Annotated in this window: 57 protein-coding genes (2 of these 57 cut by a window edge); 32 read left to right on the top strand and 25 right to left on the bottom strand. The window is 72.5% G+C overall.

Annotated elements, in window-relative coordinates; translation table 11 throughout:
- The 4 genes from ACZ6AA_RS30170 to ACZ6AA_RS30155 all read right to left on the bottom strand — a co-directional run.
- A protein-coding gene (locus tag ACZ6AA_RS30170; protein ID WP_471461137.1) for a geranyl diphosphate 2-C-methyltransferase crosses the window boundary here: on the bottom strand, positions 1-354 show its start. It extends 522 nt beyond the left edge of the window; 354 of the gene's 876 nt are visible here — the first part of the coding sequence; the start codon lies at positions 352-354; the stop codon falls past the left edge of the window.
- A 63-nt stretch (positions 355-417) separates the two neighbouring features.
- Positions 418-1,479 carry a family 2 encapsulin nanocompartment cargo protein terpene cyclase gene (locus ACZ6AA_RS30165; RefSeq protein WP_468481436.1) on the bottom strand — a complete coding sequence of 354 codons (1,062 nt, stop codon included), beginning with the start codon at positions 1,477-1,479 and terminating at the stop codon, positions 418-420.
- A 107-nt stretch (positions 1,480-1,586) separates the two neighbouring features.
- Positions 1,587-3,026 carry a family 2B encapsulin nanocompartment shell protein gene (locus tag ACZ6AA_RS30160; protein ID WP_468456918.1) on the bottom strand — a complete coding sequence of 480 codons (1,440 nt, stop codon included), beginning with the start codon at positions 3,024-3,026 and terminating at the stop codon, positions 1,587-1,589.
- Between the two features lie 749 nt (positions 3,027-3,775).
- Positions 3,776-5,395 carry an amidase family protein gene (locus ACZ6AA_RS30155; protein ID WP_471461131.1) on the bottom strand — a complete coding sequence of 540 codons (1,620 nt, stop codon included), beginning with the start codon at positions 5,393-5,395 and terminating at the stop codon, positions 3,776-3,778.
- Between the two features lie 138 nt (positions 5,396-5,533).
- On the opposite strand from ACZ6AA_RS30155, the gene ACZ6AA_RS30150 reads away from it, so the two are divergent.
- The 17 genes from ACZ6AA_RS30150 (at position 5,534) to fabG (ending at position 23,217) form a co-directional block, all read left to right on the top strand.
- Positions 5,534-6,154: an L-threonylcarbamoyladenylate synthase gene (locus ACZ6AA_RS30150; protein WP_468456914.1), complete on the top strand. Its 621-nt coding sequence runs from the start codon at positions 5,534-5,536 to the stop codon at positions 6,152-6,154.
- 102 nt (positions 6,155-6,256) lie between these two features.
- Positions 6,257-7,054, top strand: coding sequence for a thymidylate synthase (locus ACZ6AA_RS30145; protein ID WP_468456913.1), 798 nt, complete (start codon positions 6,257-6,259; stop codon positions 7,052-7,054).
- 38 nt (positions 7,055-7,092) lie between these two features.
- Positions 7,093-7,596: a dihydrofolate reductase gene (locus tag ACZ6AA_RS30140; protein WP_468456994.1), complete on the top strand. Its 504-nt coding sequence runs from the start codon at positions 7,093-7,095 to the stop codon at positions 7,594-7,596.
- Between the two features lie 270 nt (positions 7,597-7,866).
- Positions 7,867-9,624 (top strand): B12-binding domain-containing radical SAM protein, encoded by a 1,758-nt coding sequence (locus ACZ6AA_RS30135; RefSeq protein ID WP_471461125.1) that lies wholly within the window; start codon positions 7,867-7,869, stop codon positions 9,622-9,624.
- A 53-nt stretch (positions 9,625-9,677) separates the two neighbouring features.
- Positions 9,678-11,729: an oxidoreductase gene (locus ACZ6AA_RS30130; protein WP_471461122.1), complete on the top strand. Its 2,052-nt coding sequence runs from the start codon at positions 9,678-9,680 to the stop codon at positions 11,727-11,729.
- Between the two features lie 14 nt (positions 11,730-11,743).
- On the top strand, positions 11,744-13,279 hold the full coding sequence (locus ACZ6AA_RS30125) for a class I adenylate-forming enzyme family protein (protein WP_471461119.1): 1,536 nt from the start codon (positions 11,744-11,746) through the stop codon (positions 13,277-13,279).
- On the top strand, positions 13,276-14,748 hold the full coding sequence (locus ACZ6AA_RS30120) for an MFS transporter (RefSeq protein WP_468456905.1): 1,473 nt from the start codon (positions 13,276-13,278) through the stop codon (positions 14,746-14,748). Before ACZ6AA_RS30125 ends, ACZ6AA_RS30120 begins: the two co-directional genes overlap by 4 nt.
- Positions 14,749-14,801: 53 nt before the next feature.
- Positions 14,802-15,224, top strand: coding sequence for a PaaI family thioesterase (locus ACZ6AA_RS30115; protein ID WP_468456903.1), 423 nt, complete (start codon positions 14,802-14,804; stop codon positions 15,222-15,224).
- Between the two features lie 82 nt (positions 15,225-15,306).
- Positions 15,307-15,546 carry an acyl carrier protein gene (locus tag ACZ6AA_RS30110; RefSeq protein ID WP_468456901.1) on the top strand — a complete coding sequence of 80 codons (240 nt, stop codon included), beginning with the start codon at positions 15,307-15,309 and terminating at the stop codon, positions 15,544-15,546.
- The gene (locus ACZ6AA_RS30105; protein WP_471461110.1) at positions 15,543-17,108 is read left to right on the top strand and encodes a class I adenylate-forming enzyme family protein; all 1,566 of its coding nucleotides are present in this window, start codon (positions 15,543-15,545) and stop codon (positions 17,106-17,108) included. The genes ACZ6AA_RS30110 and ACZ6AA_RS30105 overlap by 4 nt, the downstream gene beginning before the upstream one ends.
- Positions 17,105-18,244, top strand: a complete 1,140-nt coding sequence (locus ACZ6AA_RS30100; RefSeq protein WP_471461106.1) for a beta-ketoacyl-[acyl-carrier-protein] synthase family protein — start codon at positions 17,105-17,107, stop codon at positions 18,242-18,244. The genes ACZ6AA_RS30105 and ACZ6AA_RS30100 overlap by 4 nt, the downstream gene beginning before the upstream one ends.
- Positions 18,241-19,104, top strand: coding sequence for a beta-ketoacyl synthase N-terminal-like domain-containing protein (locus ACZ6AA_RS30095; RefSeq protein WP_471461105.1), 864 nt, complete (start codon positions 18,241-18,243; stop codon positions 19,102-19,104). Before ACZ6AA_RS30100 ends, ACZ6AA_RS30095 begins: the two co-directional genes overlap by 4 nt.
- Complete coding sequence (locus ACZ6AA_RS30090) at positions 19,101-20,312, top strand: beta-ketoacyl-[acyl-carrier-protein] synthase family protein (protein ID WP_471461104.1); 1,212 nt, start codon at positions 19,101-19,103, stop codon at positions 20,310-20,312. The genes ACZ6AA_RS30095 and ACZ6AA_RS30090 overlap by 4 nt, the downstream gene beginning before the upstream one ends.
- The gene (locus ACZ6AA_RS30085) at positions 20,309-21,301 is read left to right on the top strand and encodes a beta-ketoacyl synthase N-terminal-like domain-containing protein (protein WP_471461103.1); all 993 of its coding nucleotides are present in this window, start codon (positions 20,309-20,311) and stop codon (positions 21,299-21,301) included. The genes ACZ6AA_RS30090 and ACZ6AA_RS30085 overlap by 4 nt, the downstream gene beginning before the upstream one ends.
- Before the next feature lie 33 nt (positions 21,302-21,334).
- Positions 21,335-22,144: an SDR family oxidoreductase gene (locus ACZ6AA_RS30080; protein ID WP_468456889.1), complete on the top strand. Its 810-nt coding sequence runs from the start codon at positions 21,335-21,337 to the stop codon at positions 22,142-22,144.
- A gap of 66 nt (positions 22,145-22,210) precedes the next feature.
- Positions 22,211-22,471 (top strand): acyl carrier protein, encoded by a 261-nt coding sequence (locus ACZ6AA_RS30075; protein WP_468456887.1) that lies wholly within the window; start codon positions 22,211-22,213, stop codon positions 22,469-22,471.
- Positions 22,471-23,217 carry a 3-oxoacyl-ACP reductase FabG gene (fabG, locus tag ACZ6AA_RS30070; protein ID WP_471461098.1) on the top strand — a complete coding sequence of 249 codons (747 nt, stop codon included), beginning with the start codon at positions 22,471-22,473 and terminating at the stop codon, positions 23,215-23,217. The genes ACZ6AA_RS30075 and fabG overlap by 1 nt, the downstream gene beginning before the upstream one ends.
- Positions 23,218-23,225: 8 nt before the next feature.
- On the opposite strand, the gene ACZ6AA_RS30065 is transcribed toward fabG, so the two are convergent.
- Positions 23,226-24,257: a saccharopine dehydrogenase family protein gene (locus ACZ6AA_RS30065; RefSeq protein WP_471461095.1), complete on the bottom strand. Its 1,032-nt coding sequence runs from the start codon at positions 24,255-24,257 to the stop codon at positions 23,226-23,228.
- A 163-nt stretch (positions 24,258-24,420) separates the two neighbouring features.
- On the opposite strand from ACZ6AA_RS30065, the gene ACZ6AA_RS30060 reads away from it, so the two are divergent.
- The gene (locus tag ACZ6AA_RS30060; protein ID WP_468456879.1) at positions 24,421-25,380 is read left to right on the top strand and encodes a helix-turn-helix domain-containing protein; all 960 of its coding nucleotides are present in this window, start codon (positions 24,421-24,423) and stop codon (positions 25,378-25,380) included.
- 3 nt (positions 25,381-25,383) lie between these two features.
- Here the strand turns inward: ACZ6AA_RS30060 and ACZ6AA_RS30055 are convergent, their stop codons facing one another.
- Together ACZ6AA_RS30055 and ACZ6AA_RS30050 are read right to left on the bottom strand one after the other, a co-directional pair.
- Entirely contained in the window at positions 25,384-25,977 is a 594-nt protein-coding gene (locus tag ACZ6AA_RS30055; RefSeq protein WP_468456877.1) for a TIGR03086 family metal-binding protein, read from the bottom strand.
- Between the two features lie 105 nt (positions 25,978-26,082).
- The gene (locus tag ACZ6AA_RS30050) at positions 26,083-26,529 is read right to left on the bottom strand and encodes an SRPBCC family protein (protein WP_468456875.1); all 447 of its coding nucleotides are present in this window, start codon (positions 26,527-26,529) and stop codon (positions 26,083-26,085) included.
- Positions 26,530-26,883: 354 nt separating this feature from the next.
- Between ACZ6AA_RS30050 and ACZ6AA_RS30045 the strand changes: the two genes are divergently transcribed.
- Positions 26,884-28,086 carry an epoxide hydrolase family protein gene (locus tag ACZ6AA_RS30045; RefSeq protein WP_471461403.1) on the top strand — a complete coding sequence of 401 codons (1,203 nt, stop codon included), beginning with the start codon at positions 26,884-26,886 and terminating at the stop codon, positions 28,084-28,086.
- A 51-nt stretch (positions 28,087-28,137) separates the two neighbouring features.
- Here the strand turns inward: ACZ6AA_RS30045 and ACZ6AA_RS30040 are convergent, their stop codons facing one another.
- From ACZ6AA_RS30040 to sigJ, 9 genes are all read right to left on the bottom strand, one after another.
- Positions 28,138-28,464, bottom strand: coding sequence for a DUF1048 domain-containing protein (locus tag ACZ6AA_RS30040; protein ID WP_468481405.1), 327 nt, complete (start codon positions 28,462-28,464; stop codon positions 28,138-28,140).
- A 1-nt stretch (position 28,465) separates the two neighbouring features.
- Complete coding sequence (locus ACZ6AA_RS30035; protein WP_471461087.1) at positions 28,466-28,822, bottom strand: DUF1048 domain-containing protein; 357 nt, start codon at positions 28,820-28,822, stop codon at positions 28,466-28,468.
- Positions 28,819-29,145 carry a PadR family transcriptional regulator gene (locus ACZ6AA_RS30030; RefSeq protein ID WP_468481404.1) on the bottom strand — a complete coding sequence of 109 codons (327 nt, stop codon included), beginning with the start codon at positions 29,143-29,145 and terminating at the stop codon, positions 28,819-28,821. Before ACZ6AA_RS30030 ends, ACZ6AA_RS30035 begins: the two co-directional genes overlap by 4 nt.
- Before the next feature lie 84 nt (positions 29,146-29,229).
- Positions 29,230-29,541 (bottom strand): hypothetical protein, encoded by a 312-nt coding sequence (locus ACZ6AA_RS30025; RefSeq protein WP_468456868.1) that lies wholly within the window; start codon positions 29,539-29,541, stop codon positions 29,230-29,232.
- Positions 29,538-29,723 carry a hypothetical protein gene (locus tag ACZ6AA_RS30020; RefSeq protein ID WP_385708244.1) on the bottom strand — a complete coding sequence of 62 codons (186 nt, stop codon included), beginning with the start codon at positions 29,721-29,723 and terminating at the stop codon, positions 29,538-29,540. The genes ACZ6AA_RS30025 and ACZ6AA_RS30020 overlap by 4 nt, the downstream gene beginning before the upstream one ends.
- A gap of 76 nt (positions 29,724-29,799) precedes the next feature.
- Positions 29,800-30,930 carry a hypothetical protein gene (locus ACZ6AA_RS30015; RefSeq protein WP_468481403.1) on the bottom strand — a complete coding sequence of 377 codons (1,131 nt, stop codon included), beginning with the start codon at positions 30,928-30,930 and terminating at the stop codon, positions 29,800-29,802.
- Positions 30,931-30,986: 56 nt separating this feature from the next.
- Positions 30,987-32,060 carry a hypothetical protein gene (locus ACZ6AA_RS30010; protein WP_468456864.1) on the bottom strand — a complete coding sequence of 358 codons (1,074 nt, stop codon included), beginning with the start codon at positions 32,058-32,060 and terminating at the stop codon, positions 30,987-30,989.
- Positions 32,061-32,182: 122 nt separating this feature from the next.
- Positions 32,183-32,731: a YciI family protein gene (locus ACZ6AA_RS30005; RefSeq protein WP_468456862.1), complete on the bottom strand. Its 549-nt coding sequence runs from the start codon at positions 32,729-32,731 to the stop codon at positions 32,183-32,185.
- A gap of 67 nt (positions 32,732-32,798) precedes the next feature.
- Positions 32,799-33,740 (bottom strand): RNA polymerase sigma factor SigJ, encoded by a 942-nt coding sequence (gene sigJ / locus ACZ6AA_RS30000; RefSeq protein WP_468481401.1) that lies wholly within the window; start codon positions 33,738-33,740, stop codon positions 32,799-32,801.
- Between the two features lie 218 nt (positions 33,741-33,958).
- Here sigJ and ACZ6AA_RS29995 point away from each other — a divergent pair, with 218 nt between their 5' ends.
- Together ACZ6AA_RS29995 and ACZ6AA_RS29990 are read left to right on the top strand one after the other, a co-directional pair.
- On the top strand, positions 33,959-34,504 hold the full coding sequence (locus tag ACZ6AA_RS29995) for a YceI family protein (protein ID WP_468481400.1): 546 nt from the start codon (positions 33,959-33,961) through the stop codon (positions 34,502-34,504).
- 126 nt (positions 34,505-34,630) lie between these two features.
- Positions 34,631-36,646: a hypothetical protein gene (locus ACZ6AA_RS29990; protein WP_471461071.1), complete on the top strand. Its 2,016-nt coding sequence runs from the start codon at positions 34,631-34,633 to the stop codon at positions 36,644-36,646.
- 9 nt (positions 36,647-36,655) lie between these two features.
- On the opposite strand, the gene ACZ6AA_RS29985 is transcribed toward ACZ6AA_RS29990, so the two are convergent.
- Positions 36,656-37,036, bottom strand: a complete 381-nt coding sequence (locus ACZ6AA_RS29985) for a hypothetical protein (protein WP_468481398.1) — start codon at positions 37,034-37,036, stop codon at positions 36,656-36,658.
- A gap of 265 nt (positions 37,037-37,301) precedes the next feature.
- On the opposite strand from ACZ6AA_RS29985, the gene ACZ6AA_RS29980 reads away from it, so the two are divergent.
- Together ACZ6AA_RS29980 and ACZ6AA_RS29975 are read left to right on the top strand one after the other, a co-directional pair.
- Positions 37,302-38,150 carry an acyl carrier protein gene (locus tag ACZ6AA_RS29980; protein WP_468481397.1) on the top strand — a complete coding sequence of 283 codons (849 nt, stop codon included), beginning with the start codon at positions 37,302-37,304 and terminating at the stop codon, positions 38,148-38,150.
- Between the two features lie 247 nt (positions 38,151-38,397).
- The gene (locus ACZ6AA_RS29975) at positions 38,398-39,261 is read left to right on the top strand and encodes an ANTAR domain-containing protein (protein WP_471461065.1); all 864 of its coding nucleotides are present in this window, start codon (positions 38,398-38,400) and stop codon (positions 39,259-39,261) included.
- Positions 39,262-39,312: 51 nt separating this feature from the next.
- Here ACZ6AA_RS29975 and ACZ6AA_RS29970 read toward each other — a convergent pair whose 3' ends face one another.
- Complete coding sequence (locus ACZ6AA_RS29970; RefSeq protein ID WP_468456991.1) at positions 39,313-40,155, bottom strand: DUF1206 domain-containing protein; 843 nt, start codon at positions 40,153-40,155, stop codon at positions 39,313-39,315.
- Between the two features lie 206 nt (positions 40,156-40,361).
- Here ACZ6AA_RS29970 and ACZ6AA_RS29965 point away from each other — a divergent pair, with 206 nt between their 5' ends.
- Both ACZ6AA_RS29965 and ACZ6AA_RS29960 read left to right on the top strand, forming a co-directional pair.
- A complete protein-coding gene (locus ACZ6AA_RS29965; RefSeq protein ID WP_468456849.1) occupies positions 40,362-40,793 on the top strand; it encodes an ATP-binding protein in 432 nt (143 codons plus the stop codon).
- Positions 40,794-41,050: 257 nt separating this feature from the next.
- On the top strand, positions 41,051-42,166 hold the full coding sequence (locus ACZ6AA_RS29960; RefSeq protein WP_468456989.1) for a S1 family peptidase: 1,116 nt from the start codon (positions 41,051-41,053) through the stop codon (positions 42,164-42,166).
- A gap of 189 nt (positions 42,167-42,355) precedes the next feature.
- On the opposite strand, the gene ACZ6AA_RS29955 is transcribed toward ACZ6AA_RS29960, so the two are convergent.
- Positions 42,356-43,657 carry a phytase gene (locus ACZ6AA_RS29955; RefSeq protein ID WP_468456847.1) on the bottom strand — a complete coding sequence of 434 codons (1,302 nt, stop codon included), beginning with the start codon at positions 43,655-43,657 and terminating at the stop codon, positions 42,356-42,358.
- Between the two features lie 370 nt (positions 43,658-44,027).
- On the opposite strand from ACZ6AA_RS29955, the gene ACZ6AA_RS29950 reads away from it, so the two are divergent.
- The 7 genes from ACZ6AA_RS29950 to ACZ6AA_RS29920 all read left to right on the top strand — a co-directional run bounded on the left by ACZ6AA_RS29950 (position 44,028) and on the right by ACZ6AA_RS29920 (position 51,466).
- Positions 44,028-44,834 (top strand): helix-turn-helix transcriptional regulator, encoded by an 807-nt coding sequence (locus tag ACZ6AA_RS29950; protein WP_471461054.1) that lies wholly within the window; start codon positions 44,028-44,030, stop codon positions 44,832-44,834.
- A 323-nt stretch (positions 44,835-45,157) separates the two neighbouring features.
- A complete protein-coding gene (locus ACZ6AA_RS29945) occupies positions 45,158-45,868 on the top strand; it encodes a TauD/TfdA family dioxygenase (RefSeq protein ID WP_471461050.1) in 711 nt (236 codons plus the stop codon).
- Positions 45,865-47,202 (top strand): KamA family radical SAM protein, encoded by a 1,338-nt coding sequence (locus tag ACZ6AA_RS29940; protein WP_471461046.1) that lies wholly within the window; start codon positions 45,865-45,867, stop codon positions 47,200-47,202. Before ACZ6AA_RS29945 ends, ACZ6AA_RS29940 begins: the two co-directional genes overlap by 4 nt.
- Positions 47,085-48,233 carry an EamA family transporter gene (locus ACZ6AA_RS29935; protein WP_468456839.1) on the top strand — a complete coding sequence of 383 codons (1,149 nt, stop codon included), beginning with the start codon at positions 47,085-47,087 and terminating at the stop codon, positions 48,231-48,233. Before ACZ6AA_RS29940 ends, ACZ6AA_RS29935 begins: the two co-directional genes overlap by 118 nt.
- A gap of 3 nt (positions 48,234-48,236) precedes the next feature.
- Complete coding sequence (locus ACZ6AA_RS29930; RefSeq protein WP_468456837.1) at positions 48,237-49,241, top strand: diiron oxygenase; 1,005 nt, start codon at positions 48,237-48,239, stop codon at positions 49,239-49,241.
- A 13-nt stretch (positions 49,242-49,254) separates the two neighbouring features.
- A complete protein-coding gene (locus ACZ6AA_RS29925) occupies positions 49,255-50,463 on the top strand; it encodes an Ldh family oxidoreductase (RefSeq protein ID WP_471461039.1) in 1,209 nt (402 codons plus the stop codon).
- A 76-nt stretch (positions 50,464-50,539) separates the two neighbouring features.
- Complete coding sequence (locus tag ACZ6AA_RS29920; protein ID WP_471461035.1) at positions 50,540-51,466, top strand: branched-chain amino acid transaminase; 927 nt, start codon at positions 50,540-50,542, stop codon at positions 51,464-51,466.
- Here the strand turns inward: ACZ6AA_RS29920 and ACZ6AA_RS29915 are convergent.
- The 6 genes from ACZ6AA_RS29915 to ACZ6AA_RS29890 form a co-directional block, all read right to left on the bottom strand.
- Complete coding sequence (locus ACZ6AA_RS29915; protein WP_471461031.1) at positions 51,463-52,536, bottom strand: serine hydrolase domain-containing protein; 1,074 nt, start codon at positions 52,534-52,536, stop codon at positions 51,463-51,465. The two genes, ACZ6AA_RS29920 and ACZ6AA_RS29915, sit on opposite strands and share 4 nt — an antisense overlap.
- The gene (locus tag ACZ6AA_RS29910) at positions 52,533-53,465 is read right to left on the bottom strand and encodes a DUF6895 family protein (protein ID WP_471461028.1); all 933 of its coding nucleotides are present in this window, start codon (positions 53,463-53,465) and stop codon (positions 52,533-52,535) included. The genes ACZ6AA_RS29915 and ACZ6AA_RS29910 overlap by 4 nt, the downstream gene beginning before the upstream one ends.
- Positions 53,462-54,193, bottom strand: a complete 732-nt coding sequence (locus tag ACZ6AA_RS29905; RefSeq protein ID WP_471461025.1) for a hypothetical protein — start codon at positions 54,191-54,193, stop codon at positions 53,462-53,464. Before ACZ6AA_RS29905 ends, ACZ6AA_RS29910 begins: the two co-directional genes overlap by 4 nt.
- Positions 54,190-54,372 (bottom strand): hypothetical protein, encoded by a 183-nt coding sequence (locus tag ACZ6AA_RS29900; RefSeq protein ID WP_468456825.1) that lies wholly within the window; start codon positions 54,370-54,372, stop codon positions 54,190-54,192. The genes ACZ6AA_RS29905 and ACZ6AA_RS29900 overlap by 4 nt, the downstream gene beginning before the upstream one ends.
- Before the next feature lie 86 nt (positions 54,373-54,458).
- The gene (locus tag ACZ6AA_RS29895) at positions 54,459-55,469 is read right to left on the bottom strand and encodes a phosphotransferase (RefSeq protein WP_471461020.1); all 1,011 of its coding nucleotides are present in this window, start codon (positions 55,467-55,469) and stop codon (positions 54,459-54,461) included.
- A gap of 87 nt (positions 55,470-55,556) precedes the next feature.
- A protein-coding gene (locus ACZ6AA_RS29890) for a phosphopantetheine-binding protein (RefSeq protein WP_468456987.1) crosses the window boundary here: on the bottom strand, positions 55,557-55,618 show its end. It continues 184 nt past the right edge of the window; 62 of the gene's 246 nt are visible here — the last part of the coding sequence; its start codon lies off the right edge, out of view; it ends in the stop codon at positions 55,557-55,559.

Genomic DNA, 55,618 nt, shown 5'->3' with positions numbered 1-55,618 from the left:
GTCGTAGCGCAGATGGGCCACGACGGAGCCGCCGCCGCGCCCGCAGCCCGCGTCGAAGACCCGGTCCGAGGGGGTGAGGGGCCCGAGGTGGGCGGCGAGCAGGTCGGCCTGGGCCTGTTCGAGCCGGTGCAGTTCGGCGGTGATGCGGGCCTGCCGCGAGGCGGGGTCGGCCACGTCGAGGACGGACCGGTCGGCCTCTCCGATGCCGTAGTGGTGGTGGTAGAGGTCGTCGATCCTCCCCAGTTCGAGATTGACCGGGTTCTCCTCGGCGTTCCAGTAGTCCGCGACGCGGTTCTGGTACGTCGACTGGGTGGGCACCGGTACGGCGGCGGGCCGGGCGTCGGCAATGGTCAACAGGGGCTCCTCATGGTGCGGGTGGCGACGGGCCCGGCGGCCGGGACCCGCCGGTGGCGGGGTTCACCAGTAGTGCGGCAGGTGGTAGCGGTGGGTGTTGGTGGCGTGCCACTCGTGGTTGCCGGCCACCCAGGCGGCCAGGCCTCTGGCGTAGCGCTCGACGAGCGGTGAGGTGGCCGACAGGGCCGCGGACTCCTCCTCGAAGGCCGCCATCACCTCGTTGTGGATCTCCACGGCCTTCAGGTACGCCGCTTTGAGGCCACAGCGTTCGTTGGCGGCGATGGCCTGGGGCAGATTCAGATGGGTGGGGTCGCCGGACAGCTCCTTGGTGAAGGAGTACAGGTCGTTGACGATGGTCGTGGCGTTGCAGGCGAGCGCGGTGATCCGCTGGATCTCCGGTCGGGCGTAGACCGGCTCGGGCAGTTCGTAGCCGTCGACGGCGTCGACGATCGACAGACAGGGGCGGAAGTTGTTGAACTGCCGCATCACCAGGTACTCCCACACCTGGGGCACGTAGCGGGTCTCGGCCCAGGCGGCCTCGCCGAGGTAGCCGAGGTGCAGCCGGGCGATGTCGTGCACGAACCGGTCGCTCTGGCTGGGCGTGGCGAAGGCCGCGAAGTCCTTCATGGCCTGGTGGTACGAGCGCAGCGGCCCGTCGGCCCGGACGCCGCGCCGCCACTGCGCCTCCACCTCGGGGGCGCCGTGGAACGGGTCGATCGCCGCCTGGGCCAGGACGAGGCGGCCGCCGAGGCCGCGCGGTGTGCCGCCCCTGCCCTCCTCGGCCTCGCAGTAGCAGCTGTCGACGAGGTTCTCGGCGAGCAGCAGCTTGCCCGCCGCGGTGAGGCGCTCCACGTCGACGGCGCCCGGGTGCTGGAGCACCACGGCCCGGCCGAACTGGAAGCCCGCGAAGTCGCCCTTCCACGCGGCGGGGAACAGGTCGTGCTCGTGCGCCCAGGCCTCCAGCCTGCGGTCGACCTCGGCGACCTTGGCTGGGTCGGCGGGCACGGCGGGCCGGTGGTGCAGGCCGGGGATCGGGCCGCCCCTGGGGGTGGCGCGCAGGGACCGGGCGGGGTTCGGCGGGCCCGGCGGCCGCCAGGGGGGACGTGACGGCTGTTGCTCCGGCACATGGCGCGTCGGCTGCCCGGCGGCGGGGGTCGGTGGCTGCGGCAGCGCGGGAATCGGCGGCCGCGTCGGCGCGAGAACCGTGGGTTCGCCGGGCTCGGGCGGTGCGCTCACTCCGCACTCCGGCCGATCTGCACGTTCTCCAGGATCCCGGCGGCGTCGGGGACGAGGATGGCGAGCGAGTAGTAGGCGGTGACCAGATAGCGCATGATCGCGGCGTCGCTGATGCCCATGAAGCGGACGTTCAGGCTCGGTTGGTACTCCTCGGGGATGCCCGTCTGATGCAGGCCGACGACGCCCTGGTCGGCCTCGCCGGTGCGCAGCGCGATGATGCTCGTCGTGTGCTCCTCGCTGATCGGGATCTTGCCGCAAGGGAACAGCGGCACGCCCCGCCACGCGGGCACCTCGTGCCCGTCGACGGCGACCGTGCCCGGCACGAGGCCGCGCTTGTTGCACTGGCGGAAGAACGCCGCGATCGCCTTCGGGTGGGCCAGGAACAGCTTCGTCCTGCGGCGCATGGAGAGGAGTTCGTCGAGGTCGTCGGGCGTGGGCGGGCCGGTGTAGGTGCTGATGCGCTGGCCGTAGTCGACACTGTGCAGAAGCCCGAACTCGCGGTTGTTGACCAGCTCCCACTCCTGGCGTTCGCGGATCTCCTCGATGGTCAGGCGCAGCTGCTGCTCGGTCTGGTCCATCGGGTTGTTGTAGAGGTCGGCGACCCGGGTGTGGATGCGCAGCACCGTCTGGGTGAGCGACAGTTCGTACTCGCGCGGGGAGAGTTCGTAGTCGACGTAGCCGCCGGAGAGGGTGGGCTCGCCGTGGTGTCCCGCCTGCATGGGGACGTCGGCCTCGCCCTTGCGGTTCATGGGCTTGTTCTGCTGCGCCGCGTACGCGTCCAGGTGCGCCGCGAGGGAGGGGGCGCCCTCCACGATCTGCTGGAGGGAGTCCCAGGGCAGCACGAGGACGACGCCGGGCGTCTCGGCCCGCACCGAGCTGAGCCACAGCGGGTCGGCCCTGCCGACGGCCTCGTCGCCCATCTGGTCGCCGTCCGTGACGACGCCGATGACTTCCTCCTCGCCGAACTTGCCCGTGGCGTAGCGGGTGAAGCGGCCGTGCACGACGAGGTAGGCCTCGGTGACGGGCTGTCCGGCGTCGAAGAGCACCTCACCGACGCGCACCTGCCGTACCCGCAGCCGCGAGGCGATCTTCTTGAGGACGCCGGTGTCGGAGTAGCCGCGCAGGACGGGCAGTTCGGTGAGGGTCTCGGGGATGACCTTGATGTCGTCGGCGCCGTTCTGCTCGAACTGCACACGCCCTCGGCCGACCTTGAGCTGGAGCCGTCGGTTGACCCGGTAGGTGCCGCCCCTGACGTCCGTCCACGGCAGCATCTTGAGCAGCCATCGCGAGGTGATGGCCTGCATCTGGGGTTCGGACTTGGTGGTCGTGGAGAGCTGGCGCGCCGCGAGGGTGCTGAGGCTCGTGCGCTGAGCCTCGGCGGCCGAGTCGTCGACGTGTTCGGTGCTGGGTCCGGCGGCGCTTTCGGACGTGGTCACAGTGCCTCCCTGTACATGAACGGACATGGGCGGAGGTGCGTGGACGGACGTGTGCGCGGGTGCGTGGACAGACAGGTGCGGGGCTTGGACAGACACGTGCGCGGGCGTGGACAGACGTGTGCGGCGGCGGGTGGCCGCGGTGGGCGCCTACTGGTGTGCGCGGACGCGGGCCGACGGACGCGGACGCGCCTGAGCGCACGGGTCCGCGCGGACGGCCGGCGCGGGCGGGTGGGACGGCGCGGCCGCTCCTGACCGTCCCCTGGACCACGTCAGGGTCCTCCGGGGTCCTTGGGCGCGACTTGGCCACGACTTCGGAGCGGCTTCGTGTGGGCGGGCCGCGGTGATCGGACGCGGTACGAGGGTGGGTTCGGGGGCACCGGCGTGGTCGTCCGGCGGTTGCGGTCGGGGACGGGTTCCAGGGCGGTCGGCGCCATGGCGACAGCGTCGTGACGGAGCATGCGGCCGACAGGTGCGGGCTGCACGAGGCTGCATGGGCTAGCCAAACAGTCCCGGGAGGCAGCGGGGAACCCCGCGCGGACGGCGGTCGGACGCAGACGGTGGTACGGACCTTTCGCGAGGGCGTGCCCAGGAAGGGCGCACGCCCCCGCGCCGGTTCCCCGACGTCACGCGCCGGGCGTGGCGGGCGCACGGGAGGCTCGGACGGCAGGGAGGACGGGGAGGGCGTGCGCCTCCTGTGCCGCGGTGGACGTCGGGGTCAGCAGCCCCCGGTGCCGCGGTGGACGTCCGGGTCAGCGTCCCAGCGTCGGCAGGTACCGCGGCGCCCGCCAGGCGTTCAGGCGGCGCTCCACCGCCGCCCCGAGCGAGAGGAGTTCGACGTCCTGGCGGTCGCCCGCCATCAGGAGCAGGCCGACCGGCAGTTCGCCGACGCGTCCCGCGGGCACCGAGAGGGACGGGTATCCGGCGACGGCCGCGGGCGTGGAGGACGGGATGACGTCGTTGTCGCCCCGGGCGCAGTCGGTCGTCCAGGCGGGCGGGTTCGTGGGCGCGGCGATGGCGTCGAGGTCGTGGGCGGCCATGGTCTCGTCCAGCGAGCGCCCGGAGAGGTCCTTCAACTCGGCGCGCATGGCCCGGTACTTCGGGTCGGTGGTGGGCGGAGCCGCGAGGGCCTGCTCGAAGAGTTCCTGCCCGGCGAAGCAGGTGCGCTCCGCGGGGTGGGTGCGGTTGAACTCGATGAGCGCGGCGAGGTCGCGGGGGCCCTTGCGGGTGCCGAGGTAGGCGTCGATGTCCCGGTGGAACTCGCTGAGGAGCGCCGGGAACTCCAGCTCGGCGAGCCGGTCCTGGTACGGGGGCGTCACCTCGACGACCTCGGCTCCGGCCGCGCGCAGCTTCCGTGCGGTCCGGGTCATCACGGCGTCGACCTCGGGGCCGAGCGAGGGCAGCCGCCACAGCCCGATGCGCTTGCCGCGCAGGTCGCCGCGGAGCGTCCCGGCGTCGCTCAGAGGGCCGGGCGTGCCGCCGGGGCGGGGCGTGCCGTCATCGGAGAGCACCGACAGGGTGAGCGCGGTGTCGACCACGTTGCGCGCCATGGGGCCCGCGGTGTCCTGCTCGGCGGAGATCGGCACGACGCCGCTCTGGCTCACCAGGCCGAGGCTCGGCTTGTGGCCGACCACGCCGTTCATCCCGGCCGGGCACACGATGGAGCCGTCCGTCTCGGTGCCGATGGCCACCTGGGACAGCGAGGCGGCGAGCGCGGCGGCCGAACCGGAGGACGAGCCGCAGGGATTGCGGTCGAGCACGAAGGGGTTGTGGGTCTGGCCGCCCACCGCCGACCACCCCGATGTGGGCTTGGCCGCCCGGAAGTTGGCCCATTCGGACAGGTTGGTCTTGCCCAGGACGACCGCGCCCGCGTCCCGCAGCCTGGTCACCAGGGCGGCGTCGGTGCCGGGCGGGCTCCCGGCCAGGGCGAGGGACCCGGCGGTCGTCGGCATGTCGCGGGTGTTCACGTTGTCCTTGAGGAGCACCGGGATGCCGTCGAGCGGGCCGAGGGTGCGGCCGTGCCGGTGCCTGGCGTCGCTCGCGGCCGCCTGCCGCAGGGCCTTCGGGTTGGTGCGCAGGACCGCGTGGATCTTGGGGTCGACGGTCTTGATCCGCCGCAGATAGGCACGGGTGAGTGCGGACGAGGTCAGCGAGCCGTCCGCCATGCGTGCCTGTAGCTGAGGGATCGTCACCGTGTCGAGGTAGCGGTCGGGTACGTCGGCGGCGCCGGCCGCGTCCGCCCGGGACGAGCCCGTCGGCGCCGGGCCTTCGGCGTCCGGCGCGGCGGCTTCCGCCCGTGGGTTCGGCGTGCCCGTAAGCAGGGCTCCCGCGGCGATGACAGCGATCAGTGAAGCAATGCTCCTCTCCCCCATGAGGGACAGGTGACTACACGGGCCACGTCCGGCGCAAGGGCCCCGGGACCGCACCCCCGGCCACTCGGCCACCGGGCGCCTGCCCCATCGGCCACGTCCTGCCCTTCGGGCCCACCCGCACACGCCTAGACTCGGCGGATGGCCAAGTACTTCGACGTGCACCCCGAGAACCCGCAGCGGCGCACCATCACCACCGTGGCGGACAGCATCCGGTCCGGCGCACTCATCGCGTACCCGACGGACTCCTGCTACGCGCTGGGGTGCCAGTTGGGCAACCGTGCCGGCATCAGCCGCATCCGCTCGATCCGCGACCTCGACGACCGTCATCACTTCACCCTGGTGTGCCAGACCTTCGCTCAGCTCGGCGAGTTCGTGCACATCGACAACGACGTGTTCCGCGCGATCAAGGCGGCGACGCCCGGCAGTTACACCTTCATCCTGCCCGCGACGAAGGAGGTGCCGCGCCAGCTCCTGCACCCGAAGAAGAAGACGGTCGGCGTCCGCATCCCCGACCACGTCATCACCCAGGCGCTCCTCGCCGAGCTGGGCGAGCCGCTGCTCTCCAGCACCCTGCTGCTGCCCGGCGAGGACGCCCCGATGACCCAGGGCTGGGAGATCAAGGAGCGCCTCGACCACGTCGTGGACGCCGTACTCGACTCCGGCGACTGCGGCACGGAGCCGACGACGGTCATCGACTTCTCCGGCGGCGACATCGAGATCGTGCGCCGCGGTGCCGGGGACACCACGCGCTTCGAATAGCGGGTCGCCGGGGCCGGGCCGAAGGAGCCGGACACCGGCCCCGGCGCGCGAGGAGGCACGGTCGTCGAGTGCACCCGCGGGTGGCCAGTAGAATCGACGCCTGTGGCGGACACCCAGTACGAAGACCTGTTGACGTTGGTGCTCACCTCCGGGACGGCCAAGGCCGACCGGACGGGCACCGGCACCCGAAGTGTCTTCGGGCACCAATTGCGCTATGACCTCTCCCAGGGGTTTCCGCTGGTCACCACCAAGAAGGTGCACCTCAAGTCCATCGTGTACGAACTCCTGTGGTTCCTGCGCGGCGACTCCAACGTCGGCTGGCTCAAGGAGCACGGCGTCACCATCTGGGACGAGTGGGCCGACGCGGACGGCGAGCTCGGTCCGGTCTACGGCGCCCAGTGGCGTTCCTGGCCCACCCCGGACGGCCGGCACATCGACCAGATCAGCGAGGTCCTCGACACGCTGCGCCGGGACCCGGACTCCCGCCGGATGATCGTCTCCGCCTGGAACGTCGCCGAGCTGCCCGCGATGGCGCTCGCCCCGTGCCACGCCTTCTTCCAGTTCTACGTGGCCGACGGCAAGCTCTCCTGCCAGCTGTACCAGCGCAGCGCGGATCTGTTCCTCGGCGTCCCGTTCAACATCGCCAGCTACGCCCTGCTCACGCACATGGTGGCGCAGCAGGTCGGCCTCGAGCCGGGTGACTTCATCTGGACCGGCGGCGACTGCCACATCTACGACAACCACGTCGAGCAGGTGACCCAGCAGCTCTCGCGCGCCCCGTTCGCGTTCCCCCGGCTGCGGCTGCGCCAGGCCGACTCGCTCTTCGACTACGCCTACTCCGACGTGGAAGTGGTGGACTACCGGCACCACCCGGCGATCAAGGCCCCGGTCGCGGTATGAGCGCCGGGGTGAGCGGTACGCACGCCGGGGTGAGCGGCATGAACGTCGGGCTGATCTGGGCGCAGACCCTCGATGGCGTGATCGGCGCGGACAACGGCATTCCGTGGCGGCTGCCCGAGGACATGGCGCACTTCAAGGCCACCACCCTCGGTCATCCCGTGGTGATGGGGCGCAGGACCTGGGATTCGCTGCCGCCGCGGTTCCGTCCGCTGCCCGGCAGGCGCAATGTCGTGGTGACGCGCGATCCGCTCTGGGCGGCCGAGGGCGCGGAGCGTGCGGGGTCCATCGCACAGGCCCTGGAGCGCGCGGCCGAGCCGCCGGTGTCCGCCGCCCCCGCCACGGCGTGGGTGATCGGCGGCGGTGAGATCTACCGGGCGGCCCTGGAGCACGCGACGACGCTCTCGGTGACCGAGGTCGACGCGACGGTGGTGGGCGACACCTACGCCCCGGCCCTGGACCCGGCGTGGAAAGTCACCGAGGACAAAGGCTGGCAGACCTCCACAACCGGGCTGCGCTACCGCATCCGCACCTACACCCGGTGACTCCCGAATCCGCACCCGATCAATTACCGATTCCTCGGCCTGATCAATTCCGCAACCGATCCCGACACTCACATACACTGGTCAGATTCCGGTTGCGGACCGTGGTTTACCAGTAACCCCTGATCTCTTTCCACATGACATCTTCGCAGAGCTGAAAGCAGCAAATCAAGATTCATTGCGACCTCGGTCGTACGACCCTTGACAAACCTTTCAGCAGGAAGAAACCATGGTGAATCTTGCTGGCGCGGAGTCAGCCAGGGGAGGCCGTGAATGACCATCACGGAACAGCCGTCAACATCGCGACTCGAAGCTGATCTCTTCTTATTGCACGCGCCCAGCGTCTATGAATTCCGCGAGCGCGACGACATGCTGTTCGCGTATCTCAGTGACAGCGACAGCGTCAATGTCACCTCGGTCTACGAGATCTATCCCATCGGCTGGTTCTCGATAAAGCAGCGCCTTGCCGACTGCGGGTTCGACACGAAAATCGTCAATGTCGCCTCATTGATGCTGTTGCATCCCGAACTGGACGTCAAGCAACTGCTCGCCCGCTTCGAGGCACCGATCTTCGGGTTCGACCTGCACTGGATGGCGCACTGTCACGGCTCGGTCGAACTCGCGGCCGTGGTGAAGGAAGTGCACCCCGATGCGCTCACCGTCTTCGGCGGCATCTCGGCGACGTACTACGCCGAGGAACTGATCCGGTACCCGAGCGTCGACGTCGTCGTTCAGGGATACGACACCCTCGACCCGGTCACCGCGCTCGTCACCGAGGTCCGGCAGGGCGGCAGGGACTTCCGGTCCATCCCGAACCTGCTGTACAAGGTCGACGGCGAGGTCCAGGTCACCGGCTTCTCGCACACGCCGGACAGCAACTACAACAATGTGCGCAACGACTGGTCGTACTACCGCGAAGCACCCGACGGCGGGCCTTCGGCGTCCAAGCTCATCATGACGCTGCCCAACACCGGATGCGCACACGACTGCGGCTGGTGCGGCGGATCGCGGTTCGCCTACCGCAACATCATGGGTGTCCGCAGGACCCTGGTGCAGAAGGACAACGACCTCGTCGTCGAGGAGCTGCGCACCATGCGCGAGGCCGCGCAGCGCACCTCGATCTACGCGCTCCAGTGCTACTCCGAGAACCGGACGCGGATGCACCAGTATCTCGACGCCGTGAAAGAACTCGGCTACAAGAGCGTCCACTTCGAGCAGTTCAGCCTGACGCCCCTCGACATTCTCAAGAAGATGGGCGACTCGACGGATTCCTACATCATGCTCTCCCCCGAGTCCCACGACCTGAAGATCAGCAAGGCGGCCGGTCGCGGTAACTACACCATGGAGCAGATGGAGGAATGGATTCCACGTGCCCTGGACGCGGGCGTGAAAGGAATCATGATCTGGTTCTTCATCGGCATGCCCCACCAGGACCGGCAGTCGGTGCTGGACACGATCGCGTACTCCGAACGGCTCATCCGCAAGTTCGGTGGCTGGGCCGCCCTTCCTCTCATCTGCCCGATGGTGCCGTTCCTCGACCCGGGCTCCCGGTTCTTCGAAGAACCGGAGAAGCACGGATACCGCATCCACCACCGCACCCTCGAAGAACATCGCCGGGCCATGGTCGAACCCCTGTGGTATCGGCGGCTCAACTACGAGACGCGGTGGCTGAGCAGGCGCCAGCTGCAGGACGTCTCCTACGAGGCGATCACGCGCCTTGTGGAGATCAAGGGTGAGTACGGAGTGCTCCCCACCGGATTCTGCAAGGCCGTTCTCAGGACCATCGAAGAGACCCGGGAACTGCTCGGGGAAATGGAACGAGCGCTCCTGCTCGACCAGAAACTCCCACCCGACCTCCGCGACGCGATCCGGCACTACAACCGCAAGGTCCTCGCCTACACGAACGACCAGATCATGCCGGTCCCCCGGCCGCTCGGCGGCCGCTGGTTCGACGACGCCACCGTCCCGCCCGAGATGATCGAGGACATCCTGGCGACGTCCGCCGCCTCGTCCCCGGTCCGCGGGGCATAGATGGACGCGCCGCCGGGGACCGAGGACGCACCGGCAGACCGCGGGAGGCCCAGGTGCGGATCGCTGTGATCGGTGGCGGCCCCGGCGGGCTGTACTTCAGCGCGCTGGCCCGTCGGCTCGACCCCACGCACGAGATCACCGTCTGGGAGCGGAACGCGCCCGACGAGACGTTCGGGTTCGGTGTGGTGCTCTCCGACCAGGCGCTGAGCGGGATCGAGCGCGCCGATCCGGCGCTCCTGTCCGAGATGCGGCCGCTGCTCGCCCGGTGGGACGACATCGATGTGCACTACCGCGGCACCACGTTCACGGCGGGCGGCAACGGCTTCGCCGCCATGAGCCGCTCCGGGCTGCTCCAGACGCTGCAGCGGCGCTGCGCCCAGCTCGGCGTTCCGGTGCGCTACGGCAGCGAGATCACCGACGTCGACGCCCTTACCGCCGACCATGACGTCGTCGTGGCCGCCGACGGGGCGAACTCCCTCGTCCGGGAGCGGTACGCCGAGACCTTCCGGCCCACGGTGCGCACCGGGACCTGCCGGTACATCTGGCTGGGCACCGACCTGGAACTCGACTCGTTCGAGTTCCACGTCGTCGACACGCCGGGCGGGGCCGCACAGGTGCACGCCTATCCCGACTCCCGTCATGCCAGCACCCTGATCCTGGAGCTCTCCGAAAGCGCCTGGCACGCGGCCGGGTTCGGCACCGCCGCTCCCCCGCGGCTCGCGCCGGGAGAGAGCGACGAACGGTCGATCGGCATCATCGCCGAGCTGTGCAAGGACATCCTCAACGGCCAGAAGCTGTACGGGAACAACTCGCGCTGGCTCCGCTTTCCCACCGTGCGGTGCGACACCTGGCGGCACGGCAACGTCGCGCTCATCGGCGACGCCGCGCACACGGCGCACTTCTCCATCGGCTCGGGCACCAAGCTCGCGATGGAGGACGCGCTGGCCCTCGCCACGAGCCTGCGGGACCAGCCGGGCACAGAGGCGGCGCTCGCCGCGTACGAGGCCGAGCGCCGCCCCGCGGTCGGCTCCCTCCAGCGCGCGGCACAGGCCAGCCGGGAGTGGTTCGAGAACGTCGACCACTACACCCATCAGGAGCCGCAGCAGTTCGCGGTGAACCTCCTGACCCGCAGCCGCCGGGTCTCCTGCACCGGCCTGCGCCGACGCGACCCCGAGTTCACCGCCCGGGCGGAGCGCTGGTTCGCCGAAGCGGCGGGCGGTGAGGCGGGCCGGCCGATGCTCCAGCCGTTCACGCTCGGCCGCCTGGAGCTGGTCAACCGCGTCGTGGTGTCCCCCGACACGAGGGCCCCGACCCGCGACGGTGTGCCGGGGGACCTTCAGCTGGTGCGCCTGGGCGGCGCGGCCCTCGGCGGGGCGGGCCTGGTGCTGGCCGGACCGGTGGCCGTCTCCGCCACGGGCACGGCCGTGCCGGGCGGCGCCGGTCTTCACAGCGGGGAACAGGCGGTCGGGTGGCGGCGGGTGGTGGACTTCGTGCACGCGAACTCGACGGCGAAGATCGGCGTACGACTTGGCCACTACGGCCCCGAGGGCTCGGCCGCGCCCCTGGGCGGGCTGTGTCGCGAGTTCGCCGCCGCGGCCCGGCGCGCCGCCACCGCCGGGTTCGACCTGCCGGATGCCGCCGGGTTCGACCTGCTGGAACTGGACTGCGCCCACGACAGCCTGCTCTCCTCGCGCGAGCGGCTGCGCCACCAGTTCGACGTGTTCGACGCGATCCGCGCCGTGTGGCCCGACGAGCGGCCGCTCAGCGTGCGGATCTCACCGGCGCGGTGGTATCCGCACGGGGTCGGTGCCGACGCGGTGGCCGAGATCGCGAACGAGTTCGCCGCGCACGGCGCGACGGCGGTGCACGTCTGTGCCGGGACGCGGGCCGACCGGGACGTGTACGCGGACCGGATCCGCAACCAGGCAGGGCGCGGAGGCGAGTTCGCGGTCATCGCGGCGGGCTCGCTCGCCGCGGCCGACGTCGACACGCTCGTCCTGGCCGGACGTGCGGACCTGTGCGTCGTGGACCAGCCAACCCTGAACTCTCCCTCGCGCTTCCCGCGCGGGACGCCGGATCGTGCTACTTCACAAGAGTCGTCCTAGCGGAGGAGGATGCCGTGCTCCCTGTCGCAGATCTCGGCCTGCTGCCCGAACGCGCCGCCGAGCACCACGGTGAGACCCCCCTGTGCGCGGACACGCCCTGGATCTCGGCGTGCCGCACCTCGCACACGGTGAGCGACTTCGCGGTCGTGGTCGCGGACTACGCCGACCGGTTGTGGGCGGCCGGAGTGCGGCCCGGCGCGGTCGTCGCGCTGGTCAAGGCCAATCACCTGGACATCCAGGCCATCCAGTGCGCCATCGTCCGCATCGGCGCGCTGCCCGCACTCCTGTCCGTGACGATGGAGCCGACCGATCTCCTGCACTGTCTCAAGGAACTCCAGCAGCCCCATCTCCTGACCGACACCGAAGGCGCCACGGCCCTGCGCCCCTGGCAGGACCACCTCGGCGAGATCGTCACCGGCGTCCTCACGCTCACCCCCGAAGCAGCGCTGACAGGGGCCGTCGCACTCGGTGAGTCGGCACCCCACCAGGTCACCCACCGTCCCGGCACGGACCCGACCCTCATCACGCATTCGTCCGGCACCACCGGGAAACCCAAGCTGCTCGTGCACACGGTGGACTCCCTGTACGCCCACGTGGCTCCCCAGATCAACGTCGTGCAGTCCCTCGACTACGCCGGGATCAGCGCGAAGTGCCTGTCCTTCGTGCATGTGCGGATGTCGACCGGGATCCTCACGGCGCTCAACACGGGAGTGCCGTTCCTCGGCATCTCCTCCCCCGACCTCGCCTCGGTGCGCGCGGCACTCCTGCGCCACCGGCCGCAGACGCTGGAAGCGCAGCCCAACATGTTCCTGCGCTGGGAACCGCTGGCGCGCGAGACACCGAACCCGTTCAGCACGGCCGAGCGCTACATCAGCAGTTTCGACGCCCTGCACCCGCGGACCCTGCGCACGCTCCTGGAAGCGACGGACCATCCCGACCCGACCTTCATCCAGGCGTACGGACAGACCGAGACCGGCCCGGTCACGATCCTCATGACCACGCGGTCCGACATCCGGGAGCCGGGACGGCTCAACTCCCGTGACGTGGGTGTGGCGTTCCCCGGCATGGAGATCCGCGTCGTGGACGACACCGGAGCGGTGCTCCCTGCCGACACACCCGGGCAGATCGAGGTGCGCACCCCCGCCCGGGCCGAATCGATGGTCGGCCGCCCGCCGCTGCCCGACCGGGACAGCTGGTGGCCCATGGCCGACATCGGCGTGCTCCGCCCGGACGGCCACCTGGAGCTCCACGACCGGCAGGTGGACCAGGTGCCCGGCGTGCCCAGCACCCTGCGCGCCGAGGACATCCTGCTCGACGAACTCCCGGACGTCGCCGAGGTCGTGATCGTCGGCAGGGACGGGACGGTCACGGCGGTGGCGGCCACGGTCGACGGCAAACCGGTCGACGAGGGCCGCTGGCAGCACGCCCGCGACAAGGCGGGGCTGCCCAAGGACACCCGGGTCGACTACCGGCCGTGGGAGGAGTTTCCGCTCACCGGCACGATGAAGGTCCGCCGCCATCGGCTGCTCCCGCCCGGGCCCCTCGGATGAGTGGCTCCGCCACGTCGTCGGCATCGGTCTCGCACCGGTTCCTGCCGGCGGAGCGAAGAGCGGCGGCGCTCGTGCTCGGCGCCGCCTTCATGCTGCTCGCCGACACCTCCATCGTGAACGTCGCCATGCCGAGCCTGCAGCGCGACCTCGGGGCGAGCGTGCCGGAGGTGCAGCTGGTGGTCGCGGGCTATGTGGTCGCGTACGCGGTGATGCTCATCACCGGCGGCCGACTCGGCGACCTGTACGGCAGACGGCGGATGTTCATGATCGGTGCCGTGTCCTTCACCCTGGCGAGCCTCGCCTGCGGCCTGGCGCAGGGGCCGGGCCAGCTCATCGCCGCCCGGGTGTGGCAGGGCCTCTCCGCGTCCGTGCTGTTCCCGCAGATCATCGCGACCCTGCACATCGCGATCGCCGCGGCACGGCGCGGGCGGGCGTTCGCGCTCCTCGGCGCGGTGGTGAGCTGCGCGACGATCGCGGGCCCGATCATCGCCGGGCTGCTCATCGCCGCGGATGTCGCCGGATGGGGGTGGCGCCCGATCTTCCTCATCAACATTCCCGTCGGCATCGTCCTGATCGCTCTGGCGCCCCGGATGGTGCCGGCGCACAAGGGGCTGCGGCTGCGGCTCGACTACGCGGGCTCGCTCACCGTCGTCCTGCTGCTGATCGCGCTGTTGGTGCCGCTCACGATCGGCCGTGACCAGGACTGGCCGCTGTGGGGGTGGCTGCTGCTCCTGTGCGCGCCGGTGCTGCTCGTCGTCTTTCTCCGGCTCGAGTCGGCGCTGGAGCGGCAGGGGAAGGTCCCGTTGCTGCGGCCGGGGCTGTGGAGCGATCCGGTTTTCCGGCTGGCCCTGGCCCTGTATCTGGTGTACTTCTCCGCGGTCGTGCCGTTCTTCCTCTATTTCTCCATCACGCTTCAGTACGGCCTCGGTTACGGGGCGCTCGCGGCGGCCGCGGCGATGGCTCCGTACGCGGTGGGCAGCACGATCACTTCGCTGTGGTCGGCGCGTGTCGTGGCCCGGTTCACCGCGCCCCGCACCCTTCTCCTCGGCTGCGCCCTCTGCGTCGTCGGCAGCGCTCTGATGATCGCCACCCTCGGCTGGAACAGCTCGGGACGGCATCTCGGGTGGGCGATGGCGCCGACGATGGTACTCACCGGCCTGGGACTCGGCCTCGTACTCGGGCCGTTGCTGAACTTCGTGATGGCCCGGGTGCGCCATGACGATTCCGGGGCGGTCTCGGGGGCGCTCTCCACCGCGCAGCAGCTCGGTTCCTCGCTGGGTGTGGCGGTGATCGGGCTGGCGTTCTTCCGGGGGTTCCACGGAGATCTGACGGACCTCGACTATGCGCGGCTGCGGACCGACATGATGCTCGGGCTCGTCGTGGTGGTGACGGCTTTCGCCCTCGCGTCCGTGCTCGTGTGGCTCATCGCGCGCGACAGCCGCGCCGACCGTGACAGTCCGGCTTCATGACAGGAAAGGTGGGAGCGTACGTGGACGGATCCTCGCCGTCGGGTGCCCTGACGATGCGGCAGAAGATGCTCGATGTGATCGCCGCGGGCACCACCCCGGTGCCGCCCTATGTCGCGCGCCTGTGCCTGCGGGTCGTCGCGATGGAATGGCGGTCGGGGTTCGTCGCGGTCACCTTCCACATTCCCGATGAGCTGTGTGTGGAACCGGATGTGGCCTTCGGCGGCCATGTCGCCGCAATTCACGATCAGGCCGCCGGGTTCGCGCTGTTCAGCGTCCTGGAGGACGACATGGTGTTCGCCACGACCCAGTTGAACGTGACGTACCTGACGATGACCCGCCCCGGTGACGTACACGTCGAAGCCAGGCTCGACGCGATGGACGAGCGCTCCGCCATGGTGCGTGTCTCGCTCCTGCAGGGCGGAAAGGTGACGAGCGAGTCGGTGGTCACCGAAGCGATCAGAAAAGCCAGGAGATGAGCCGGGTGTGGGTGCGTACGCCCATGACCGAAGGGTCGCTCATGGGCTCCGATGACGAATCGGCGAAGGAGACGAGAATGCCGTGTTGACCGACCGGGATGTGCGGGAGTTGGTGGCGGGCGTCCTGGAACTCGACGTCGACGACGTCGGGATCGACAAGTCGTTCTATGTCGACCTCGACATGGATTCGCTCCACAAGGCGGAATTCGTCGTGGCCCTCGAACGGGCCACGGGAGCGGAGTTCGACCCGGCGGACGCCGCGGAGATGGACAGCGTCGGGGACGTGATGCGGCTGCTCCAGGACCGGCATCAGGTGCCATGAATCCCGCCACCGGCATCGCGAACCCCGTCGAGCTGCTGCTTTGCCACCCCGGCGGTCGGCGCTGCGCCGTGGACCGCCGGGTCGGTGAGGTCTGTTACGCCGACCTGCGGGACGCGGTGACGGACCACGCCGGGAGCCTGCGGGCGGCCGGAGTGCGGCCCGGCTGCCGTGCGGTCGTCGTGTCCGACGACAGCGTCGCGGCGGTCACCGCCGTCCTCGGCCTGTGGTGGCACGGGTGCGTGCCCATCGTGCTGCACCCGATGCTGCGGCCCGCGGAGGTCGGCTTCATCGTGCGGGACAGCGAGGCGGAGTTCGCCGAGCTGTACGTCGCCCCGGCCCAGGAGGAGGCACTGCGCGCCGAGTTGGGCGAGGTCGACGCGGAGCGCCGGACGGCCGGCCACGCCGGGCTGCGCATCGGGCCCGGAGGCGAGCGTGGAGGCCAGGCCCCGCCTCCCCCCGCCCGCTTCCGCGACACCGATGAGCTGCTGGTCCAGTACACCTCCGGCAGCACCGGCAGGCCCCGGGGCGTACGGCACTGTCTGCGGGCGGTGCACGCGGTCCTGCGCGGCGTCGGCAGCATGCTGGCACTCACTCCGGACGACGTCGTCCTGTCCACCGCGAAGCTGTCGTTCGGGTACGGGTTCGGCAACTCGCTGCTCCACCCCTACGCGGCGGGCGCGAGTGCGGTGCTGCTCGACGGGCAGGCGGACGCCTACGGCGTGGCGGCGGCCCTCGACACGTACCGGCCGACCGTGTTGTTCTCCGTGCCGCGCCTCTACGCGGGCCTGCTCACCCTCGCCGAGCAGGGCAAGGCGGTCGAGACCGGATCGCTGCGGCTTGCCGTGGCCACCGGGGAACAGCTGCCGGGTGAACTGGCCACCCGTGTCACCGAGGCGTTCGACGTGCCGCTGCTCAACGGCTTCGGCGCGACCGAGGTCCTGCACACGGTCGTGGCGTCCGCCGTGGGCCAGGGCGAGGCCGCCGGTCCGGGGTCGATCGGCTTCCCGGTCCCCGGGGTGACGGCGACCATCCGCGATGACGACGGCCGACCGGTCGGCGACGGGATCCCCGGCCGTCTGCACCTCACCACGGAGTCGGCCGCGCTCGGCTACCTCAACCGGCCCGACGACACCGCCCGCGCGTTCGCCGACGGCGGCGTCTACACCGGCGACATCGCCTTCCGCGCGCCCGGCGGCGGCCTCTGCCACGTCGGCCGCGCCGACGACATGCTCCTGCTCGGCGGCTACAAGATCGCACCGGCCGAGATCGAGCACGTGGTCCGGGCCGTCGCCGAGGTCACCGACTGCGCGGTCGTGGGCGGCACGGACGCCACCGGGCTCGAACAGGCCACGGTGTACGTCGTGGCGCGGGACCCGGCCCGCCCGGACGAGGCCCGCAAGGCGGTGCGGGCGGCGCTGCGCGCCGACTTGGCACCGTTCAAGAGGCCGTCCCGGGTGGAGATCATCGACCGGCTCCCCGTCACCGCCAACGGCAAGCTGGCCCGCTTCCGGCTGCGCCACCGGCCCGGCGGCCCCTTCGGCACCCCGGAGGGCGGGACATGAGCTGGGAGATCAGCGGCATGAGCGCGATCTGCGCGCTCGGCGACACCGTCGGCGGAATCCATGGCGCCCTGTGCTCCGGGCAGTCCGGCCCGGCACCGCTCTCGACGTTCGACCCGTCCAAGTACCGCGCGGGCGCCGCCTACGAAGTGCCGGACCGGGCGCGCCCCGGTGTGGACGAACCGCTGCGGGCGACCCGCTGGCTCGTCCGTGTCGTCCGGGAGGCCCTGGCCGACGCGGGCCTGCCGGAACCGGATCCCGGCCTGCCGGTCCTGGTCGGGACCACGCACCGGGAGATGCGGACCGCCGAACTCTGGTGGCGCCGCGAGGGCACCCTCTCCCCCACGGACCTGCACTTCACCTCGGCGCTGCGGGCCGCCTTCGGCCTGTACCACGTGCAGACGATCGCCAGCGCCTGCGCGGCCTCGCTGTACGGACTGGGGATGGCCACGGACCTGATCGCCCTCGGCGAGGCGGACACCGTGGTGGTGGCGGGCACCGACTCCATCACCGAGAGCTCCTTCGGCGGGTTCGACCGGATCCAGTTCCCGCCGCCGGACACCATCCGCGCGTTCGACCGGTCCCGGCGCGGCATGATCATGGGTGAGGGCGCGGTGGCGGTGGTACTCCGGCGCGCCGGAACGAGCCCCGGCCGCGTCCACGGGCTGGTCCGGGGTGTGAGCATGAACTGCGACGCGTCCCATCCGACGGCACCGGACGCCGCGGGGATCGTCCGCGCGATCGAGGAGGCGCACGAGCGCGCGTCGGTCGCCGCTGAGGACATCGGCCTGGTGATCGTGCACGGGAGCGGCACGCCGCAGAGCGACCTGGCCGAGGCGGTCGCGCTCAGGGACGTGTTCAAGGCCGCCGATCCCGGACCGCTCGTCACCGCGATCAAGGGCGGCATGGGCCACGTCTCCGGCGGCGCCGGGCTCCTGAACCTCGTCGTGGCCCTTGAGTCGATCCGTTCCCGGACCGTGCCTCCGATCAGCGATCTCACCGACCCGATCGAGGAGGCACGAGAGCTGCGGTTGGTGTCCGGTCGGCCCGCCGCGGGGCCGCCCGGCACCGCGCAGGTGCACGCCGTCGGCATGGGCGGGATCAACGCTGTGGCGATCGTGGAAGGGGCATCGCGGTGAGTGATCGGGGGATCGTGCGGACCGCCGTCACCGGTGTGGGCTGGGCCGTCGCGGGCCCCGGCTTCGACCCGGTGACCGCGCTTGCCGGGCGGGGCATGCGGCACAAGGACCGGGCGTCGCGGTTCGCGGTGCGGGCGGCGCGGCGGGCGCTCGAGGACGCCGGGCTGCTCGGCGCGCCCGAGCTCGGCGGTGCGGCGGTGGTCGTCTCCAGCAACTTCGGGAACCTGGACCCGGTGTGCGACACCGTCACGACGCTCACCGCCGACGGCAGTACGGACATCAGCCCGATGCGCGTACCGCAGCTGTCGAGCGCCGTGTCGGCGGCCTGGATCGCGCTCGACCACGGCATCCGCGGCCCGAATCTGACGCTGTGCAACGGCGCTTCGAGCGGCCTCGACGCCGTGGCCGCGGCCCGGAACCTGATCGCGGCGGGCCGGGCCACGGCGGCCCTGGTGATCGGCGTGGAGCCGGACAGCCCGGCGGTGGCCAGACTGCACCAGGAGACCGGCGGCAGCAGGTGGGTCGACGGGGCCGTGGGCCTGGTGATCGAGCCCGTGCGGCACGCCGTGCGCCGCGGTGCGCGGATCCGCGCGGAGATCGGCGGATACGGCAGGGCGGGCGACGAGCGGTCGGCCGTGCGGGCGGCGGGCGCCACGGCGGTCCTGCGGCGCCTGGACGGTGAGCCGACCGCGCGGTTCGGGCGGTGCTCGGGCGCCCTGGGCGTGGTGCAGTGCGCGCTGGCCGTGGAGCGGCTGGACGGTGAGGCGGTGCTCGCCGTCGCGGGTACCGGGACCGCGGAGGGTGACGGGGCATCGGTCTCGGCGCTGGTCCTCAGGCCCGCTCGGGGGAGGGACACATGAACACGTGCGCAAGGGACCGACGTGTCGTCATCACCGGCCTGGGCGCGATCTCCTGCCTGGGCACCGGTGTCGCCGCGCACTGGGACGGCCTGCTCGCGGGCGGCGGGAAGCCCGCCGAGGTGCCGCTGCCGCACCTCAACATGCGTACGACGAAGATGTATCTGGTCGACCGGGCGGAGGTGCCCGCCGAACCGGCCGTCCACGCCGGGGTGGAGCTGGGGAGCAGCCCGCGCCTCGCGGTCGCCGCGGCCGAGCAGGCGCTCGCCGACGCCGGGGTGGAGCAGGGGGCGCGCGTCGCCGTTCCCGTGGTGCTCGGCGTGGAGCTGGGCAACGCGGACATGCAGGAGACACAGCGCAGCGCGGGCCGGACGGCGTGGACGACGCTGACCCCGGCGGCCGCTGTCGTGGGAGCGGAGATCGGCTCGCGGGCGGCGTCGACCAGTGTGGGGAACGCCTGCTCGGCCAGTGGTTACGCGCTCACGATCGGCTTGGACATGATCCGCGCGGGTGAGGCGACCACGGTCCTCGTCGGTGGGGCCGAGGGGGTCACTCGGGCCGGGATCGGCGCGTTCAACCGGCTGGGGGCCGCGGATCCGGTGCGCTGCCGGCCGTTCGACCGGAACCGGGCGGGCACGATGTTCGGCGACGGCTCGGCCATGATCGTGCTGGAGGCGGCCGAGCACGCCCGGCGGCGCGGCGCCGAGCCGTACGCCGAGCTGGCCGGTGCGGCCTGGAGTTGTGACGCGTACCATCCGACGGCCCCCGATCCGTCGGGCGACCAGGTCGTCCGCGCCATGACCGAGGCACTGGCCGACGCGGGCCTGAGCAGCTCCGAGGTGGGCTGTGTCATTCCCCATGGGACGGGGACGCCGCTCAACGACGTGGTGGAGAGCCAGGCGCTGCACCGGGTGTTCGGCGGGCGGACGCGGACGCTGCCGCTCTTCTCGCTCAAGGCGATGATCGGGCACACGACCGGTGCGGCGGGCGCGTTCGCCTGCCTCACGGCGACGCTCATGCTGCGCCACCGGACGAGCCCGGCGAACACCCCGATCGACCAGGATCCGGAGTGTGACGTGTGGGTTCCGCAGGACCGTCCGGTGCCGCTCGCGGCGCCCGCGGTCCTGGTCAACACGTACGCGTTCGGCGGCAACAACACGTCTCTCGTCGTCAGGGACGTGGCCGGGAAGGGTGCGGAGGGGGCGCCGTGAGCACCGGTGAACTGGCCGTCGTGGGCCTGGGGATGGTGGCGCCGGGGGTATCCGGGGCCGAGGGGGCGCTGGCTCCGGCCGAGGTGGCGGTTCCGGGCTGGTTCCGGGCCGAGGTCGCGCTGCCCGGGCGGGGCTACCGGCGGCTGCCCGACGCGTGCAAGTACCTGCTCGCCGCGTCGAGGCTGGCGGTCGGCGACGCCGGGGACCGGTTCGCGCGGACCGAGCGGAACCTCCGGGCGGCGGTGGTGGCCGTCAACAACACCGGCGCCGCGCTGCTGGAGGAGCTGGACCACATCATCATGCGGGAGGGCGCCGACGAGATGTCCCCGTCCAGCAGCCCCTTCATCGCCATGAGTTCGTTCGCGAGCAGGCTGTCGATGGAGCATGACATCACCGGCTTCAACCTCACCGTCAACTCCCCCGTCACCGCCGGTCTTGAGGCGTTGCGGATAGCGGCCCGCGCGGTCGCCGCGGGCCGGGCCCGGGCGGTCCTGGTGGGCGCCGTCGAGGAGGCGCTGTCTCCGGCCCAGTCGACCGGCCCGCGCTCGGAGGCGGGCGCCGCGGTGCTGCAGTGCGAGGCCGTCGCGGGCACGGACGCGCGCTATGGCACGTGCCGGGCGCGCGGCGCGTTCCTGGTTCCCGGCGCGGTGGCGAGCGAGGTCGACGCCGTCTTCGGGCCGTTGGTGGGCGTCGACCCGCCGGGCCGGATCGACGCCGTCCTCGACGACTCGGCGGTGGGGGCGGCGGCCGCCCGGTGGCTGGACCGTCTGGGCGGCGCGTGCGACGTCGTCGTCGTGCCGTCCCCGGCGCAGGCGGGCTGCCTCGTCCCGTTGCGGCGCGTCCTCGGCCTGTTCGCGCAGGAGCACCCGGCCCCCACCCGGCGCGCGGTCCTGGCGGCGTCCGCCCAGGGCACTCTCGCGTGGGCCGAGATGACCGTCGCGCCCCACCGCGCCGGGCAACCGGGCGTGCGCACTGAACCGAGGGCCTGACCGTCCCGGCTCCGCTCAGCAGGGAGGAAATCGATGTTCGTTCCCCTCAAGGGATCCTGGGCCTTGATACTCGGCGTCTCCAGCGGCATGGGCAAGGAGACCGCGCGCGCCCTGGCCGACGCGGGCTGCAACATCATCGGGGTGCACTTCGACCTGGCCGAGGGGCAGCAGCGAGCGCGGGAGTACGCCGAGTCGCTGGGTGAACTCGGCGTGCAGGCGCACTTCTTCAATCGCAACGTCGCGGCGAGACAGGCCCGCGCGGAGCTCGTCCCCGTCATCCGTGACCTGACGTCCGGCGCCGGGACCCGGGTCGTCCTGCACTCGGTCGCCTACGGGACGCTGACGTCGCTCCTGCCGGCGCGGGGCGGCCAGGAGGAAGAGAGCGCGGAGGTCACACCCAAGCAGCTCTCGATGACGGTCGATGTCATGGGGCACAGCCTCGTGTACTGGATCCAGGACCTGGTGCGGGCGGCGTTGCTGCCGCGCGGGGCGAAGGTCTTCGCCATGACCAGCGCGGGCGGGACCCGGGTCCTTCCCGGCTACGCGCCCGTGTCGGCGGCGAAGGCGACGCTGGAGGCCCACGTCCGCGACCTGGCGGTGGAACTCGCGCCCCACGGCGTGGCGGTGAACGCGATCCGGGCGGGCACCACGATCACCCCGGCGCTGCGGAAGATCCCGGGCAGCGAGAAGCTGATCGCCCACTGCCGGGAGATCAACCCCGGCGGCCGCCTGACGCGTCCCGAGGACGTGGCCGAGGCGATCGTCACCCTGTCCTCGTCCGACGCGTCGTGGCTCACCGGGAACGTCATCGGAGTCGACGGCGGCGAAGCCCTCGTCGTCTGAGCCACGACCGAGTCGCCCGAACCACGATCGAGTCGTCCGAACCGCGATCGAAAGGAGAGCCGCACCATGGCGGACCACCGGACAGCCGGAGTCGACCTCGAGGACCTGCGCGCGCTGATCGCCGAAGAGCTCGAACTCCCCGTCGAAGAAGTGACCGACGAGGCCCATCTGAAGAACGACCTCGACGTGGACTCCCTGACCGCGATGGAGGTCGCCGTCCAGATCGAGAAGAAGTACCGCATCAAGATCGACGAGGAGGAGATTCCGTCCCTCACCTCGCTGACGGCCATTCACCGGATCGTCACCACCAAGGTCGAGGCGACCTGATGGCCGACGGGGAAAGGCCGGTCGCGGTCGTCACCGGCGGATCGCGCGGCATCGGACGGGCCGTCGTGCTGCGCCTCGCGGCCGACGGCTTCGACGTGGCGTTCTGTTATCTGTCGAGCCAGAGGAAGGCGGACGAGGTCGCGGCCGAGGCACGCCTCACGGGAGCGCGGGTGCTCGCCCGCAGGACCGATGTCTCCCTCGCGGGCCAGGCCGAGCACCTCGTGTCCGATGCGGAGGCCGAACTCGGCCCCCTGGCGGCGGTGGTGGCCAATGCCGGTGTCGTACGTGACCGGCAGCTGGCCCGGATGGGCCACGACGAGTGGGACACGGTGGTCCGCACGAATCTCGACGGCACGTTCCACATCTGCCGTGCCGCGGCGCGCTCGCTGATGCGCCACGACAGCGGCACCATCGTCACGATCTCCTCGGTGGCGGGCATCTACGGCAATGTCGGACAGTCGAACTACGCGGCGTCGAAGGCCGGGATCATCGGGTTCACCCGGTCGATCGCGAAGGAACTCGGCCGGTTCGGGGTGCGGGCCAACTGCGTGGCGCCCGGCATGATCACGACGGACATGACCGACGACCTCGGCGAGGCGAAGCGCAAGGAGCAGCTCGACAGGATCCCGCTGCGCCGTCCCGGCACCCCCGACGAGGTCGCCGATCTGGTGTCCTTCCTGGTGTCCCGCCGTGCCGCCTACATCACGGGGCAGGTCCTCGGAGTCGATGGTGGCTTCTCGCTCTGACGCCCCGGCTACTGGAACAGCTCGAAGGAGACGTGCGGGGACAGCGCGCGCAGGAAGTCCTCCGCGTCGAAGAGCTCACCCGCCGACGCGACGCCGGTCGTCCTGGTCCTCCCGGTCAGGACGCGCTCGACCGCCTCCACGGCGAGGGGCGCGCTGACGGCGTAGATGTCCTGGCCCCGGGCCACAGCGCGGCGTTCCTCGGCGCCGGAGCGCACGACGACGTCGAGGAGGAAGGTCTGCGCGGAGCGCCCGCTGTCGTCGACCGGGGCGGGCGCCGGTGTGTCCGGGGCCGCGAGGTCCCGGACGGCCTCGACCGTCATGTAGCCGCGCACCTCGGGCACGGGCAGATGGCTGGAGATGGTGACGGCGTCGGCCATCGTGAACTCCCCGATGACGGCCCGGGTGCCCATCGGGTCGGGGAAGTCCCACTTCAGGGTGGGTGCTTCGTCGTCGCGGTACTCCAGGCTCCCGTTCGTGTAGAGGACGCGGCGGCTGTCGCGGCGCTCCCGGGAGACCGCGCCCGCGGTGCGCGTCCCGGCGGTGGGGTGCCAGCTGCTCAGGCCGTACGCGATGTGCACCTCGTCGGCCGCCTCCCAGTCGCCGAGTGCCGCGGTGGCCAGCAGGTCGCCGAGGCCGCCGTAGAAGGCCATGGCAGGCACGATCACCGCTCCCTCGGCGCGGGCCCGGTCCGCGTACCGCGCGAACGTGTCGACGTTGGCCTCGATCTCGGCCGCCACGTCCACGTACGGGATGCCCGCGCGCAGCGCCGCCTCGATGAGCGGGGCGGCCGTCGTGGCGAAGGGTCCGGCGCAGTTGATCACGGCGGCCGTGCCCACGAGCGCGCGGTCGAGGGAGTCCGCGTCGTCGACCGTCGCCGGGCGGGTCTCCAGCCCCTTGTGCGCCGCGGCCAGGTCGCGCAGCTTGTCCGCGTCGCGGCCGGACAGGACCGGCACGAACCCGCGCTCCCTCAACCGCGCGACCACGAACCGCCCGGTGTGCCCGTACGCGCCGAACACCAGCACCCGCTGTCCCGTACCCATGACCTCGACCTCTCCCCGTTGCCTGTGTGCTCTGAGTTATCAGAGTTCTCTGAGTTCCTTGAGCGGCTCACTACGTTCTCCGTGTGATCCACTACGGCCATCCTGGCGGTCGCGGACGGCCACGACGAGTGTCCGGAACGACGTGACCCGTACAATTTCCGACATGGGAAGTGTCGCGCTGGCCGTCACCGACGGCATGATGCCGTTCGAACTGTCCGTGGCGTACGAGGTGTTCGGCTCCGCTCCGCCGAGCGTGCCGGGGCCGTGGTACGACCTCGCTGTCTGCGGTCGGGGCGCGGTGCGGGTCGGCCGGTTCACGCTGGAGCCCGACGAGGGTCTCGACCGGATCCTGCGCGCCGACACCGTGATCGTCCCCGCCTGGGCGGACGTCGACGTCGCCCCACCCGCCGACCTGGTCGACACGGTGCGCGCGGCCCATGAGGCGGGCGCGCGCGTGGCGTCCCTGTGCACGGGCGCGTTCGTGCTGGCCGCCGCCGGGCTCCTGGACCACAAGCGCGCGACGACGCACTGGGCGCACACCGAGGTCCTCGCCGGGCGCTATCCGGAGGTGGAGGTCGACGCGGACGTCCTGTACGTGGACAGCGGGAGCGTGCTCACCTCGGCGGGCAAGGCCGCGGCCCTTGATCTGTGCCTGCACCTGGTCCGCCTCGACCACGGTTCGTCGACGGCCAACGCCGTCGCCCGCCGCCTGGTCGTGCCGCCCCACCGGGACGGCGGCCAGGCCCAGTTCGTCGCCACGCCGGTGCCCACCCGGTCCCAGCATCCGCTCGCCGCCCTCTTCGCCTGGGCGATGGAGCGGCTCGACCAGCCGCTGACCGTGGAGGACCTGGCGCGGCAGGCGCGGATGAGCTCGCGCCATCTGACCCGGCAGTTCCGGGCGGCGACCGGCACGACTCCGCTGCAGTGGTTGCTCACGCAACGGATCCACCGCGCCCAGGAGTTGCTGGAGACGACCGGCGACAGCGTCGACGCCGTCGCCGAGGCCACCGGCATGGGCACGGCCACGACGCTGCGTCGCCACTTCAACCGGACGGTCGGCGTGCCGCCGGACACGTACCGCCGTACGTTCCGCGCGCGGTCCGGCGCCGACCCGGGCGCCTGAGGTTCAGGGCTGCCGGCCGACGAAGCAGAGGAACGCGGTCTGCGCGTCGGCGCCCGGCGGCACAGGTACCTTCGGGCCGAACGCCCAGGGCTGGCGCAGCGCCTCGTCCATGGGCTCTAGGTGCGCGTGGACGTGGGCGACCACTTCGGCGTCGAGGCGTTCGTCGCCGCCGGTGGCGCGGGCCAGGTCCCAGGTGTGGATGAGGACGTCCTCCGGCAGGGACTCGACGATGTCGGCGAACGGCATGGGTCCGGCGAAGGTGGGCATCTCAGCGCGCAGGCAGTCGGGGTCGTCGATCGCGGCCGTGAGTCCGGCGCCGATCTCCTTCCAGGCGGCGTGCAGATCGGCGTCCGCGTCGAGTTCGGGCAGGGCGCCCATCTCGGCGACGGCGACGCCGTGCAGCGGCTGGGGCTCGGCTCCGCGCACGGTGGCGAGGATGCGCCGGGCCTCGTTGATCACGTGGGCGGCGATGTCGCGGGCGCTCCAGGCGGGGCAGGGGCTCGGGGAGTCCCATCTGTCGGCCGGTACGGCGGCGATGCGGTCGGCGAATCCGTCGGCGGTGCGCCGGAATCGGTCGGCCGGTGCGGACAGAGGCATGGCTGTCTCCTTGTGCGTGTGTGTGTGGGGGGGGGGAGGGTGCGGCACGGGCCGCAGTGGGTCGCGGGAGGGCAGGACCGGCGGGCAGAGCCGGGTCCGGGGTGGTCAGGACCAGGCGGGCAGGGCCAGGGGCTTGCCGGTCTCCAGGTACGTCTTGAGGTGGGAGAGGACCATGGACCAGCCGCCCGCGACGGCGCTCCGCTCGGCGTCGTCGCGCAGGTTCTCGTGCGTGACGGTGAGCTGGACGGTGCCGCCGAACGGCTTCAGGTCGACGGTCACGGTCGAGGGGCCCTCGGGGCGTTCCTCGTCCGGGACCGCCCAGGTGAGGACGAGGCGCTCGGGCCGGGTGTGCTCGACCACGGTGCCGACGACGTCGGCGACGCCGCTGCCGTCGGTGCGGCGGTGCTCCCACGCAGAGCCGGGGCGCCAGTCCGAGATGTTGCTGTGCCCCCAGTAGACGGCGGACGTGTCGGCGTCGGTCAGGGCGTGCCACACCTGGTCCGGGGTGGCCTCGATGTAGGTGGTGTGGCTGAACGACTGCTGGGTGGTCATGGCGTGCTCGGCTTTCTGTGTGCGTTTGTGTGTGCGTGCGTTTGTGTGTGCGGCCGCCCCGGGTCGGGGCGTACGAACGTGTCGATCCACCGCTCCTGCACTTCGTGAAGCGGTACGGAAAAAGGGGGGGGCGGGCGCTCTACCCGGCGCGTGCGGCCGGACCGCTCGGCGTCGACGGCTCATCCCGTCCGGCTCAGCTCCCTCACTCTCGATTATGCAAGCATTTACTTGCATGTCAAGCGTGACCAGTGCGTACAGCGGCGGCGGGAGCGGGGACCTCCCCTGTGGGCGGCCGGATCGGCACACGTACCATCCCGGGACAGGACGACGTCGCCGGACCCTAGGAGCACCGCCATCCGCGCCAGCCAGGCCATCCACCCGTTCCGCATCGACATCCCCCAGGACGCCCTGGACGATCTCCACGGCCGCCTCGACCGGACCCGCTGGCCCGACGAACTGCCCGGCGTGGGCTGGGACTACGGCATCCCGCGCGGCTACCTCAAGGAGCTGGCGCACTACTGGCGGCACACGTACGACTGGCGGGCGGCGGAGTCACGGCTGAACCAGTGGCCGCAGTTCACCACCGAGATCGACGGGGCCACCGTCCACTTCGCCCATGTCCGCTCCCCCGAGCCCACCGCGACGCCGCTCCTGATGTCGCACGGCTGGCCGGGGTCGATCGCCGAGTTCATCGAGGTCGCAGGGCCGCTCACCGACCCGCGCGGGCACGGCGGCGACCCGGCCGACGCCTTCCACCTGGTCCTGCCGTGCATCCCCGGATTCGGCTTCTCGGGCCCCACTCGGGACACGGGGTGGGAGTTCCAGCGGGTGGCCGCCGCGTTCGGCGAGCTGATGGAGCGCCTCGGCTACGACCGGTACGGGGTCCAGGGCGGCGACTGGGGCGCGGGCATCACGCGCGAGCTGGGCCGGATCCGACCGGACCGCGTCATCGGCGTCCATCTGAACCTGCTGCCGAACTCGACCCCCACCCAGGAACCCGCCGCGGACGAACTCCAAGCCCTCAGCGCGGCCGAGCGCGAGCGCACGCTGGCGTCGTGGGCACGCTTCCAGGCGTGGAGCCGGGACCGGCAGGGCTACGCGGACATCCAGTCGACCCGCCCGCAGACCCTGGCGTACGGCCTGACGGATTCACCGGTGGGTCAACTGGCCTGGATCGCGGAGAAGTTCAAGGAGTGGACCGACTCCCGGGACCGCCCGGAGGACGCCGTCGACCGCGATCAGCTGCTCACCAACGTGATGCTCTACTGGCTCACCGGCACGGCCGGGTCGGCGGCCCGCATCTACTACGAGCGGGCGCACGCCGAGTACCAGGGTGTCCCGCCGCGGCCCTCGCCGACGCCGACGGCGCTGGCCGTCTTCCCGCACGACAACTTCATCCCGCTGCGCCACATCGCGGACCGGACCAACAACATCGTGCAGTGGACGACCCATGACCGGGGCGGGCACTTCCCGGCGATGGAACAGCCGCGACTCCTCGTCGACGACGTGCGGCGGTTCTTCAGGACGCTGCGGGCGCTGGCGGGCGAAGGGCGCTGAGACGACTGTCCCAGCACCCGCCGCCTCACGTGTTTCGGCTGTCGGTCGGTCCTACGCCCCGGACGTGCCGGGCTTTCCGCCGATGGACTCCTGACAGATGTCCGCGTAGGTGCGCGATTCCTTGATCAGGCCGTCGCAGAACGCAGCGACGTCGTCGCCGATGAGTTCCAGAACTCCCTTTCCGGCCGCGACGCCGCCTTCGAAGAAATCGACGATCCCGGGGAGCAGGGGCCCGTCGGGCAATCCGACCGGGCCCACCTTGAAGAAGTACTTCTGCATCTCTTTGTAGACGATCTGGTAGTCGGGTGGGAGCGCCTTGACTCGCGCCATGTGCGCTCGCCACTCCTTCTTGCCCTCGATCATGTCCTGGATTCCCACGTCAGCCTCCCAGCCGGCCCAATTTCCTCGCGACGTTCCGGTTCAACTGCTCGCGCCACCGGTCCCGATGGTCCCGAGACCCTTCTCCGCCGGCCAGCGCCGCACAGAAGCCCTGGATGTCGTCGCCGAGGACCTCGCGAACGCTCTGCCCGTCCCCCGCCGTTTCCTCCAGCAGCCCCAGGACGCCGTCGAGGATCGGCATCAGGTTGCGGCCCGTGAAGTCCCCGTAGGGGGTGAGGTGCAGCTTGATCTGCCCCCACGCTTCCTGATATTCGGGCGGCAGCGCCTTGGCCCGGGCCTCGAACGCCTTGTATTCCCTGCTGAGATCGCTGCCGGTGATGGTTTCCCAGAAAGTCATCTCCCGCCCTCCTTGAGCTTGTCGATGCGCGAGGAGAGGTACTGCCATTTCACCCAGAACCTCCCGAGTTCTTCGCGGCCCGCGTCGTTGAGCGCATAGAACTTGCGCGGCGGACCCATCCCCGACGGCTTTTTCGTCACCTGGACGAGCCCGTTCTTCTCCAGGCGCAGCAAGATGGTGTAGACGGTCCCCTCGACGACGTCGGTGAAGCCGAGTTCGTTCAACCGACGCGTGATGGCGTACCCGTAGGTCTCCTCGACGCTGATGATTTCGAGCACGCAGCCCTCGAGCGTGCCCTTCAACATCTCCGTCAGGTCGTCCATCGCGGGCCTCCCCTCCGATCCCCCGGTACTGCGTAGTACCGAGTACCACTACACGGTATCACCGAGTAGCTGGGGTGGTCGCGTTCAGAGATCGAGTACGGCGCGGAGCGCGTTGTCGACGAGGGACTGCTGCTCGGGGCCGATGTTGCCGAGCAGCGTGCCCGTCTCGAACCGGGACGCGGAGAGCTGCAGGACGTTGACCGCGACGACCGAGGCGTCGACCGGAGCGGTCAGGCGCACGCTCATCGCGGTGTCGGGGTGCACGGCGGGAGCGTGCAGGACCAGGGCGACGACAGCCCCGTAGGCCTCGGCGAGGCCGTCGAGGCTGACGACGAGCACCGTCCGGCTTCCCTTGCCGGTGTCGATGTCCCAGACGTCGCCCTTGCCGATCGTCACAGGGAGTCGCCCTCGCCGTCGAGGTCGAGCGGGGCGAGGAGGGCGAGCTTGCGGCCCGCGTCGAGCGTCATCTGTCGGCGCACGGCGCGCAGGATGTAGTCGTTCAGCGACGGCGCATCGGCCGCGGCGTCGCGCAGCGGCTGGTCCATCGCGTCGGGGATCCGCAGGGTGATGGCAGTCATGACGTCAAATGTAGTGGCACGGGTGACGTCACGACAGGGCTCCGGATGTCGCGTGGGGAGTTCCGCGTGCTCCCTCTCAGCCGAACCGCAGAATCCGCGGCGCGAAGGTGCCCTCGGGCCCTGCCGCCCTGCCGACCGCCCACACCGTCGCCGTGCCCGGGACCGCCGCGAGGCGCAGCGCCGCGGAGTCGCCCTCCCCCGGCACCACCGGTTCGCTGTGTTCGGTGAAGGACTGACCGTTCCAGGCGAGGAAGTCCGGCCCGGGGATCAGCGGCGGAGTGCTCCCCGGCGGGCCCCACTTCAGCGAGCGGGCCACCGCGACCCAGCCCAGCTCGCCGGACGCGGTGGGCGCCAGGGAGGTGATCCCGCCGAAGTTGGTCGGCATTGCCACTCGGTGCCACGACTGGCCGTCGAAGCGCGCCAGCAGGGGCGGAATGGGTCGGCCCGGCGGGCCGCCGACGAACCCGGCCGTGCCGCCCGCCCACACCTCGGTCGGCGACACCGCAAGGACGCTGCCCACGGCCGACCGCGGGAACCCGTCGACGCGCGTCTGCTGCCACGCCTTACCGTCCCAGTGCGACACGGCCGCGCTGTCGTCGGCGGCGCCCGCGGCCCACACGTCGTCGGCCGCCTTGACGTGCAGGCCGTACACGATTCCCTGCGGGACCGGCATGTCCTGCCACCCGCGTCCGTCCCAGCGCAGGAGTGCCTGCCCGCCGCCGTCGCGGCCACCGAGCAGCCAGGTCTCGCCGCCGCCCGCGACGACCTTGGAGAGGCCGACCCCGCGCGGCGGTCGGCTGTCGCGCCAGGAGCTGCCGTCGAAGCGGAGCAGACGGCTGCCGCCCGCCGCGTCGCGGCCGACGGCCCAGGCCGCGGTCGGCGAGGTCCCGGCGATGGAGAGCAGCTCGCCCTGCCAGCGGATCCCGGGCAGGCTCTGGCGCTGCCACGCGGTGCCGTCCCAGCGCAGCACCAGCGGGAAGCCCGGCGCCTCACGGCCGACGGCGTCGGCGCCCACCGCCCAGGCCCGGTCCGGGCCGAACGCCACGGCTTCGTTCAGGGCGGTCTGCGGGCGCAGTTGTGCCGGGACCGGAACGTGCTGCCAGGACGGTGCTTCCGCCGCGGCCGAGCTCATGACGGCCGCGACGGTCATGGCGACCGCGAGGGCCGCGACGAGGAGTCGGCGGGCCACGGTCTGTCTCGGTCCCATGGTCTGTCTCGGTCCCATGGTCGGTCTCGGTGCCATGGTCGGTCTCGGTGCCATGGTCAGCCTCCCAGCCGCTCGCTCATCAAATTCGGTTTCGAGCCGTAGATCTCGACGGTCCCGATGGAAAGCAGCGTGGACCCGGCCCTCGCCAGTGCCCGGGGTTTGACGTCGATCGCGTCGGTGCGTTCCGGACCGCGGGTGAAGGTGGTGCGGCGGCCGTCCACGCGGGCGTACTTCGACTGGAACGCGCGGTCGCTGCGCACCTGCACCCACAGCGCGCCGTCCGGGCCGCGCACCATGTCCTCGGTGTAGGTGTCGCCCAGGGGCGGGTAGGTGGTGCGCCAGGCGTGGCCGTTCCAGGTCGTCACGTAGGTGCGGGCCACGCCGTCGGTGTACTGGCTGCCGCCGATCGTGACGCGGCCTGAGCGTTCGGGCAGGATCGTGTGCACGTTGCTGTTCGGCGGCAGCGGCACCTCCGCGTACCGCCACCCCGTGCCGTCGTGGCGCAGGACGGTCCGCTCGCCGGTGCGGGTGCTCGCCCAGGCCCAGACGTCGGTGGAGGTGCGCGCCGTGACGCCCATCAGGAACAGCACGTCGTCCGGAGTGGACTCCGTGGTCCAGCGGGAACCGTCGTAGTGCAGCACCTTGAGGCCGTCGCTGTCCTCACCGACCACCCAGGCGCCGCCCGGTACGGCGGTGAAGTCCTGGTAGACCCACAGGGTCTGCGGCAGCGGGACGGCGCTCCACTCGCCCGCCGCCGACCGGCGCAGGATCTCGCCCTCCCCCGCGCGGTTGTGGAAGATCCACACCTCGTCGCCGACGAACTGCGCCTTGCCGAGCCAGCCCGGCTCACCGGCGCCGGGGAAGGTGGCGTCCCGGCTCCACTTCGCGCCGTCCCACCGGTACAGCATCGGCTTCAGGTCGCCGAACTCGCCCTCGTAGCCCGTCGCCCACGCCTCGCGCGGCCCGCGGGCGGCGAGGTCCTTCACGGTCACCGGCGGCGCGGCGGCCGGTACGGGCAGCGCCTCCCAGCCCGGCGTCGCCGCCGCGGCGCGTGGCACGGGCGCGGCCGGCGACACCACCGCGGCACACGCGAGCACGAGGCAGACCAGGAGCGCACGGAGACCGTTCACGAGACCCCCCAGGACGTGAAGGTCGCAGAGCCTATGGGCGTTGCCCTCCCGTGAACAGACGGCATTCGGCCATCACGGTTCCCTTTGAGGGCCCGTGGCTCCAGGAGTGCCGCCGCGGCGCGCTAGCGGCGCCCGCCGCACTCCCAGTCATGGACCTCGACGGCCGCGTACCGGTCCCCGGTCAGGACGGCCCGTGCCGTGTCCGCGTCCGGGGCCCGGAGCAGCACCGCCGTACCCAGCCAGGCGGCGCCGTCGTCGGAGAGGAGCGGTCCGTACGCGATCAGGTCGTCCCGGTCGGACGGCACATCGGTGTCGGCGGCCGGTCCCGAGCCCAGGCCGAGGACCAAGTACCGGTTGCCGCCGGTCAGTCCGCCGGGGAAGTCCCACATCGTGCGTCCCAGGAGGTTGCGCCAGCGGCGCAGCAGCACGTCCCGGTACCCACCGGCCTGGTAGGTGGGCTCGTCGAAGGCGAACGCGCGGGCCGAGACGGCGTCCGGGGCGTCGACGATGTGCACGCTGCCGGTGGGCGTCTCGCCGTCGGCGGCGAAGGTCGGGCCGCGCGCGATCAGCTGCTTCGCGAAACCGTCCATGTAGGACCAGTGCTCCTCCTGCAGCTCCTCCCGCAGAGGGAGGGAGTCGGGCCGGTCTCGGTGGTAGCAGAAGAACTCCATGGTCGAAGACTCTCCCACCGTACGACGTCGGCTCAACTCCCTTTACCGACGGCGGCTGCCCCGCGCGTCAGCCCGTCGTCCAGGGCCTGAGCTTCTCCGGGTTCCGTACGGCCCAGATGTGCTTGATGCGGTCCCCGACGACCTCGAACGCGAACACCCCGATGGTGGCGCCGTCCTGCTGCGCCACCAGGCCGGGCCGACCGTTGACCGTACGTTCCAGGATGACCAGGTCCGGCACCCGGCCGACGATGCCGATCAGGCCGTGGGCGATCTGCTCGCCGCCCGCCACCGGGTGGAGCGAGGCGGCGACGCGGCCGCCGCCGTCGCCGGTCGCCAGGGCGTCGGGGTCGAGGAGGCCGATGAGGGCGGTCAGGTCCTTGGACTCCCACGCCTGCTTGAAGTCCCTGACGATGTCCGCCTGTTGGGCCGCCGGGGTCACGGCAGGCGCCGATGCGCGGACCCGGCGCCGGGCCGACGAGGCCAGCTGACGGCATGCCGCCGGGGTCCGGCCGACGATGTCGGCCACCTCGGCGAAGGAGTAGCGGAAGACGTCGTGGAGGATGAACGCGACGCGTTCGGCCGGGGTCATCGACTCCAGGACCACGAGGAACGCCATGGTGATCGACTCGTCGAGGGTGACCCGGTCCGCCGGGTCGGCGGTGGCCGTGGCGGCGCCCGACTGCCCGTCGACCCACTCCGCGCGGCCGGGCAGCGGCTCGGGGATCCACTCGCCCACGTAGCTCTCCCTCCTGACCCGTGCCGAGCGGAGCAGGTCGAGGCAGATGCGGCTCGCGACCTTCGTCAGCCAGCCCCCGGGCGACGCGATGGCGTCCTGCTGCCGCGGGGACATGGTGTACCAGCGGGCGTACGTCTCCTGCACCACGTCCTCGGCGTCGGCCAGCGAGCCGAGAAGCCGGTAGGCGACACCGATCAGCTGCCGCCGCTCGCTCATGATCGCGTCGAGGCCCGGGCCGAGCAGGCCGGGGCCGGATGCGGAAGGGGTGGTCATGGTGCGGTGGGCTCCCTCGGTCGCGTGCGCTGTCACTCCTACGACGAGCCAGGCCCGCGAAATGTGAGATCGGCGTGTCGGATGGGGAGCCGGCTCACATCTCGCCGGGCTGTGTCGTCGGTGGGGTGTCGCGGCGACGTCGGCGGCAACCTCCGCACGACGTCCGCCCCGCCGCCTCTCCGCCCCGCCACCCCTCGCCCCTCCAGGAGCAGCCCGCCATGACCACCACGACCGCCCTCACCGAGCTGGCCGGTGACTACGTCCTCGACGCCGCCCGCAGCCGGACCGGGTTCGTCGCCCGGCACACCATGGGCACCAGGGTGCGCGGCCACTTCGAGTCGTTCGAGGGCAGCGCGCACCTGGACGGCGACGACCCGTCGAGGTCGAGTGCCGAACTGACCATCCAGGCCGCGAGCATCCAGACCCACAACCCGAAGCGCGACGATCCTCTGCGCGCCAAGTTCCTGGACGCGGAAGCCCACCCGTACATCACGTTCCTGTCGACCCGGGTGGCGCAGGTCGACGGGACCCGTTTCAAGGTGGCCGGTGATCTCACCGTCCGGGGCGTGACCAAGCCGGTCACCGTCGACTTCGAGCTGATCGGCGCCGAAGAGGACCCGGCGAACGGCCTCCGGGTCGGCTTCCGAGGGAGCGTCACGATCAACCGCAAGGACTGGGGCGTCAATTGGAACGCCGCGACCGGGGTCATGGTCGGGGCGAAGGTGACGCTGGAGTTCGACGTCGCCGTGGTCCGCTGCCCCTGACCCACCCGTCCGTACGCGGCGCCTCCCCGCCGACGTACCGCCGCGCGGGCTGTGACCATCCCAAGATTCACTCGTTTGACGGAGGGCAGCGGCCGATGTCATCAGCCTTTGGGAGGCGGCCTCTCCATGCCCACGTCCGACGCCCGCACCTCGGGTCCCGCGCAGCGGATCTCTCTCGGCCAGGCCGAGGCGGCCCTCGTCGACCGCTACACCAACCTGGTACGCCTCGCCTATCTGATCCTTCCGGTCGCGCTCTCGCGGCACCGCCGGGTCCTCGTCGCGCACGCGCTGGTGCAGCGTGCGCTGCCGGGGCCCTGGGGCTTCCGTTCGCGGGACACGGCCGCGCGGGTCCCCGCGCAGCGCACCGGCGGCGGGTCCTCCGGCGCCACCTGGCTGCTCCTTCGGGTCGTGCGGGCGGCGTTGGCGTACGAGCGGCGTCCTCGCGGCTGGCCGAAACGACTGCCGCCGCCGAGGGCGCTGCTGGTGGTGCTGCCCGTGGTGTGGGGGCTGCGGCTGTTCCCGCGGGCGGGCGGTGTCGACGAGGTCACGCTCGGGCAGGCCTGCGCCCAGGTCTCGCCCGCCGCCCGCGCCGCCTTCGTGCTGCGGCGCCTCGACGGGCTCGCGGACGCGGAGGTCGTGGAGCTGCTCGACTCCGCGGGCGCCGAACGGCCGAAGGACGCGCTGCGGGCCTCGTACCGCCTGGAGGAGCTGGCTGGCCCGGCGGCCACCTCACTGCTGCGGTCCCGGGAGTTCGACGCCTGCTCCGTGCAGACCCGGCCCACCGACCTGCTGCGGCGCAGGCGCCGGGCCCGGCTCGCCTGGGCGGCGGTGGCGCTGCTGCTACTCAGCGGCCTGGTCCTGACCGGCCTCGAGGCGGAGGGCGACAAGGGGTCCGGCCCCGCGACCGGGCCCGCCGCGGCCACCGCGGACCGGCTGCTCCGCGCCCCCGCCGCGGAGTGGGCCGACACCGCCCGCGTCGACTTCACCGCCTGGCCGCCCCGGGGACCGCGGACGGACGACCGCGCCCTGCTCGTCCGCGCCCTCGGCGTCTGGACCGGCCCCGGCCGCGGCGTGCGCGTCACGTCCGCCCCGGCCACGGCCACCGAACCGCCGGGCCGGGCACCGCGGTTGCTGTACGCCGGTGTCGTCGACGGCCGTACCGTCGTGCTCTTCCACGACGCCGAGCGCGTCATCCGTTACAGCGAGGACTCCTCAGGCGACGAGCCCGCGCTCGACTTCGCCCGCGCCGACAACGCCGATGTGACCACGGCCGCCGCGGTCGCCGTCAGCCGCGGCGACGGCCGCACCCGGTACCTCACCGCGCCATGGATCGCCGAGACGCACACCCGTGATCTGCTGCGGCCCGACACGGCGAGCAAGCCGTTGAACGTCTCGGCCGACGGGATCACCGCGCCCGTGCCCGACCCTGCCATCGGCCGCTCCTGCGACGCCTGGCCCGCGCTGCAACTGCGCTCCTCCTCGCGCATCGTGGAGAAACACGCGTTCCTGGTGACCGACCTGGGCGGGCTGCTGCCCGTCCATCTGACGTACACGCCGCTGCCCGGCTCCGGTGCCCCCGCCCGCCAGCCGCGCGAGGCCATGAGCCCGCAGGCGCTCGCCGGTTGGGCCCGGACCGCCTGCCAGTTGCCCGAGCTGCGCCGGGGCACAAGGTCGGTCAACGTCTGGGACTTCGCCGAGCAGGACCTGCCGGAGGACGACGGGCGGGCGCTGTGGTCCTGCGCCCGCGCCACCACCTGGCGCGGCCCCGGCGATGTGCTCCTCCAGTTCAAGGCACCGGCGGCGCGGGCCACGGCGTCGGCTCCCGTGATCGCCCGGGCCCGCTCCACGGCCGCCTGCGGCCGGTTCGGCCAGCACGTCGTGGCGAGCACCACCTGGCGGGCGGACTCGGGCCGCCGGTATCTGCTCGCCGCCGGGAGCCGGGAGGTCACCGGCATCGACGTCACGGGGGACGTGGACGCCTCCGAGCGGGGCCGGACCCTGGCGGAACCGGCGCCGCGCGACGCGCACGCACGGGTGCGCGCGCGTCTCAGCACGGGCGAGACCCTGGCCCCTCCCGGAGCCGCAACCGCCCCGGGGCGGTCCGGACAAGGGCCCGCGCGTCCCCGGGACCTGACCTCGTGACCGCCAGGGTCAGGAGGCGTGGGGCGTCCAGCGGCGCAGAGCATCGATCGTCGTCTCCGGTGAGGTGTTGAAGCAGAAGCGGATCCCGGGGGCCTCGGCGACGAGCAGGTTGATCAGCCGCTCGAACAGCAGGGTGTGTTCGGGCGCCATGCGCACGCCGCCACCGAACATGGCCAGTTCCACGGAATCCTCGGCCAGGGCCGCGCGCACCGTCTTCTCCGCCTCGTCCGGATCCGCGCCGATCAGGCAGTCCGTGGCGTCGAAGCCCGCCGCCCGTACCGTCGCGAGACCCTGCTCGATCCGTGCGCCCAGCGTGGCCTCGTCCAGGTCCGGATACAGGCTGTAGTCGATCGCGCTCGGGTGGAGGCCGACCATCAGAATCTTTGCCACGTTCATCATTCCTCACGGGAGACAGAACCACGTCGATCGAAGAACCCGTCGCCAGTGTGAGGGTCCCTGTCGGTGGCGGGTCATCCGGGGGTGCCGCGGCGGCGCCCTTCGACGTGGGGAGAACCAGCAGCCAACTACCCGTCAAACTCCCCGTGTACGGCACATGCACGCTCGCCGAGCCCTACAACCACCCACGGCGCTCCGCGTGTCGAAACCTGCGCCGGGACCACCGGCGACACCGACACCCGACACCCACGGAGTTCCCGTGCACCTGCCTACCCGTCCACCGGTCGCCCGGCTGACCGCGACCGCCGCGCTCGCCCTCGCCACCCTCGCCCTGGGCATGGCGCCCGCCCACGGCGCGGACACCGCCCGCGCGACCGACGACCCGCCGGAGGCCCCCTACACGGTGAGCCTCACCAGCAGCGAGAGCACGACCGACTACGCCCACCGGGATGTCGACCTCACCGGCACGGTGTCCCGCGCCGACGGCACCCCCGTGGCCGACGCGCCGGTCAAGCTGCTCAAGTCCGTGCTGTACGACACCTGGAACCCTTGGGGCGACCCCATCGACCCGACCGAGCGGGAGACCCTGGACCTGGGCACGGTCCGCACGGACGCCAAGGGGAACTTCACGCTCCCCGACGTGAAGGCGGACCGCTGGGAGGACAAGCCGAGCGTCTTCCTGTTCCCCCGTCACCGCGTGGAGTTCCAGGCCTCCTACGACCCGGGCGACCCCACGGACAACGAGATCTACTTCGGCGACACCACGGTCGCCGCCCAGCCGGTCGCCGGCACCCTCACCTACAAGGTCAACCGCACCAAGGTCCGCAAGGGCGACACCCTGATCGTCACCGGCAAGGTCACCTGGCCCCGCGGGCACGGCCCCGTGGCCGGTACCCGGGTACTGCTGCGGACTTACTACGAGTCGGCGTACAACGCGCAGACCAGGACCGACGCGAGCGGGAAGTTCACCGTCCGCGCCAAGATCCGTGACTACGACAACGAGTTCGTGGTCTTCTCCGCGCCCAAGGACTACTACATCGCCGGGGCCTCGAAGGACCTTCCCGTGAAGAACGTCACCAGGCCGGTCGGCGCACACGTCGCTCCCTGATCGAGCGGTTCGCCGGGCGGGGCGGGACGCGCCCCGCCCGGTTCGGATCCGCCTGGTCGTGACGCGGATCCCTGCGCGGACCGGCGCGGGCCGCTACCGTGGTGCGGGTGCTTGGGAAGTAGGCACATCAACAAGTGACTTGACGGCTGAAGCGGGGAAAGAGTTCGGCCGCGAGTATCCAAGGACACGCGTGTGTCCACGGACAGCTGATGTGTGCTGTGCCCCAGGCTGCGAGGGAGACCCAACCGTGAGTCAGGACCACCTGGACTCGAGCCCGACCGACTCCGGCCGCGAGGCCGACGCACCGCCCGCGACCGACGCGGTGCCGGGACCACGGCAGCAGGATGTCGCCGTGCGCAACCGCCAGTTGGCGCACGCCTGCGTCGCGCGCGCCCAGGGCGTCCTGATCGACCGCTACCGGCTCGCGTCGTCGCAGGTGGCGTTCGATCTGCTGCGCCGGACATCGCAGCAGATGAACATCAAGCTGCACACGCTGGCCGACGCGGTGATCCGGGTGCCGGGCCCCGACGCGGACGCCGAGCTGTGGTTTCCCGGGCGGGCCCGTTACAGCCCGCCGCCCCTGCCGGGCCTGGGAGAGCCGGAGGGCGACCACAGCGGGCAGGGCGCGGTGCTGAAGTCCACGCTGCGGCGGGTCCTGCACGTCACGCAGGCCGGGATGGGCAATGTGCAGGTGGCGGAGCACGGGATGCTCCGCCTGGAGAGACACACCGGGCTGAGCCGGGAGTTCACCGACTTCTTCGCCTTCGTGCAGGACTCGACGACGTCGTGCGCGCAGGCCGCCGAGGAGAGCAGGCAGGTGACGGTGAAGGACGTGGCCGTCGCGGAGATCTTCGACGAGGACTCCCGGCGCACCATCCTGCGGGCGGGCAGCCGCGCCTGCCACAGCGTTCCCCTGACGGGGCCCGGCGGCGCGGTGCTCGGCATGGTCTCCTCGCACCACGAACGCCCCCTGCTCGGGTTCACCCGCACGCAGCTAGGCGAGTTGGAGGCCGTCGGTGAGCAGGTCGGCCGCTGGCTGGCCTGGCACCGCAACACCCGTGTCCTGGACGCCCTGGAACACCTCCACGCGGCCGCCGCCGCCCTGCGCTGAGGCGACCGGGCCACCACCAACAGCCCGCGAGCCCCGCTCCCGCAAGCCCCCTCACACCCGCCGCCACCGCGCGCACGCCCACGAGAACAGGCCGAACGCCACCAGTGCCAGGGCCACCGCGACGAGCAGCCACGGGCCCGCCGGGGTGTCGCGGAACGAACGCAGGACGTCGTCCATGCCCTTGGCCTCCCCCGGCTCGTGCCGCACGGCTGCCACCAGGACGAAGGCCCCGGCCGCGGCGAAGACGGCGCCACGGCCGCTGCCGCCCACCACGCCGAGGGTGTCCACGGTCCGGCGTACCGAGGTGGACATCTCGCTCATCCGCAGGTGCTTGTGGTACTTGCGCCGCACCGCCCGGACGGCGATCCACACGCCGGCCGCGGCCACCCCCGCGCCCGCGGCGCCGACGATCCACTGCCCCGCGGGCCAGCCGAGGGCGGTCGCCGTCACATCGTCGCTCTGGCGGTCGGAGGAGCCGCTGCCGCTGCCCTTGTCCCCGGTGACGTAGGCCAGGACGGAGTAGGCGACCACGCCGTAGAAGACGGCACGGCCTGCCGACGCGAGGCGCTTCCTGGCCTTGTGGCCGTCCGGTCCGGCCTGCCCGAACAGCGCCTCCGAGAGCCGCCACAGCGCCATGCCCACGAGGGCGAGCCCAAGGAGCCACAGCAGGACGCTCCCGAACGGCTTGTCGGCGATCTCCGTCAGGGCGCCGCCCCGGTCGGCCTGCTGCCCTTCGTCGTCGGCGAACGCGATGCGCAGCGCGAGGACGCCGACGAGCGCGTAGAGGACGCCGCGCGCCACGAATCCCGCTCGTGCCGCCGACTCGACGGCACGCCCCTTCGCCACTCGGCGCGCCTGCTGTGTCCCGTCACGTACGACCCCGTCGAATCCCATGGCCCGCGAGTGCCCCGGTACGGCGGCACGATGCGCGTGCATCGTGCACGCGGAAACGCGGGCGGGACGGCGGGGGGCCGGCAAGGGGCGGTTCTCCCTCCGCGCCCCGCGCATGAGGGTTCTGTGCCCTGTGCATGAGGGCCGTTGAAGCGGCGCGGAGCGGGGTAGTCGGAGGGCAGGCTGTGCCAACCGTGTGAGGGTGCGTCATGTCGGATGCTTCGATGCGGGCCGTCGGCTGGGCCCAGTCCTTCCCCGTGTCCCGAGGCGTCAGAGCCGGGCGGGAGTGGGCCCGCGCCCATATGGAGTCCCTGGGGTGGGCACGCACGGACCCGGACGCGGTGGACTCGGTCGTCCTCGCGGTGTCCGAGCTGGTCACCAACGCCCACCACCACGCCCGCACCAGCGCGCAGGTGGTGCTGACCTGGGACGGGCAGGGGCTGCACCTGACGGTCCACGACTCCGGGCCGGGATCCCCCGCGCCGCGCCCCGCGGACGACTCCAGCGTCAGCGGCCGCGGACTGGCCATCGTGGACGCCCTCGCCGACACCTGGAGCATCCATCCCACGGCGGACGGCAAGACCATCACCGCCTGCTTCAAGGGCCCCGGCGACGCGCCCTGCTCCCGGCGCGACGCCTGAAGGCACTCCCCCGGCGCCCGGACTCCCGCTCGTGAAGAGCCCCGCACCAAAGCCCGCGAAGAGCCGAGCCGCGGCGAAGGTATGGACTTGACCGCGTGGTCTCCCTACGCTCTGCCGCATCACGAACTGAGAGCGCTCTCAGCAACTCTGGTCCACCACACCCCCGTTGGAACGACGAGAGGTCCCCCACTGTGAGACGCACCGTCCCCGCGAGACGCACCGGCGGCGCACGCCTCGGCCTGTCCGCCCTGCTCCTGATGGCCACCTGCGCCGGAACCGGGCTCTCCTCCGCCGCTGCCGCCGACCGCGAAGCGACCCCCGACCGCACATCCCCACCCCCCGCCTCCGCCGCCCTCCTGGACGCCATGGAGCGCGACCTCGGCCTGACCCCCGCCGCCGCGCGTGAACGGCTCGCCGACGAACAGCGGGCCACCGCGACCGAGCGGGCGGCGCGCAAGGCCGCCGGTGCCGCGTTCGGCGGCGCCTGGTTCGACGAGAGGCGCGGCGGCCTCGCCGTCGCCGTGACACAGCGACGCGCCCTCGCCGACGTCCGCGCGACCGGCGCCGACGTGCGCCTCGTCGCGCACAGCACCAGGGAGCTGGACGCGGCGAAGGCCCGCGTCGACAAGCTCGACGCCCCGGCGGACGTGGCCAGTTGGCGTGTCGACCACAAGGCGAACCGAGTCGTCGTCGAGATCGTCGCCGGACACCACGGCGACAACGATGTCAGCACCTTCCTGCGGAAGGCCCGCGCCGTCGCGCCCGTGCGGGTGGCGACGGTTCCCGAGGGGCCGCGGACCTTCGCCGCGGGGACGGTCGGCGGCGACCCGTACTACACCGGCAACGTCCGCTGCTCCATCGGCTTCTCGGTGCACGGCGGCTTCGTGACGGCCGGGCACTGCGGGCGCGCGGGCGCGTCGGTGCGGGGCTGGGACGGGTCCGCCATGGGCACCTTCCAGGGCTCCTCGTTCCCGGGTGACGACTACGCGTACGTGTCCGTCGGGCACGGCTGGTGGACCGTGCCGGTCGTCCTCGGCTGGGGCACGATTCCCGACCAGCTCGTGCGCGGCTCGGCCGAGGCGCCCGTCGGGTCGTCGATCTGCCGGTCCGGGTCCACCACGAAGTGGCACTGCGGCCGGCTGCTCGCCAAGAACGAGACCGTCAACTACTCGGACGGCACGGTCGTGCACCAGCTGACCAAGACCAGCGTCTGCGCCGAAGGCGGCGACTCGGGTGGCTCGTTCATCAGCGGCGACCAGGCCCAGGGCGTGACCTCCGGCGGCTGGGGCAACTGCGGCAGCGGCGGCGAGACGTGGTTCCAGCCGGTCAACGAGATACTCGGGCGCTATGGGCTGAGGCTGCACACCGCCTGATCGTGACCGGCCGCAACGAACCTGTCCGCATGGGCGCGGCCGGTCCCGCCTGATCACGCACGACCGATCAGACCGTCGGGCCGCGCCCGGGCACGTGAACCCCCGGGGTGCCGACAGACCGCGCACGCGTCACGCGGCTGTCGGCGCCCCCGGTCCCGCTCAGTCCTCCAGTGCGTCCACGACGTCGTCTCAGTCCTCCAGCGCCTCCACGACGTCGTCGAGGCGGACGAACTTGAAGCCCGTGGCCTCGCGCCCGGACGCCTGCGGGGTCTCGTCGCCGTCCTGGACGACGAGGAGCCCGTGCGGGTACTTGGCGCCGAGCGGGGCGTTGAGCACGGCGGCCCCGTCGCACTCCTCGGAGCCGTCGAGGGTCGCGGAGGCGGCGGTGACGCGGAAGCCGCCCTCGTACTCGTTGTCCTCGCCGCGTTCGCGGTCGTACGCGGCGAAGGTGTTGTCGCCCTGGCTGGAGGCGAGGACGTAGCCGTCGCCGTCGCGTTCGGTGAGCAGGGTGAGGCCTTCCACGTCGGCGGCGAGCCGCTTGCCGCCGTAGCCGGGGTCGGCGCCCGGCACGCACTCGTCCGTGGCCTCGTCGTAGGTGCCGGGCACGCCGTACTCGCGCACCTTGTCGACGAGGGTGGGCGTGCCGGTGAGGTCGGCGCGCAGCCGCCAGATGCCGACGTCCTCCTGGCCCGCGTAGAGGGTGCCGTCGGCGGGGTCCACCACCATGCCCTCGACCTGGGGCAGTTGGCCCGGCTCTCCGCACGGCGTCCAGGAGGTGCCGTCGGGCAGGCGGAAGGCCGACGGCAGGTCGAGGGTGCGGATCGTGCGGTAGCCGACCGTGCCGGAGCGGCCGGGCAGCAGCTCCAGGAGGGCGACGCGGGTCCGCTCGCGCCGGCTGACGACGGCGTACGAGCGACCCGTGGCCCGGTCGGTCCAGGTGGCCAGGCCGTAGGCGGTGCGCTGTTCGTTGACCTCCCCCTGGTCGGCGGAGAAGACGGGGGTCGCGGCCGGGTCGGTGACGTCGGTGAGCGGGCCGCCGGGGCGGTCGCGGTCGATGCGGTAGAACCGCAGCCGGTCGTTGCCCCGGTCGCTGGTGACCGCGATGTCGGCGCGGCCGGTGGACAGCTTCAGCCCGTGGACCAGGTCGACGTTGTTGAAGCGGCCGGGGGCGTCGCCGGGTGCCGGTCCCGCGGGCGCGGGCAGCTGCTGCACCTGCCGCGCTTCGAGGTCGTACACGCGCAGGCCGCCCTCCTTGGCCGTGGCGACGACCAGGCTGCGGCCCGGGTCCGCGGCGTTCCGCCAGATCGCCGGGTCGTCGGCGTCGGAGTTGCCGCCCGCCTCGTCGTCGTACAGCGGCGCCGTCTCGGCCCGGGGGGTGAGCGCGGGCAGGGCGCCGGGCGCGTGCGCCTGCGCGGGGGCCGCGGCGGCGAGGGCGGCGAGGGCGGTCGCGACGGCGAGGACGCTCGGTCTGCGGATACGGACCTTGGGCACGGATGGGCTCCTTCGGTTCCTGACGCACGCAGCTCGTTGCGGCTGCGGTTCGTGGCGGACTTCGGCTCGTCCCGGGCGCGCGGCGCACCCGGCGTCCTGCCCGACCGCGTGCGCTCGCAGGCTCTTGCGTACTGATGCGGGGTGAGGGGCGGAAGTACGCCCGCGGAAGAGGACACGTCATACACATAAACGGCATGCGCATGACGGGGACACTGGCGCGAAAACGCCGCCTCCCGAGCCCCCTCCCCCGGCCGACAATGGCGGCAGGACGACACGGGGGACGGGGGATCCGGTGAGGTATTCATGCTGCCCTGACGGAACGTGGGAGCGGGCCGCCGCCCGCCCGGCACCCGCGCTCAGGCCCGGCGTCGTGGGTTACCGCGGCTTCCGGTTCGACCTGACCAGGGCCCGGCGGCGGCTCGAACTCCCCGACTTCATGACGACGTTGGTGATTCTGTTCGGGCAGCGGCTCAGCGTGTGGGAGGCCGCGGGCGGAGGGCGGGCCACCAGGTCGACGTACAGCTCCGTGTACGCGGGGATGCAGTCGCGGGCCCGGCTCGGCGAGCACGACGGGCGGCTCAGCGGCGTGGAGGTGGTGATCGCCCCCTGGGCGGCGTACACGCTCTTCCGTACGCCGATGAACGCGCTGGCCAACCAGTTGGTGGAGCCCGCCGATCTGCTGGGTCCCCGGTTCCGTGGCCTGGACGAGCGCCTGGGTCTGTGCCCCGACTGGGCCGCGCGCTTCGCGCTCCTGGACATGACGCTCACGGGCTGGCTCCAGGACGGGCCGCACGGCTCGGCGGAGGTGCTGTGGGCCTGGGGGCGGCTCAACCGCACCGCGGGCCGGATCCCCGTGCACGCCCTGGCCCGCGAATGCGGCTGGAGCGAGCGGCACTTGGAACGGCGCTTCGAGCAGCAGCTCGGACTCCTCCCGAAGACCGCCGCGCGCGTCCTGCGCCTGCGCAGCGCCGTCGGCCTGCTGTCCCAGGGACACAACGGCGCCGCGGCCGCCTCCCTCGCGGGCTACGCCGACCAGGGCCATCTGAGCCGGGAGTTCAAGGGCATGACGGGCTGGACCCTGTCGCGCTTCACCGCCGCCCGCGGCCTCGCCCACAGCGGCCCGGCGGAGGTGGACCGCGGCGACCGCAGGCCCACGAGCCTGGTCCTGCCGGACTGACCGGACACCCGCACGCGGCACGCCGCACCCCGCACCCCGCACCCCGCACCCCGCATGCCGCATGCCGCATGCCGCCCGAGCGCGCCCCCCGGACACCGGCCGCCGCATACCGGATTCGCGCCATCCCCCGGCGAGGTCGGTTTTCTTCAATACGTCTCCCGGCCCCTTTGCGAGGCTGCGTCGCACCACCGGCGTGGCCGGCGTCCCGCGGACGCCGACACGGCGGCGGGCTGGACCGACTGACCACCGGCATCCAGCACCCACTTGTCCGAGCCGAGCCATCGCCCAGCGGCGATCAGCCAAGGAAACAACGGGGGAAGCACATGCCCATGCCACGCGCCGAGAGCGTGCGTGCCGTTCTGGAGGCCGACGGGCACGCCGTCGCGGACCGACTCGCCGGACAGCGGCACGCCATCGAACTCCTGCAGGACATCGGCCGGTTCGTGCCCCAGTACACCGGCACCGTGGAGCACGAGGTCGTGCACCGTCCCGGCAACGACGGCCGCGCCTACTCGCAGAGCCGCAACACGATCCGCGCCCACACCGAGGCGCCGGGCTGGGACCCGAGCCCGCGCCACCTCGCCCTGTACTGCCACCGGCAGGCCCGCTGCGGCGGCGGCCACACGGACCTGCTCGACGGACGGCTCCTGGAGAAGCTGCTCGGCCCGGCCGAGCACGCCCTCCTCACCGAGCCCCGGCTCGCCTTCCCCGGCCCGGGGGGCGGGACCGTCACCGTGCCGATGCTGTACGAGGAGGACGACGGCCGCCCGGTGCTCAGGTTCAGCTACAACCTGCTGACCGCAGCCGACTACGACGCCGCCCTCGACGCGTCCCCGGAGCCGGAGCTGCTGCCGCTCGGGCGGGCGGGCGCGGCCCTGGCCCGCCGGGTGGGCGAGCTGTTCGACCAGCACCGCACGCGGATCCTCGTCCCTGACGGATGCCTGCTCATCTGGGACAACCAGCGGATGCTGCACGCCCGTTCCGCGTACGAGGACGCGGACCGCCATCTGACCCGCTACTGGATCGCCGCATGAGCGGCCCGGGAACCCGCACGCTGTCGGGCCGCAGGCTGGCCGCGCTGGTGCGCGACCGGTGCGCGGACGCCGGGCTCGCGCACGATGTCGACGTGGTCGGCCAGGTGCTTCCGTTCAAGGTCAGCGGCCATGTCATCGACCATCTGGTGGACTGGAAGAGCGCCCCGGACGACCCGCTGTACCGGCTGCTCTTCCCGCACCGCGACATGATCGACCCGGCGCACTTCCGGGCCGTGGAGCGCGCCCTCGGGGACCCGGCGGCGCTGCGGGCCGCCGTGGCCGCCGTCCGCCGCGACCTCAACCCGCACCCCGGCGAGCAGCTCACCCGGAACATCCCGCGCCTCGACGAGGGCGACGAGGGCGGCGCAGTCGAGGGAGTGCAGCACAAGTACGCCCAGACGGCGCTCGTCTTCCCCCGGCACGGCCAGACCTGTCACTCCTATTGCTCGTACTGCTTCCGCTGGGCGCAGTTCGTGGGCGACCCGGGGCTGCGCATCGCCGACGACGGGCCGCGCCGCGTCACCGACTATCTGCGGCACCACCCCGAGGTCAGCGACGTCCTGTTCACCGGCGGGGATCCACTGGTGATGCGCACGGACCTCCTGGAGCCGTACGTGGACGCGCTGCTGCGGCCGGGCCTCGAACACATCACGACGGTGCGCATCGGCACCAAGGCGCTGTCCTTCCACCCGGCGCGGCTGGTCACCGATCCGGACGCCCCGCCGCTGCTGCGCCTTCTTGAGCGGCTGGTGCGGGCGGGGCGGCACGTCGCCGTCATGGTGCACGTCTCGCACCCGCGCGAGCTGGAGCCGGACCTGACGCGGCTCGCCGTCGCCGCCCTGCGCGGGGCGGGCGCCGAACTGCGCTCCCAGGCACCCGTCGTCCGGCACGTCAACGACGACCCCGGCGTGTGGGCGGACTCCTGGCGCGCCCAACTCGCCCTCGGCATCCACCCGTACTACCTGTTCGTCGAGCGCGACACCGGGGCGCGCCGCTACTTCGGCCTGCCGATCCAGCGCGCGTACGAGATCCACCGGGACGCGACGACGCAGCTCTCGGGGCTCGGGCGCACCGCGCGCGGGCCGGTGATGTCGACGACCGAGGGCAAGGTGACCGTGGACGGGCCGACGCGGCTTCCGGGCGGCGAGCGGGCGTTCGCGCTGCGCTTCCTCCAGGCCCGTGATCCCGACCTGGTGGGCCGCCCCTTCCACGCCCGGTGGGACCCGGACGCGCAGTGGTGGTCCGACCTGGTGCCGTGCGCGGACCACGACCGGCGGTTCTTCCCGCAGGACGCGGCGCCGCCCGTGCCCGTACGACAAGGGGGCCCGCGCTGAACGCCTCCCCGGCGGGCTCCGCGACGGGTGTCGCGCTCGCGGCCGTGTCGGCCTGCACCTTCGGCACGGTCGGCCCGGCCACCAAGGTCCTGGACTCGGCGGGCCTGACGGCGATGGAGATCGCCCAGGCCCGCCTGTCGGTCGCGGCGGTGCTGCTGCTCGCGTTCGTCGCCCTGACCCGGCCGCGCGCGCTGGTCGCCGCGGCGCGGGAGGCGTACGGCGTCGTCGCGGTGCTCGGCGTCTTCTCCTTCGCGACCTTGCAGACCCTGTGCGGTGTCGCCGTCGCCCGCATCCCTGTCGGCGTCTTCGTGGTGCTGCAGTTCCTGGCGCCGGTCATCGTCGTCGGCTGGCTGCGGTGCGTACGGCGGGTGCCGCAGCCCCGGCTCGTGTGGACGGGGACGGCCGTGGTGCTCGTGGGGCTGCTGCTCGTGGGCGAGGTGTGGTCGCGGCTGCGGCTCGACGTGGTGGGCGTGCTCGCGGCGCTGGGGACGGCGGCGGCGCTCTCGGTGCGTTTCCTCGTCGCCGGGCGGGCGCTGGTGAAGCACGACCCGGTCACCGTGACGGCCCTCGGCATCGCGGTCGGCGCGCTCGCGCTGAACATCGTCTCGCCGGTGACGGGCTTCCCCTACGACATGCTCGGCCACACGGTCCGCCACGAGTCGGTGTCCGCGCCCGTCTGGGTGGTCGTGGTGTGGGCCGCGTTCGTCGCGACGCTCGTGGCGTACGTCAGCGGCATCGCGGCCCAGCGGTTCCTGGCGCCGTCGGCGGCGAGCCTGTTCGCGACGCTGGAGGTGGTGGCGGGGGCGGGGGCCGCGTACCTGTTCCTCGGCCAGACGCTGACGCCCGTGCAGTGCGCGGGGGTCGTCACGGTCCTGGCGGGGGTGGCGCTCGCGCAGCGGACGATGCGCACGTCCCCCCGCCCGGGCGGGCGGCGCGTCGACCCCCTTCCGGCGGCGGGATCCCTCCATCCGGTGCCGACCGAGTCACGGCACGCGGCGACAGAACCCCACGAGAGCCCGAGAGGAACCTGAACGATGGACGAGCGCTTCGTCAGCAGCTCCGAAGAAGACGCCTTCGGCTCCGCGATGTTCGGTGCCGTCGACAACCCGGTCATCCACCGCCTGGCCGCCAACTGGAAGCGGCGGGCCACCGTCAAGCGGGACGACACGGACCTGCTCGACCTGTTCGACCCCGCGCTGCCCGACTACCCCGAGGAGATCGTCCCCTTCGCCGACCACCCCACGTACACCGGGCTCCCGCCCGAGCAGCGGTCGTCCATCCTCACCTGGGCGATGATCGCCCTGAACCGCAACACCGAGTACTCCGAGACGCATGTGGTCAACCCGGCCTTCGGGCTGATCCTGCGCGGCGAGTTCCCCGGCCTGTGGGGCGAGGCCCTGGAGGTCTCGCTGATGCAGGCCATGGTCGACGAGCAGTACCACATCCTCATGCACCGCATGGCGAGCTACGTGACCCGGGCCCGGCGCGGTGAGCAGTACGAGGAGAAGCAACTTCCCCTGCCCTACGTGTCCGTGACGCACCGTGAGCTGACCGAGCGGGCGGTGGAGCGATGGCAGCGCAGCCTGCTCACGCTCGCGTTCTCCACCACGACCGAGCTGTCCATCGGCGCGTACCTCGAACTGGTCGCCAAGGCCGAGGGGGTGCAGCCCATGAACGTGGCGCTGTCGCGGCTGCACCGGCACGACGAGGTCTGCCACGGCTCGATCAGCGGCGAACTCCTGAAGGTCCTCTATCCCCAACTCACCGAGGAGCAGCAGCGGTTCCTGCTCGACGCGCTGTGCCGGGCGCTGCGGGCGTACTCGGCGAACGACTACCGCGCCTGGGAGGCGATCATGCGCTTCGTCGGAGTCGAGGGCGGCGCGGACATGCTCCAGGACTGCCGGTCGGCGGGGCGCACGGCGCTGTTGCGGGACTACAGCGGCCTGCACCAGGTCCTCGCCGAGCTCGATGTCCTCGACCGGCTCGAGTTCGACTGGTCGAGCGTGAAGGTGTCGGGCCAACTGCCGTACGTCCTCTAGGAGGGGTGCGACCGTGTCACTGCCGGAGAACGTGTCACAGCCGGAGATCGTGTCACTGCCGGAGAACGTGTCACAGCCGGAGAACGTGTCACAGCCGGAGAAGGAGAAGCGCGGCACGCGCGGACCCGCGTCGGACGCGCGCGCCCCTGGCACCTCGGCGTACCTCGTCGACGCGGACGCCGCGCGCGCCGTCGCGGCGGCCGCCCTCGGCGCGCACGGCGTGGACGGCGAGGCCTGCGCGCTCGTCGCCGACGCCCTCGTGGAGACGTCGGCGCGCGGGGTCGGCACGCACGGCCTTCGGCTGCTGCCCGGCTATCTGGACGACCTCGCGCGGCGGATCGCCAATCCGGCACCGCGGATCGCCGTGGTCCGGGAGAGCGGGCCTTCGGCGCTGCTCGACGCGGACGCGGCGCTCGGGGTGGTGGCGGGGGCCACGGGCGCGCGGGAGGCCGTGCGGCGGGCCGCGCGGTACGGGGTCGCGGCCGTCGTGGTGCGCAATTCCAACCACTTCGCGGCCGCCTCGATCCACAGCCGGGTCATGTCCCGTGCGGGGATGGCCGGTTGGGCGATGACGTCGGCGTCGTCGCGGGTGGCGCCGTTCCACGGGCGCGATCCGCTGCTCGGCACCAATCCGGTGAGTGTCGCGGCCGGGGCGGGCGACCACGAGTTCGTCCTCGACATGGCGACCAGTCAGGTGTGTCTGGGGGCGGTACGGGAGCGGGGGCGCCGCGGCCGTCCCCTGGACGCGGGCTGGGCCACCGACGGCCACGGGCACGGCACCCTCGACCCCGCCCTGGCCAGCGCCCTGTCCCCGCTCGGGCCCGGCTACAAGGGGCAGGGCCTCGGCATGATCGTGGCCCTGATGACCGCCGGGCTCGCCGATGCCCCGCTGGACTGGGAGCTCGACCACATCGAGCAGGCCGAGTCCGGCGGCGGCCGCCGCGTCGCGCACTTCCTGCTCTGCCTGGACCCGGCCTTCTTCTGCGGCCGCGACGCCTTCGAGGGGCGGCTGCGCGACCTGATCGACACGACCCGGGCGGCCCCGCCCGCAGGCGCCTCGGCGGTCCTTTCCCCCGGGGATCCGGAGCGGCGCAGCGAGCGGGCGGCCGCACGGTCCGGGATCACCCTCGACGTGGACACGACGCGGGCCCTGGAGCGCCTCGCCCGCCGCCACGGCCTGCCCGCGCCGACCCTGCGCCCGCTCCCGCGCGACACCTCATGACGGGCCCGCCCGCAGCACGCTTCCGCGACGCAGCACGCCTCCACGACGAAGGGCACCCCATGACGAGGAGCATCCGATGAGCGCCCTCTCCCCCGCCGAGCACATCTGGATGGACGGCCGCCTCGTCGCCTGGGACGAGGCCAAGGTGCACGTCCTGACGCAGTCCCTGCACTACGGCTGGGCGGTGTACGAGGGAATCCGCGCGCATCCGACGGTGGACGGCACCCTCGCCGTGTTCCGGCTGCGCGACCATCTCGCGCGGCTCGTCCGCTCCGCCCGCGTGTACCGGATGGACATCCCCTTCACCGAGGACGAGTTGGCCACGGCGACGACCGAACTCGTCGCCGCGGGCGGGGCGGGCCCCCGCTATGTCCGCCCGCTGGTGTATCTCGGCTACGGCAGCATGGGGGTGGCCCTGGACCTGTCCGCCGTACGCGTCACACTCGCCGCGTGGGCGTGGGAGGACCAGCCTGCGCGGTCCTGGCGGCTGATGACGAGCGCCTGGCGGCGCAACCACCAGGACACCATCCCGCCGCTGGCGAAGGCGACGGGCGCGTATCTGAACTCCTCGCTCGCTAAGTTGGCGGCGCTGCGCGCGGGTTACGACGACGCGCTCATGCTGACGTCGGCCGGTCATCTCTCCGAGGGCTCGGCCGCGAACGTCTTCGTCGTACGGTCCGGCGTCCTGCACACCCCTCCGGTGCAGGACGGCATCCTGCCCGGCATCACGCGCGCCACGGTCCTCGACCTCGCGCGCGCGGCCGGGATTCCCGTCTGCGAGCGGCCGCTCGCCCACGCCGAGGCCTACACGGCCGACGAACTGTTCGTCACCGGCACCGCCATCGGTGTCGTCCCGGTCGAGTCCCTGGACGACCGCCCCACGGCGCTGCCCGCCCCCGGGCCCGTCACGGCCGCGCTGCGGGACGCGTATCAGGACGCGGTGACCGGCAAGAACACCCCGTCGCCCGACTGGCTGACTCCCGTGCCGCGCCCTCGTGCCTAGGCGCTCCGGCGCGGCTCGGCGGCCTGGGCGAGCGCCCACAGCTCCAGGTACGCCCGCTGGATGAACGTGCCGGTCAGGGCGGGGCTCGTGTTGGCGAGCGCGACGAGTGCCACGTGCTGGTGCGGGCTGAAGCCCGCGAAGGCGGTGAAGCCCCGGGTGCCGCCGGAGTGGTGGTAGAGGTCGTGGGTCGGTCGGGGACGGATGTTCCAGATCAGGGCGATGCGGCGGCCGGTGCGCGGCAGGGCGATCCGGGGCGTCGTGACGTCGGCGAGCGCGGTGCGCAGCGTGGCGGGGACGGCGGCGGGTGCCGAGGCCGGGTCGAGCAGGGCGTCCAGGGAGGTCAGCAGGTCGCGGGCGCTGGACCGGCCCGCTCCCGCGCCGGGCAGGGCGGGGATCTGCCAGGTGGGGCGCGCTCTGCCGTGCCAGTAGCCCGTGGCCTGGGGCTGGTCGGCGGTGCAGCTGGTGCGGGTGAGGCCGAGCGGGTCGAGGACGCGGGCCGCGAGCAGGGGCGCGAGGGGGGCGCCGGGTCCGTGGGCCGCGTGGGTGAGAAGGGCGCCGAGCAGGCCGACGCCGAGGTTGGAGTAGCGCACGCGGGTGCCGGGGGCGGCGCGGGGCCGGGTGCGGGCGAGGGCGGCGCGCAGGTCGGTGGCGGAGAAGGCGGCATACGGGTTGCTGAACCAGGTGGTCGCCCCGCTGCGCAGCAGTCCTGGGGGAAGCCGGGGCAGGCCGGAGGTGTGGGTGGCGAGGTGCAGCAGGGTGATGGGGGCGCCGCGCAGGTGCGGGGTGGCGGTGCGGGGCAGGAAGCGGGAGATCGGGTCGTCGTAGGCGACCTCGCCGCGGGCGACCATCTCGGCCAGCAGCAGGGCGGTGAACGTCTTGGTGAGGGAGCCGATCTCGAAGCGGGTGTCGGGGTCCGCCGCCGCGGCGCCGCGCAGCGCGGTGGAGCCGGTGGCGAGGACGGCGTGGTCGGGGCCGCGGCGGACGGCGACCGCCACCGCGCTGGCACCTGGGGCGGCGGCGCGCAGGGCGGCGAGCAGGTTCACCGCCCAGGCGGGCTCCCCCGGGCTCACCGCTGCTCCGCCGCCCCGCCCAGGGTGCGGGAGACCGCGAGGGTGCCGGCGATGGCGGCGACCACGGCGGTGTGCTGGTGGTCCTCGAAGCGGCGGCCGGGGTCGTCGGCGACGGGGTCGCCGTCGCGCGGCACCAGGCCGTCGGCGTGCTGGACGCGGGCGAGCCGCTCCCAGTCGGCGGGCTCGCAGTACGGCTCGGGCAGACAGGAGCCGACGATCATCAGCTCGGCGACCAGGTCCCACTGCTCGATCTCGGCCCAGATGTCGATCCAGACGGGCAGCCAGGTGGTCACGTACGCGGCGAGGTCGTCGGGCAGGCCCGCGGGGTGGCCGCCCCAGTCGGTGAGGTGGAAGACGGTGTGGGTGACGCAGTAGCCGGTCATCCAGTCGATGAGCCAGGGCTCGGGGACGGCGCCGAGCCAGGTGGCGCGGGCCAGGCCGGGCCAGTCGTAGGCGTGCGCGCCCTGGTCGAGGCCCGCGACGCGGGCCGCGTTGGCGACGGCGAGCCTGCGGTTGGGCAGGACCTCGGCGCCGCGCACCGAACGCAGTCCGCTGGTGTGGGCGAGCAGCCGTTCCAGGGGTTCGTGGCGGATGCCGCAGCGGGCGAAGGGCGCGTACGTCTCCAGCGGGTCGGTCATCATCGAGTACCGCAGCAGCCGTTCGTACAGCATGTCGCCGTCGCCGAACTGCCGCCAGCAGAAGTCCATCAGCTCACGGGCCAGGCGCAGCTCGGTGCCGCCCGCGGCGGACTCGCGCAGCACGAGCGAGGCGGCGAGAGCGCTCTCGCCGAGGGGTTTGTAGACGCTGTCCGGATCACCGAGGTCGGCGGTGGTGTCGGCGGGCAGGGCGCCGAGCTCCCGGTGGGTGTGCAGCCAGGTCAGGGCCCGCGCGCTCACCTGGTGCGCGGTCCGCGTCACGGACGCCGTCATACGGTCTCCAGTCCGAGCAGCCGACGGGCGATGGCGACGTCGAGCGCGAGCCGCGGGCCGCCGCCGTGCAGGCGCAGGTGTTCGAGCAGGGGCACGGGGTCGAGCGGGAGGGGGACGCCCTCGGCGCCGAGCAGGGCGAGCCAGCGTGTGATGCGGGCGGCGGTGGGGAAGTCGCGGCGCAGCACGGCGCGGGTGGCGCCGCGCGCGAGGGCGAGCGGGGCGGCGCGGGCGGCGGAGTGCACGGGTCCTTCGAGTCCGGGCAGGGCGAGCGGCGAGAGCTGGCCCATGCGGACGGACCAGCGCTGCCAGCCGGTGTCGGGCTCGGGGGCTCCCGCGGGCCGTGGCGCCAGGACGCCGCCCGGGCCCGCGTCGGTGAGGCGGGCGAGCAGGGCGGCCATGGCCCAGTCGCGCCAGGCGACGACCCAGGGTTCGGCGGCCCCGGCGGGTGGCGGGTCGGGGGTGTTCACCGGGGGTGGGAAGAGGGCGAAGGACTGGGTGACGGCGGCCGCGTCCTGGGGGTGGAGGACGGCGTCGGCCAGTAGGTAGGGGGCGAAGGCGTCGGCGCCGACCACCCGGATGGCGGCCAGCGCCGCCTTGGGGTCGTCCGCACGTTCGACGTGCTCGGCGACCATGGCGGTGCCCCCGATGCCCCGGAGGGCATCGAGGGCACGAACAGCCAGGTCAGCCGCTGAAGCGGCGTACGCCGTCTGCGACCGATCAGGACTCACTTGCCCTTCGGCTCCTTCGGCTCCTTCGGCGATACGAGCGCGAGGAGCAGCAGGAATCCCGCCGCCTCGGGCGCGTACGTCGGCGCGTCGCTCAGGGCCGCCTCAGGCTCCACCATGGCCGTACCGAGCGCCATGGCGTCCGTCGGAGCGACAAGAAGCGGTGTGTGCTGAGCAAGCATCGGTGCCTCCTCAAATAGACGTCGCCACTACATCCAGTGACGCCCACCCTTGCCCCAGTTTATGGCAATTCATCATTATTGTCTGTTCAGTTCGAATCGATCACCGCGCCGCGGCCCCTATCGGCCAACTGCTCCAGCGTCTCCGCGAACCCGTCCCACGCCACCTGCGTGTCGTCGGTCGCCTCGTGCGGGCCGCGGAACCAGTCGGTGAACTCGGCCACGTCCAGCAGGCTCCACCGCAGCCGGTACAGCTCCAGCGCGGCCGCGTCGGGGGCCCGGCCGGTCAGCCCGGCGTAGTGGGCGAGCGCGGCCGGGTCGTCCGCGAGCAGCGACAAGTCCCGTTCGGGCAGGGCGAGTCCGACCGTGTCCCAGTCCACGAGGAGATAACCGTCCGCGCCCTGGATGAGGTTGCCGGGGTGCGGCTCGCCGTGGGTGACGACGAGCGGGGCGCCGCCGCCGCGTACGCGGCTCGCGAGCGCGCCGAAGTCGGCCATGCGGGTGCGCAGGGTCGCGGTGTGGGCGGCGAGCAGGCGGCGGGCCGGTTCGGCGTACGGGCCGCCGGACCAGGTGCCGCCGAGGTCGGCCAGGGCCGCGTGGACGCCGGTGAGACCGGCGGGCTCCAGGGGGGTGCTCGGCGTGGTGGCGGGCGGCGTACTGCCGTGCAGCCGCGCGAGCAGGCCGAGGACGCGGTCGCGGTCCGCGTCGTCGAGGCGGTCGCCGAACTCGCCGGTGCGGCCCGCGACATGGGGGAAGACCGTGAGGGCGTACCGCTCCCCCAGCGGCACCACCGAGCTCCCGTCCGTGGCGGCGACGGGGGCGACGACGAACTCCAGGGCGTCGCGGGCGCGCAGCGTCAGCGCCGTGTCCATGGCCCGGCGCAGTCCGGTGCCCGCCGTGGCGGCGTCCGGCCCGCAGTGCGCCTTGTGCTCCAGGTCGGAGACGGTGACGAACCAGTCGCGCCCGTCGTCACCGGTGACGTTCCAGTGGTGGTCGCCGAAGCCGACGGGCGCGTAGGTCAGCGCTGTGGGCGCGATGCCGTAGGCCGCGAGACCGCGTGAGAGGGTTTCATTTCGTAGATTTTCAGGAAACGCCTTCATGCCCGCACGCTAGCAACCACCGTGCGGCGGCGGGCATTTGGCGCGGCGCGCCCGCCGCCAGCGTACGGGGAAGGGCTCTGCCCGAGGTCAGGCGGGGAGTTCGAGCAGCGCCGCCCACTGGTCGATGGCGGGCCGCTCGGCGAGGTCGG

The organism is Streptomyces sp. NPDC040610 (genome assembly GCF_055594065.1).
Note: the sequence above shows the minus strand (reverse complement) of the source record. Positions and strands in the feature narration are given on the sequence as shown.

Excerpts from the sequence above, each read along its gene's own strand:
- ACZ6AA_RS30155 (WP_471461131.1), bottom strand. The coding sequence starts at position 5,395 with ATGGGGGAGAGGAGCATTGCTTCACTGATCGCTGTCATCGCCGCGGGA.
- ACZ6AA_RS30150 (WP_468456914.1), top strand. The coding sequence starts at position 5,534 with ATGGCCAAGTACTTCGACGTGCACCCCGAGAACCCGCAGCGGCGCACC.
- ACZ6AA_RS30140 (WP_468456994.1), top strand. The coding sequence starts at position 7,093 with ATGAACGTCGGGCTGATCTGGGCGCAGACCCTCGATGGCGTGATCGGC.
- ACZ6AA_RS30135 (WP_471461125.1), top strand. The coding sequence starts at position 7,867 with ATGACCATCACGGAACAGCCGTCAACATCGCGACTCGAAGCTGATCTC.
- ACZ6AA_RS30120 (WP_468456905.1), top strand. The coding sequence starts at position 13,276 with ATGAGTGGCTCCGCCACGTCGTCGGCATCGGTCTCGCACCGGTTCCTG.
- ACZ6AA_RS30115 (WP_468456903.1), top strand. The coding sequence starts at position 14,802 with ATGCGGCAGAAGATGCTCGATGTGATCGCCGCGGGCACCACCCCGGTG.
- ACZ6AA_RS30105 (WP_471461110.1), top strand. The coding sequence starts at position 15,543 with ATGAATCCCGCCACCGGCATCGCGAACCCCGTCGAGCTGCTGCTTTGC.
- ACZ6AA_RS30100 (WP_471461106.1), top strand. The coding sequence starts at position 17,105 with ATGAGCTGGGAGATCAGCGGCATGAGCGCGATCTGCGCGCTCGGCGAC.
- ACZ6AA_RS30090 (WP_471461104.1), top strand. The coding sequence starts at position 19,101 with ATGAACACGTGCGCAAGGGACCGACGTGTCGTCATCACCGGCCTGGGC.
- ACZ6AA_RS30080 (WP_468456889.1), top strand. The coding sequence starts at position 21,335 with ATGTTCGTTCCCCTCAAGGGATCCTGGGCCTTGATACTCGGCGTCTCC.
- ACZ6AA_RS30075 (WP_468456887.1), top strand. The coding sequence starts at position 22,211 with ATGGCGGACCACCGGACAGCCGGAGTCGACCTCGAGGACCTGCGCGCG.
- fabG (WP_471461098.1), top strand. The coding sequence starts at position 22,471 with ATGGCCGACGGGGAAAGGCCGGTCGCGGTCGTCACCGGCGGATCGCGC.
- ACZ6AA_RS30065 (WP_471461095.1), bottom strand. The coding sequence starts at position 24,257 with ATGGGTACGGGACAGCGGGTGCTGGTGTTCGGCGCGTACGGGCACACC.
- ACZ6AA_RS30060 (WP_468456879.1), top strand. The coding sequence starts at position 24,421 with ATGGGAAGTGTCGCGCTGGCCGTCACCGACGGCATGATGCCGTTCGAA.
- ACZ6AA_RS30055 (WP_468456877.1), bottom strand. The coding sequence starts at position 25,977 with ATGCCTCTGTCCGCACCGGCCGACCGATTCCGGCGCACCGCCGACGGA.
- ACZ6AA_RS30050 (WP_468456875.1), bottom strand. The coding sequence starts at position 26,529 with ATGACCACCCAGCAGTCGTTCAGCCACACCACCTACATCGAGGCCACC.
- ACZ6AA_RS30035 (WP_471461087.1), bottom strand. The coding sequence starts at position 28,822 with ATGACTTTCTGGGAAACCATCACCGGCAGCGATCTCAGCAGGGAATAC.
- ACZ6AA_RS30030 (WP_468481404.1), bottom strand. The coding sequence starts at position 29,145 with ATGGACGACCTGACGGAGATGTTGAAGGGCACGCTCGAGGGCTGCGTG.
- ACZ6AA_RS30020 (WP_385708244.1), bottom strand. The coding sequence starts at position 29,723 with ATGACTGCCATCACCCTGCGGATCCCCGACGCGATGGACCAGCCGCTG.
- ACZ6AA_RS30015 (WP_468481403.1), bottom strand. The coding sequence starts at position 30,930 with ATGGGACCGAGACAGACCGTGGCCCGCCGACTCCTCGTCGCGGCCCTC.
- ACZ6AA_RS30005 (WP_468456862.1), bottom strand. The coding sequence starts at position 32,731 with ATGGAGTTCTTCTGCTACCACCGAGACCGGCCCGACTCCCTCCCTCTG.
- sigJ (WP_468481401.1), bottom strand. The coding sequence starts at position 33,740 with ATGACCACCCCTTCCGCATCCGGCCCCGGCCTGCTCGGCCCGGGCCTC.
- ACZ6AA_RS29995 (WP_468481400.1), top strand. The coding sequence starts at position 33,959 with ATGACCACCACGACCGCCCTCACCGAGCTGGCCGGTGACTACGTCCTC.
- ACZ6AA_RS29990 (WP_471461071.1), top strand. The coding sequence starts at position 34,631 with ATGCCCACGTCCGACGCCCGCACCTCGGGTCCCGCGCAGCGGATCTCT.
- ACZ6AA_RS29970 (WP_468456991.1), bottom strand. The coding sequence starts at position 40,155 with ATGGGATTCGACGGGGTCGTACGTGACGGGACACAGCAGGCGCGCCGA.
- ACZ6AA_RS29965 (WP_468456849.1), top strand. The coding sequence starts at position 40,362 with ATGTCGGATGCTTCGATGCGGGCCGTCGGCTGGGCCCAGTCCTTCCCC.
- ACZ6AA_RS29960 (WP_468456989.1), top strand. The coding sequence starts at position 41,051 with ATGGCCACCTGCGCCGGAACCGGGCTCTCCTCCGCCGCTGCCGCCGAC.
- ACZ6AA_RS29945 (WP_471461050.1), top strand. The coding sequence starts at position 45,158 with ATGCCCATGCCACGCGCCGAGAGCGTGCGTGCCGTTCTGGAGGCCGAC.
- ACZ6AA_RS29940 (WP_471461046.1), top strand. The coding sequence starts at position 45,865 with ATGAGCGGCCCGGGAACCCGCACGCTGTCGGGCCGCAGGCTGGCCGCG.
- ACZ6AA_RS29930 (WP_468456837.1), top strand. The coding sequence starts at position 48,237 with ATGGACGAGCGCTTCGTCAGCAGCTCCGAAGAAGACGCCTTCGGCTCC.
- ACZ6AA_RS29920 (WP_471461035.1), top strand. The coding sequence starts at position 50,540 with ATGAGCGCCCTCTCCCCCGCCGAGCACATCTGGATGGACGGCCGCCTC.
- ACZ6AA_RS29910 (WP_471461028.1), bottom strand. The coding sequence starts at position 53,465 with ATGACGGCGTCCGTGACGCGGACCGCGCACCAGGTGAGCGCGCGGGCC.
- ACZ6AA_RS29900 (WP_468456825.1), bottom strand. The coding sequence starts at position 54,372 with ATGCTTGCTCAGCACACACCGCTTCTTGTCGCTCCGACGGACGCCATG.
- ACZ6AA_RS29895 (WP_471461020.1), bottom strand. The coding sequence starts at position 55,469 with ATGAAGGCGTTTCCTGAAAATCTACGAAATGAAACCCTCTCACGCGGT.